This window comes from Streptomyces sp. NPDC021562 (assembly GCF_040640875.1).
Classification (GTDB): domain Bacteria; phylum Actinomycetota; class Actinomycetes; order Streptomycetales; family Streptomycetaceae; genus Streptomyces.
This window is the reverse complement of record NZ_JBFACN010000003.1, coordinates 284962-342632: the sequence shown is the minus strand read 5'-3', so window position 1 is coordinate 342632 and position 57671 is coordinate 284962. Positions and strand designations below refer to the sequence as shown.

Sequence of the window (57671 nt, the reverse complement as noted above, 5' to 3'; positions counted from 1 at the left end):
ACGCCGAAGCCGGATCACTCCTCTCCGTCCATCGGGCCCCTGGTGATCTCCTCCCCGATCCGGCGGAGGTGCGCGCTCACCTCGTCCACTCTGGCCGACGGCGAGCTGGTGAGCCGCTGCTTCAGCTCCCGGTAGCGGTCGAGAGACTCCCGTGACGAGGCTCCGTCGTAGATCTCCGCCTCCAACTCCACGAACTCGGCCCTCGCCTGTTCGGCCCGCTCGGAGTAGGGCGTGTCGAGACCGAAGAGGTCGGAGAGGACGGCGTCGTCGCCGCTGCCGTACACCACCCGGTCGTACAGGTCCTGGTCGACGACCTCGGGCGGGCGAGCCTCGTCCACGCCCGGCAGCCGGATCAGGCCGCCAGGGTCGGCGGCCTGGCAGATGTAGGGGCTGTGCGTGGTGACGATGAACTGGATGCGCGGGAAGTGGGCGGTCAGCCAGGGGCCGATGCGGCGCTGCCAGGAGACGTGCAGATGGGCGTCGATCTCGTCGATGATGACGACGCCGGGTGTCATCAGCGCGATCGGCCCGCCTCCGGCTTTCCATGGACCGGGAGCCCACAGGTCGTCGCCGAACACGTCGTGCAACTGCTTGAGGATGTCGACGACGAGCGCCGCCACCGTGCGGAACCCGTCACTCATCTCCCGCAGGGGGAAGCGGCTGTCGTGCCGCTCGACCCACAGCCCCTCGGAGTCGACGTCATCGATCCGGTACCCGTCCGGCAGCAGTCCGTCCCCGAGCAGCGCCAGCGCGAACGTCTTCAGTCCCCGGGCACCCCCTCTGCCTTCCAGCGCTCGCAGATGCTGTTCGATCAGCCAGGCGACGCCTTCGGCAAGGGAGGCGTCCTCGTGGAAGAGACTCGTGTGCCTGGCCACGGGTCCGGACGCCAGCATCAGCCGTTGCACCTCGCCCGAGCCGCCGGCCATCCGCCGGAACGGCCCGTAGGCCGCGGAGAACCAGCCCGCGGGATTGTCGGCCCAGGGACCACGGCGGGCGATACTGGTCTGCGCCTTGGTGTACCTGATCTCGTCGAGCCCGGACTGGACGCCCCGGCGGACCGGAACTCTGCCCGCCATACCGTCGCGGGGCGTTTTCCAACGAAGCCCGGCCCGGAAGGCGTGGGCCGGCGGGCGGCCCTGCGAGAACCGGTCGTGCTGGGTGTCACGGCTGATCTCGACCTCGACCTGACCGGCCGTACGCTCTTCCGTCACCCAGTTCTCGAACTGGGGCACCAGACTCCGGGCCACCGCCGGTCCGGTGAGCGCCAGCGCCACGGCCCGCAGCAACGTCGTCTTGCCCGAGCCGTTGCGCCCGGCGAGCACCGTCCATCCGGCGTGGCTGCCGTCGGGGCGGGTCAGGGTGAGGTCGATCTCGCGGGGGCCGTAGAAGGACTTGATGTCCTTCACGATGATCCGGCTGACGTACATGAGAATCGATCCTACGGTCGGGCGGCCCTCAGCGGTTCAGGTCCATGACCCCGATGCCGAGTCCTTCGTAGGGCTCGGGTGCCACGGAGGCGATCAGGCCGCCCGTGGGGAGCGTCCGGTTCGGCCGCGCGGTGTGCAGGGCGGCGGAGACACCGATATCGACGCCCGCGCGGAGCAGTTCGGCGACGGTGACCGCCATGGAGTAGTCGTCCTCGACGATGTGGAGGACGTCTACCAGCACACCCACGTGGTCGACGATGCCGGCGCGTCGGCGCTCGGCTTCCAGAAGACACAGGACAGGCACCCACAGACGCAGGTCGTCACTGGCGGCGGCGGCATGGATCAGGCCGGAGACCTGCTTGTCGCCTCCCATCGCCAGGAGGGTGGGGGTGTCGAGGACGTAGTGCTCGGTCCAGCTCAAGGGTTCGGCTCCGGTTCGGCCGAGGCGGCACGGTGAGCGGCGGCGGCCTCCCGCATCTTGCGCCGCATCTCGGCGGACTCCTCGTCCGAGACGTAGTGCCCGAAGCGCTCGGCGAGCAGCGCGCGCGTGCGGTCGGCCCGCTCCCTGATCTGCTCGGCGGTCAGCGTCTGAGCGGCTATGTCCTGCATGAGGGCACGGAGGCTGGTCCCCCGCGCCTCGGCCACGGCGGCCAGCTGGTCACGGACTTCGGCGGGCACACGGATCATGACGTCGGACATGCGTCGAGTATACGGCACGTATACGTCGCCGTGCGGCGGCGGCCGGAGAACGGGTCCGCTTCTTCGGCCGCCTCGCTGAACTACGCCGCGTGTGTCAAGAACCTCTCCGCCGTCTCCCTGAGGACCTCGCGGCCGTCTCGGGCCCACAAGCCTTCGTTGAAGAGTTCGACCTCGATGGGGCCGGTGTAGCCGGCCGCCTCCACGTAGCCCTTCCACTCGCGCATGTCGATCGCGCCGTCGCCGATCTGGCCCCGGCCGTTGAGGACGCCTTCCGGCAACGGGGTGGTCCAGTCGGCGAGTTGGAAGGTGTGGATACGGCCGCCCGCGCCGGCGCGGGCGATCTGGGCGGGGGCCTGGTCGTCCCACCAGATGTGGTACGTGTCGACGGTGACGCCGACCTGGTGGGCGGGGAAGCGCTCCGCGAGGTCCAGGGCCTGGGTGAGGGTGGAGACCACGCAGCGGTCGGCGGCGTACATCGGGTGCAGGGGTTCGACGGCCAGCCGGACGCCGTGCTCCTCGGCGTAGGGGCCGAGGACGGACAGGGCGTCGGCGATGCGTTCGCGGGCGCCGTGCAGGTCCTTGGAGCCCGCCGGGAGACCGCCGGAGACCAGCACCAGCACCTCGGTGCCGAGGGTCGCGGCCTCCTCGACGGCGCGGCGGTTGTCGGCCAGGGCCGCCGCGCGGTCGTCCGGGTCGATCGCCGTGAGGAAGCCGCCCCGGCACAGGGTGGTCACCGTCAGGCCCGCCTCGCGGACCAGTTTGGCGGTCGCGTCGACGCCGTACGACTGCACCGGTGCGCGCCACAGGCCCACGCCGGGGACGCCCAGTTCCAGGCAGGCGTCGACCAGTTCGGGCAGTGACAGCTGCTTGACGGTCATCTGGTTGATCGAGAAGCGGGACAGGTCGCCGGTCACTGGTTCACCCCGTACAGGGCGAGGAGGGTCTTCATGCGGTCCTCGGCCAGCTTGGGGTCCGGGAACAGGCCCAGCCCGTCGGCGAGTTCGTAGGCGCGGGTGAAGTGCGGCAGGGAACGGGCCGACTGGAGGCCGCCGACCATGGTGAAGTGGGACTGGTGGCCGGCCAGCCAGGCCAGGAAGACCACGCCCGTCTTGTAGAAGCGGGTGGGGGTCTGGAAGAGGTGGCGGGAGAGTTCCACAGTGGGGTCCAGCAGGCCGCGGAAGCCCGCCGTGTCCCCGGTGTCCAGGACGCGGACCGCCTCCGCCGCCAGCGGGCCCAGCGGGTCGAAGATGCCGAGCAGGGCGTGGCTGAAGCCCTGTTCGTCACCCGCGATCAACTCGGGGTAGTTGAAGTCGTCGCCGGTGTAGCAGCGGACCCCGCCGGGCAGGCGGCGGCGGATGTCGATCTCCCGCCGGGCCTCCAGGAGCGACACCTTGATGCCGTCGACCTTGTCTGGGTGGGCGGCGATGACCTCCAGGAAGGTGCCGGTGGCCGCGTCCAGGTCGGACGAGCCCCAGTAGCCCTCCAGGGCCGGGTCGAACATGGGGCCGAGCCAGTGCAGGACGACCGGCTCGGAGGCCTGGCGGAGCAGGTGGCCGTAGACGTCGAGGTAGTCCTCGGGTCCGGAGGCGGCCGCGGCCAGTGCCCGGGAGGCCATCAGGATGGCCTGGGCGCCGGTCTCCTCGACGAGGGCGAGCTGCTCCTCGTAGGCGGCCCGGACCTCGGCCAGGGTCGCCGGGCCGGTGAGCTGGTCGGTGCCGACGCCGCAGGCGATCCGGCCGCCGACGGCCTTCGCCTCGGCGCCGCTGCGCCGGATCAGCTCGGCCGCGCCCGCCCAGTCCAGGCCCATGCCGCGCTGGGCGGTGTCCATCGCCTCGGCGACGCCCAGGCCGTGCGACCACAGGTGGCGGCGGAAGGCGAGGGTGGCGTCCCAGTCGACGGCGGCGGGCGCGTCGGGGCTGGTGTCCGCGAACGGGTCGGCGACGACGTGCGCCGCCGAGAAGACCGTACGGGAGGTGAAGGGGGCGCCGGGGGTGACGGCGAGGGGCTCGGTGCGGGGTTCGTACGTCCGCAGCGAGCCGTCGGGCAGGGGCAGTCGGATGGTCACAGCGAGATCTCCGGTACGTCGATGCGGCGGCCCTGCGCCGAGGACCGCAGGCCCAGTTCGGCGAGCTGGACGCCGCGGGCGCCGGCCAGCAGGTCCCAGTGGTAGGGCGCGTCGGCGTAGACGTGCTTGAGGAACAGCTCCCACTGCGCCTTGAAGCCGTTGTCGAACTCGGTGTTGTCCGGGATCTCCTGCCACTGCTCGCGGAAGGCGTAGGTGGCCGGGATGTCCGGGTTCCAGACCGGCATGGGGGTCGCGCTGCGGTGCTGGACACGGCAGTTGCGCAGGCCGGCGACCGCTGAGCCTTCGGTGCCGTCCACCTGGAACTCGACGAGTTCGTCGCGGTTGACGCGGACCGCCCAGGAGGAGTTGATCTGGGCGATGGCGCCGCCGTCGAGTTCGAAGATGCCGTAGGCGGCGTCGTCGGCGGTGGCGTCGTAGGGCTTGCCGCCCTCGTCCCAGCGCTGCGGGATGTGGGTGGCGGTGAGGGCCTGGACGGACTTCACCCGGCCGAACAGCTCGTGCAGCACGTACTCCCAGTGCGGGAACATGTCGACGACGATGCCGCCGCCGTCCTCCGCACGGTAGTTCCAGGACGGCCGCTGGGCGGTCTGCCAGTCGCCCTCGAAGACCCAGTAGCCGAACTCGCCGCGGACCGACAGGATCCGGCCGAAGAAGCCGCCGTCGATGAGCCGCTTCAGCTTGAGCAGGCCGGGCAGGAAGAGCTTGTCCTGGACGACGCCGTGCTTGATGCCCTTCGCCTCGGCGAGCCGGGCCAGCTCCAGGGCGCCCTCCAGGCCGGTCGCGGTCGGCTTCTCGGTGTAGATGTGCTTCCCGGCGGCGATGGCCTGCTTCAGGGCCTCCTCACGGGCGGAGGTGACCTGGGCGTCGAAGTAGATGTCGATGGTGGGGTCGGCGAGGACCGCGTCCAGGTCGGTGGAGACGTGCTCGGAGGACAGGCCGTGCCGGTCGGCGATCTCGCGGAGCGCGTGCTCCCGGCGGCCGACGAGGACCGGTTCCGGCCACAGCACGGTGCCGTCGCCGAGGTCGAGGCCGCCCTGTTCGCGCAGCGCGAGGATCGAGCGGACGAGGTGCTGGCGGTAGCCCATGCGCCCGGTCACGCCGTTCATGGCGATACGCACCGTCTTGCGTGTCACGTGTTTCCCTTCGTCCGCGTGCGCCCCAGCGGCGCAGCAAGCGCTTTCTATACGGTCTGAAGCTAGCCTTTCCCCACTGGTCTGTACAAGACCGTGACGGGGTCGAGTTGTTCGAGGGGGCGAACAACCGGGGTGATTGGCCTTATGGTCTGCACGGCAAGGGGGCTTCCTTTGAGCTGGCTGTTGATCAGTCCCTGTACGACGACGTACAACGAGATGCGCGACCGGAGGACGACGACATGACGGTGACACTGGCGGACGTGGCAGCCCGCGCCCAGGTCTCGCCCGCGACGGTGTCGCGCGTACTGAACGGCAACTACCCGGTGGCGGCGACCACTCGGGAGCGGGTGCTGCGGGCGGTGGACGAGCTGGACTACGTCCTCAACGGCCCGGCGAGCGCGCTGGCGGCGGCCACCTCCGACCTCGTCGGCATCCTCGTCAACGACATCGCCGACCCGTTCTTCGGGATCATGGCGGGCGCGATCCAGTCGGAGATCGGCGGGCCCGGCGGGCGCGCGGGCGGCGAGCGGCTGGCTGTGGTGTGCAACACAGGGGGGTCGCCCGAGCGGGAGCTGACCTACCTGACCCTGCTCCAGCGGCAGCGGGCGGCGGCCGTGATCCTGACCGGCGGGGCCGTGGAGGACGCGCCGCACGCGGCGGCGGTGGCGGCGAAGCTGCGGAAGCTGGCGGACGCCGGGACCCGGGTGGTGCTGTGCGGACGGCCGCCGGCCCCGGACACCGACGCGGTGGCGCTGACCTTCGACAACCGCGGGGGCGGCAAGCAGCTGACCGAGCACCTCATCGGGCTCGGGCACCGGCGGCTCGGGTACATCGCCGGCCCCGAGGAGCGGACGACCACCCGGCACCGGCTGGAGGGCCACCGGGCGGCGCTGGCCGCGGCCGGGATCGAGGAGGACCCGCGCTGGACCGTGCACGGGCCGTACGACCGGCGGGCGGGGTACGAGGCGACGCTGGAGCTGCTGCGGCGGGACCCTTCGCTCACGGCGGTGGTGGCCGCGAACGACTCCGTCGCGCTCGGGGCGTGCGCGGCGCTGCGGGAGTCTGGGATGCGGATCCCGGCGGACGTGTCGGTCGCGGGGTTCGACGACCTGCCGTTCAGCATCGACGCGGTGCCCGCGCTGACGACGGTGCGGTTGCCGTTGGCGGAGGCGGGGGCGCGGGCGGGGCGGATCGCCATGGGGCGGGAGGAGCCTCCGCCGGGGGGGATCGCGACCGTGCGGGGGGAGTTGATGGTGCGGGGGTCTTCGGGGGTGCCGCGGGGGTGAGGGTCCGGGGGGTGCTTTCCCACCCGCCCACCCGTTCACCGTCGACGAAGAGGTGACGTCCGGGGGCGCCCTCGGCGGGGGGACGGACGTGCGGGGCGCCGAGACGTCCCCGGCGGAGGGGCGACGCACGTGCGGGCCGACCGGTCTGTGCGGGCGACCGGTCTGCTGTCTGCCCCGAAGCGCCCCAAGAGAGACGTGACGTAGCCGGGCAGACGGTGCCCGAGGCTTCCTCATGCCGGTGCCCCAGGGTCCCGAACGGCGTCGGCCTCGGGACGACGTCCGGGGAGCGGGCGGGCCGGGTCAGGGTGTCGAAGAGGATGGTTCGGCCCATGCCGTGGCCGGAGCCGCCGTAGCCGGAGCCGTTCAAGTGGGCCGTGCCCGTCATGGCGGTCGCCGTGCGCGCGGATCTCGCGCTGCTGCCGGAGCACGGAGCCCGCTTGGCCCGTAGGGGATGTGGGGCACGGGTCCGGGTGCCCGCAGGCGGGCACCCGGATCCGTCCTCTGTTCGTAGGAGCGTCAGGAGCTACGACGTGGGTCAGTCCCAGCCGCCTTCGTCGCCCCAGCCACCGCCGTGGTCGCCGCCCCAGCCGTAGTCCTCGTCGTCGCCATAGCCGTAGCCGCCGTGGTCGCCGTGGTCACCATGGTCGCCGTGGTCTCCGCCGTAGTCGCCGTGGTCTCCGCCACCGCCGTGGTCTCCGCCACCGCCATGGTCGCCGCCACCGCCGTGGTCTCCGCCGCCGCCGTGGTCTCCGCCGCCGCCTCCGCCGTGGTCTGCCAGGTAGGTGTCGACGTGGGCCGGTGCGGAGATGGTGGTCGCGCCGGCGATCCCGGCTCCGGCGCCGAGCGCCAGGATGGGTGCCGAGAACGCTGCGATGGCGACCCTCTTCATCCGTGTGGTGTGCGCGCGCATGTTTCGCCCCTCTCCGAGGGTGTGGATGTGTCGGCGACCGCTCCAGGGGGCCGCCCTGCGTGCGCTCCAGAGCCTGCGCGCAGCCCTGAGCGCGTCCGCCGCCCTCGATGCCGGCTCTTCCGCACCGCACGGGTCCTCCGGCGGACCACGTCACCTAAAGTTGAAACGGACATAAGTGACGTTCGTCTACAAACTTACGGCGCTGACGCTGCGAAGTCAAAAGCAGGAACGGCCCCGAGCGAGAAGAACAAGTGAAGCGCGAGCGGCCCGCGTTCGGGCCTGCGCCTTCCGAGCTGACGAGGTGACGGGATAGCCTCGGGGGACGGCATCTCTGACTCAGTCAAACATCGGAGGCCAGCATGACCGTCCAGGACGTCCGCGCCTTCAACCGCTTCTACACCAACCTCATCGGCGCCCTCGACTACGGCCGCCGCCTCTACGCCCCGTACACCCTGACCGAGGCCCGAGTGCTCTACGAGCTCGCGCACTCCACGGACACCGACGCCGCCGACCTGCGCGCCGATCTCGCTCTCGACGCCGGGTACTTGAGCCGGATCCTCAACAGGTTCGAGGAGGCCGGACTGATCGAACGCGCCCCCTCGCGCAAGGACCCCCGACGGCGACGGGTGTCCCTCACCCCGGCCGGCCGGTCCGCCGCCGGACTGCTGGACGAACGGGCCCGGGAGTCGGTCGCCTCGCTCCTCGGCGCCGTCGGCCCCGGCGAGCGGTCCCGTCTCGCCGAGGCCATGCGCACCATCCGTACGATCCTCGGCGACGGGCCCGCCCCGGACGCCGCCGACGAGGCCGTGCTGCGTGAGCCGCACCCCGGTGACCTGGGCTGGATCGTGCAACGCAACGCCGCGCTGTACGCAGCCGAGTACGGCTTCAACGCCGACTACGAGGGGCTCGTCGCCCGGATCGTCGCCGACTACGCCGAGGACCACGACCCGCACCTGGAGCGGACCTGGATCGCCGAGTGGGCGGGGCGGCCGGTGGGCTGCGTGATGTGCGTACGGGACGACGCCCCCGGCACCGCGCGGCTGCGGCTGCTGCTGGTCGAGCCGGAGGCCCGCGGGTTCGGCATCGGGGACCGGCTGGTGGGCGCCGTGGTCGACTTCGCGCGCGGGGTCGGCTACCGGGACCTGGTGCTGTGGACCAACGACATCCTGTCCTCGGCCCGCCGCCTCTACCAGCGGCACGGCTTCGTCCTCAGCGCCGAGAAACCGCACCGCTCCTTCGGGCAGGACCTGGTCGGGCAGGACTGGCGGCTCGATCTGCACGGAACGGGCCGGTGAGACTAGGTTGGTGGACATGAAGTTCGCCTTCTCGACCCTCGGGGTCCCCGGTCTGCCGGTCACGGACGTACTGGCGCTCGCCACCGCGCACGGCTACCACGGTGTGGAGCTGCGCGCCCATCCGGAGGAACCGGTGCACCCCGGTCTCGGGCCCGCCCAACGCTCCGACATCGCCGCCGAGTTCAAGTCGTGCGGGGTGGAAGTCCTGGGCGTCGCCGGGTACGCGCGTGTCGCCGCGCCCGGCGAGGACGCTCCGGTCATCGACGAGGTACGCCAACTCCTCCAGCTGGCCCACGATTTGGGCGCCCCCTTCGTCCGTGTCTTCCCCGGCGCGGACCCCGACCTGCCGGTCGCCGAGTCCGACGCGATCGCCGCCCGGCGGCTCGGCACGGTCGCCGAGGACGCCTCGGCGCTCGGCGTGCGCGTCCTGCTGGAGACCCACGACTCGCACCGCACCGGCGCCGACGCCATCCGTGTCCTCGGGCCGGTCGGCCACCGCATGGCCGGGGCGCTCTGGGACGTGATGCACACCTGGCTCGGCGGCGAACAGCCCGCCGAGACCTACGCCGCCCTCGCCCCCCACCTCGGCTACGTCCAGGTCAAGGACATCGCCTCGGCCGAGGACACCACCCCGCTGCCGCTCGGCGCCGGGATCCTGCCCCTCTCCGACTGCGTGGAGGTCCTCTCCCGGCACGGCTGGGACGGCTGGCTGTGCTGGGAGTACGAGAAGCGCTGGTACGAGTCGGCGGCCCCGCTGCCCGGCCTGCTGCAGGCGGGCCGCGAACACCTGGCCCGACTGCTCAACGAATCCGCGTGAGCACGACACCGCGACGCCAACCGCCCCACCGGCACGACAGCCGGGCCGCCGCCGCGTCGCACGCCTCACCGGCTGACAGCCAGCCCGCCCACCGATGCGACAGGCGCCCCACCAGCACGACGGCCGGACCCCGACGCGACGGACGACCCACGGGCGCGACAGCCCGCCCACCGCTCGCGACGGACGCCCCACCAGCACGACGGCCGGACCCCGACGCGACAGACGCCCCACCGGCGCGACAGCCCGCCCACCGACGCGTCGCACGCCCCACCGGCACGACAGCCGGGCCGTCGGCACGTCGGTCGGGCCCGGGCACCCGGGCGACGGGGTCGCAGGCCCGCACAGCCCGTCGGCGCGGAGGCGGGCTCTCAGGCGGTGTCGAGGGGGATCCCCCAGCCCGCCGCCAGGTCCCCGAACGCCTCGTGGAAGTCCGGGAAGGTCTTCTTCACGCACGCCGGGTCGTCGAAGGTGATGCCCGGGGTGCGCAGGGCGGTCACCGCGAAGGACATGACGACGCGGTGGTCGCCGTAGGTCTTGATCTCGGCGGGGGCGGGGGTACCGGGGCGGATCTCGATCCAGTCGTCGCCCGTCTCGACGGCCACGCCCAGCCGGCGCAGGTTCTCCGCGCAGGCGTCCAGCCGGTCACACTCCTTGACCCGCGTGTTGGCCACGTCCTCGATGCGGACCGGCCCGTCCGCGAAGGGGGCGACGGCCGCGAGGGTGGGCATGGTGTCGGAGATGTCCCGCATGTTGACGGTGAGGCCGCGGAGTCCGCCGGTGCCCCGCACGGTGGTGCGGTCCGCGGCGACCTCCACCTCCGCGCCCATCCTGCGCAGGACGTCCACGAAGCCCAGGTCGCCCTGGAGTGCACCCTGTCCGAGGCCCGGGACGGTGACCTCACGGCCCGTCACGGCCGCCGCGGCGAAGAAGTAGCTCGCGGTGGAGGCGTCGGGCTCGATCGCGTAGGTGGTGGCCCGGTAGCCGCCCGCCGGCACGACGAAGGTGTCCCCCTCCCGCACCACCTCCACCCCGAACGACCGCATCATCGCGAGCGTGATCTCCACGTACGGCGCGGAGACCAGGTCCGTCACCCGGATCCGCAGGCCCCTGCGGGTCAGCGGGCCGAGCATGAGCAGGGCGGTGAGGTACTGCGAGGACTGCCCGGCGTCGAGCGTCACCTCGCCGCCCTCGACCCCGGCCGCCTCGATGCGGAGCGGGTGGTGGCCGTCCGCCGCCTCGTGACGCAGGTCGACACCCAGGTCGCGCAGGGCGCGGGTGAGCGGGGCGAGAGGGCGGCGGCGCATCTGCTCGGACGCGTCGAAGCGGTAGCTGCCGTGGCCGACGGCGGCGAGGGTGGGCAGGAAGCGGGCGGTGGTGGCGCCGTCCCGGCAGTAGACGTCGGCCGAGGGCAGCGCGGGACCCTGCGGGCGGCCGTCCACCTGCCAGGTGTCCGGGGTGCGGCCGATGCGGTAGCCGAGGCGGGCCAGACCCTCGGCGAAGCCCTCGGTGTCGTCGGAGCGGAGCGGGCGGACGAGGGTGGTGACTCCGTCGGCGGCGGCCGCGAGGAAGAGGGCGCGGGCGGTGACGGACTTGGAACCGGGGATGTGGACGAGGGGCATGCGTCGATGATCTCCGGTTCCGGGCGGGTGGGGGGATGCCTGTCCATGGGGTGGAACAGGGGGATCGCTGTGCGCGGGCCGGTGGGGGTTGCTCGCGCAGTTCCCCGCGCCCCTTCGGGGCGCTTATGACCACGGCCGCCGGCCCGCCGCCGTCGGCGTGCCCCCTTCAATGCGCCGGTGGCGGCTCCTTTGCGGATACCGTGCCCTCAGCCGTTCCCCCCACCGCAAGGAGCGCACGTGCCCTCCAGACGCACCCTCCTCGCCGCTACGGCGGGCGTCACCGCGGCACTGGCCGTCGGCAACAGCGCGTACTCCCTCGGCTCGGACGACGAGGCTCTGCGCTCGCTCGTCTCCCGGATGACTCTCCCGGAGAAGGTCGGCCAGCTGTTCGTGGTGCGGTTCTACGGCCACTCCGCGACCGCCCCCGACCAGGCCGACATCGACGCCAACCTGAGGGAGATCGGCGTCCGCACCGCCGCCGAGCTCGTCGCGAAGTACCGCGTCGGCGGCGTCATCTACTTCACCTGGACCCACAACACCCGCGATCCCCGGCAGATCGCCGAGCTGTCGAACGGCATCCAGCGGGCGTCCCTGGACCAGCCGCGCGGACTGCCCGTGCTCATCGCCACCGACCAGGAGCACGGCGCCGTCTGCCGGATCGGCCGGCCCGCCGCCCTGTTCCCGGGCGCGATGGCGATCGGGGCGGGCGGCTCGACGGCCGACGCCCGCACCCTCGGCCGGATCTCCGGCGCGGAGCTGCGGGCGATGGGCGTCCGCCAGGACTACTCCCCCGACGCCGACGTCAACGTGAACCCGGCCAACCCGATCATCGGCGTGCGCTCCTTCGGCGCCGATCCGCACGCGGTGGGCGCGCTGGTCGCCGCCGAGGCGCAGGGGTACCGGGAGGCCGGGGTGGCCGCCACCGCCAAGCACTTCCCCGGGCACGGCGACACCGCCGTGGACAGCCACACCGGGTTCCCCGTCATCACGCACAGCCGGGAGCTGTGGGAGAAGCTCGACGCGGTGCCCTTCCGGGCCGCGATCAGGGCCAGCATCGACTCCATCATGACCGCGCACATCCAGTTCCCGGCCCTGGACGGCTCCGGTGACCCGGCCACCCTCTCCCACCCCGTCGTCACCGGCATCCTGCGCGGCGAACTCGGCTACGACGGGGTCGTGGTGACCGACTCGCTGGGCATGGCGGGCGTGCGGACGAAGTACGGTGACGACCGGGTGCCCGTGCTCGCCCTCAAGGCCGGTGTCGACCAGCTCCTCGACCCGCCCGACCTCGACGTCGCCTGGCACGCCGTCCTGAAGGCCGTCCAGGACGGCGAACTGACGGAGTCCCGGCTGGACGAGTCGATCCTGCGCGTCCTGCGGCTGAAGTCCCGGCTGGGCCTGCTGGACCGGCCGTTCGTCGACACGAAGGACGTGCGCCGGGTGGTCGGCACGGCCGGACACCTGGCCGCCGCCGACCGCGTCGCCGAGCGCACCACCACCCTGCTGGTCAACGAGGACGACGTGCTCCCGCTGTCGCCCCGTACGCACGGCACGGTGCTGGTGGTGGGCGCCGACCCGGCCTCCCCGTCCGGTACGACGGGGCCGCCCACCGGTGTCCTGGCCGCCGCCCTCACCGAACTCGGGTTCACCGCCCGCGCGTTGTCCACCGGTACCGATCCCTCCGCCGAGACGATCGACAGCGCGGTCGCGGCGGCCGGCGGGTCGGACGCGGTGGTCGTCGGGACGTACAACGTCACCGCGGGCGGCGGACAGCGGAAGCTGGTGGAGCAACTGGTCGGCACCGGGCGGCCGGTGGTCGTGGTGGCGGTGCGCAATCCCTATGACGTCGCGCAACTTCCCATGGTCAAGGCCTGTCTGGCGTCCTACTCCTGGACCGACGTCGAACTGCGGGCCGCCGCCCGGGTGATCGCGGGCCGGGTGGTGCCGCGGGGCAGCCTGCCGGTGCCGGTGCAGCGGGCGGACGACCCGGCGCGGGTGCTGTACCCGATCGGCCACGGGCTGACGTACCGGACGCGCGCGTCGGACCGGTCGTGACGGCCCTCAGCAGAGGATCCACCCCGAACTCACCGAGCCGCCCGCCACCGCGCCCTTCACCCAGACGCAGCGGTGACCGGCGTGGACGGTCACCGGGCCCGCGCGGTGGGTGTACCTGCCCTTGTCGACGACCGGGCGGTTGCCGCGGGCCTGGACGCTGACGGACATGGTGCGCTGGGTGCCGGGGTTCTTGGAGAGGGTGACCGCGCAGACGTAGCCGCCCTGCCGGTAGACGTGCACCGTGCCGGTGGCGAAGGGCAGCGCCCGGACCTCGCGGCCGGCGCAGTTCCCGGCCGTCACCGCCTGGGCCTGCGCCGGTGCCACGAGGGCCAGCGCCCCGGAGACGGCCAGTACGGCCGCGCCGAACACCAACCGCCGTCGTGTCGCACCACTGTCCACCGTCGTCCCCTCCCGTGCCGCGGCCGTGCCCCATCCATGTACGTACTGATGTACGGACGCACGACGTATGTCGGATGGTTGCACGACCGTCAGGGACCCGGGTGCGCCGCCCCCGCTCCGCCGGTCCGGAGCCGGGCGGCGGCTCAGCGGGTGGCGCCCACCGGCTCCTCCGGTTCCTCGGACCGGCCGATGAAGGTGCGCCACAGTTCGGCGTACCGGCCGCCGCGCGCGAGGAGTTCCTCGTGGGTGCCGTCCTCGGCGACCCGGCCGTGGTCCATGACCACCACCCGGTCGGCGCGGGCGGCGGTGGTCAGCCGGTGGGCGACCACGAGCGTCGTACGACGGCCCGCGAGGCGGTCGGTGGCCAGGGTGACCTGTGCCTCCGTGGCCAGGTCGAGCGCCGCCGTCGCCTCGTCGAGGAGCAGCACGTCGGGGTCGACGAGTTCCGCGCGGGCCAGCGCGATCAGCTGGCGCTGGCCGGCCGAGAGGTTGCGGCCGCGCTCGGCCACCTGGTGGAGGTAGCCGCCGTCGAGGGTGGCGATCATCTCGTGGGCGCCGACCGCGCGGGCCGCCGCCTCCACCTCGGCGTCGCTCGCTCCCGGCCGCCCGTACGCGATGGCGTCCCGGACGGTCCCCGGGAAGAGGTACGCCTCCTGGGGGACCACGCCCAGACGGTGCCGGTACGAGGTGAGGTCCAGGTCGCGCAGATCGGTGCCGTCGACCGTCACCCGGCCGCCCGTCGGGTCGTAGAACCGCGCGACCAGCTTGACCAGGGTGGACTTGCCCGCGCCGGTCTCGCCGACGAAGGCGACCGTCTGCCCGGCCGGGATGACCAGGTCGATCCCGGCGAGGGCCGCCTCGGAGTCGTCGGCGCCGCCGTAGGAGAAGCGCACGTCCTGGAAGGCGATGTCGCCGCGCAGGGAGCCGACCTCGCGCGGCCGCTCGGCGGACCTGGTGGACGTCGGCTCGCGCAGGAGTTCCTGGATGCGGCCGAGGGAGACGGTCGCCTGCTGGTAGCCGTCGAAGACCTGGGAGAGCTGCTGGACGGGCGCGAAGAACAGGTCGATGTACAGGAGGTAGGCGACCAGCGCGCCGGTGGTGAGGGTGGCCGCCTCGACCCGGTGCGCGCCCGCGATCAGCACGCTCGCGGCGGCCACCGAGGACAGCAGCTGGACGAACGGGAAGTAGAGCGATATCAGGTGCTGCCCCCGGATCCGGGCCCTGCGGTAGCTCTCGCTGCGCTCGGCGAAGCGCCGGGAGCCGTCGCGCTCGCGCCGGAAGGCCTGCACGATCCTGAGGCCGGCCACCGACTCCTGGAGGTCGGCGTTGACCAGCGACACCCGCTCACGGGCGAGTTCGTACGCCTTCACGCTCGCCCGGCGGAAGAAGAAGGTCGCGACGATCAGCGGGGGCAGGGTGAGGAAGACGACGAGCGCGAGCTGCACGTCGATCACCAGCAGGGCGGCCATGATGCCGAAGAAGGTGACGACGGAGACGAACGCGGTGACGAGGCCGGTCTGCAGGAAGCTCGACAGGGCGTCCACGTCCGTGGTCATCCTCGTCATGATCCGGCCGGTCAGCTCCCGCTCGTAGTAGTCGAGCCCGAGCCGCTGGAGCTGGGCGAAGATCTTCAGCCGCAGGGAGTAGAGGACCCGTTCGCCGGTACGGCCGGTCATCCGGGTCTCGCCGACCTGGGCCGCCCACTGGGCGAGCACCGCGAGCAGCCCCAGCAGCGCGGCCGCCCAGACCGCGCCGAGCGCCATCCGGGAGACGCCCTGGTCGATGCCGTGCCGGATCAGCACCGGGAGGAGCAGGCCCAGGGCGGCGTCCGCGGCGACCAGGCCGAGGCTGACGAGGAGCGGTGCGCCGAAGCCCCGCAGCAGGCGGCGCAGGCCGTAGGAGTCCTCGGGGCGGACGGCGCCGGCCTCGTCGATGTCGGGGGTGTCGGTCGCCGGGGGCAACGCGTCCACCTGGGCCAGGAGCTCCGGGGTGGCGGGGGTGCCGGAGAGGGCGAGGTCCCGGGGCGTGCGGTCGCCCGTCCACAGGCGCGGGGTCACGCCGCGCTCGGCGTCGAACTCGGCGTCAAGCTCCTCGCGTACCGAGGTGTCCTCGGCCGGGCCCGCGGGCAGGGCGTGGCCCGGGGAGACCCCGCCCAGCTCGTCGGGGTCGGTGAGCAGCCTGCGGTAGAGCGCGGACCGTTTCTGCAGCTCCTCGTCGGTGCCGATGTCGGCGAGCCGGCCGCCGTCGAGGACGGCGATGCGGTCGGCGAGGTTGAGGGTGGAGCGGCGGTGCGCGATGAGCAGGGTCGTGCGGCCCCGCATCACGTGGGTGAGCGCCTCGTGGATCTCGTGCTCCACCCGGGCGTCGACGGCCGAGGTGGCGTCGTCGAGGACCAGCAGGCGGGGGTCGGTGAGGAGGGCACGGGCGAGGGCGACCCGCTGGCGCTGGCCGCCGGAGAGGGTGAGGCCCTGCTCGCCGACCTTGGTGTCGTAGCCGTCGGGCAGCTCCGCGATGAAGCGGTCGGCCTGCGCGGCGCGGGCGGCTTCGCGGATCTCCTCGTCGGTCGCGTCCGGACGGCCGTACGCGATGTTGTTACGGACCGTGTCCGAGAAGAGGAACGAGTCCTCCGGGACCAGGCCGATCGCGGCCCTGAGCGAGTCGAGGGTCAGCTCGCGCACGTCGTGGCCGCCGACCAGGACGGCGCCGTGGGTGACGTCGTAGAAGCGCGGCAGCAGGAGGGAGACCGTGGACTTGCCGGAGCCCGAGGAGCCGACGACGGCGAGGGTCTCGCCCGGGCGGATCTCGAAGCTCAGCCCCTGGAGGACGGGACGCTCGTCGTCGTACCCGAAGGAGACGTCGTCGAACTCGACGGTCGCGGGCGCGTCGGCGGGGAGGGTCTTGGTGCCCTCCTTCAGGGTCGGCTCGGTGTCGATCAGCTCCAGCACCCGTTCGGTGCCGGCGCGGGCCTGCTGGCCGACGGTGAGGACCACCGCGAGCATCCGGACCGGGCCGACCAGCTGGGCGAGGTAGGAGGAGAAGGCGACGAAGGTGCCGAGGGTGATGTGGCCGCGCACCGCGAGCCAGCCGCCGAGCGCCAGCATGGCGACCTGGCCGAGGGCCGGGACGGCCTGGAGCGCCGGGGTGAACCTGCTGTTCAGCCGAATGGTCCGCAGCCGCCCGGCGAAGAGCCTGCGCCCGACCTCGCGGAGCTTGCCGGTCTCCTGCTCCTCCTGCCCGAAGCCCTTCACCACGCGCACGCCGGTCACGGCGCCGTCGACCACGCCGGCGACGGCGGCGGCCTGGGCCTGGGCGTACCAGGTGGCGGGGTGGAGCTTGCTGCGGCTGCGCCTGGCGATCCAGTACAGCGCCGGGGCGACGGCGAGGGCGACGAGGGTGAGCGGTGGGGACAGCCAGGCCATGATGGCGAGGGAGAGCAGGAAGAGGAGGACGTTGCCGATGGTCATCGGCAGCATGAACAGAAGGCCCTGGATCAGCTGGAGGTCGCTGGTGGCCCGGCCGACGACCTGGCCCGTGGACAGCTCGTCCTGGCGCCGCCCGTCGAGCCGGGTGAGGGTGTCGTACATCTCCGTGCGCAGGTCGTACTGGACGTCGAGGGCGAGCCGGCCGCCGTAGAAGCGGCGGACGTAGGTGGCCGCGTAGACGAGGACGGCGGCCCCGACGAGCGCGCCCGCCCAGGGCCCCATCGACCGGCTGTGATCACCGATCACGTCGTCGATGATCACCTTGGTGATGAGCGGTACGACGGCCAGCACGGCCATTCCGGCCAGCGAGGACCCGAGCGCGAGCACGACGTCCCGTGGATGCCGCCAGGCATAGCCCGCCAGCCTCCGCGCCCAGCCACCCTGCTGCCGCTCCCCCTGTTGCGCTGCCACGCGGTGCCCTCCGATCGCCCTGCTCTTCCGCAACGCCACAACACCAGCAGAAGCGGATTTCATCCCTCCGCAACAAAACAGGACCGGCCGGGCGGAACGCCTGGAGTGAACACGACGAACATGTCGGCGGCGTCGAGCCCGGCGTCCGTCCTGTCGGTCTCCGTCGTGACCAGGGCCTCGCCACGGCTGACGATCTTCGCGCGGCAGTCCTCGGCACCGAGCCGTAGGTGTCGGCCTTGCTACCGTCTGTTCCGGAGTGGCGATGAGATGTCGGCCGTCGTCACGGAGGTCGAGTTGTCGCGGCGCAGGGTGTTTCTCGGACGCGCCGGCTAGGGGTCTGATCGGCCGGACACGTTCTGGTGCCCGACGGTGATCGCCCACCGCACGCCCGGCGACGCCGTCACCCGCACCGTGCCCGGCGTGTGGGGGGGTGCCACGCCGCCGTTCATGTTCATCTCGTTGCCGATGGTGCTGACCTGGCCGGCGACACAGGCCAACGGGAAGCTGAAGCCGAGCGGTTCGACCGTGACGGTCAGCTCGCCCTTGCCCTCGCAGTTCACAAGGACGGTCAAACTGCCGCTGCCGACACCGCCGTTGATCTCCATCTCCCGGCCCCCGGTGGCGTTCGCCGCCCGGGCGACGACCTCGCCGCCGGTGAACACCGGCGCTTTGATCACGGAGTTGTACACCTTGGCGGCCGGTGTCCCCGTGACGGGAGCGGGCGACGAGGTCACGGGGGCGGGCGCGGCACGACCGGAGCCGCCGTCACATCCGGCAGCCAACAGCACGGCCGCTGCCGCGCATACCGCCGCAGCGGACACACTCGGGGTTCTCATGGGCCTCATCCTCGGCCACGGACAGGGCAGCACGGAGTGCGGCCCAGGTGACGGTTCCTTAAAGCCCCGACCGTTCGTACAACCATTCGCGCAAATCCGTGTGTCAACGGGGGTATGACACACAGACGAAGGAGCGGGCTGGTCGTCACCGCGCTCGGCACCGGGTTTCTCATAACCGGTGTGGCCGCCGCCGCGCCCGCCTCGGCCGCCGCGCCCGCGGTCAGTTGTACGTCCGCGAAGGCGGCCCTCGCCACGAAGTTGAAGACGGACATCACCGCGGCCGTCGCGAACCGCAGGGGGACGATCGCCGTCGGGCTGTACGACCGGTCCACGAAGACGACCTGCACGCTCCGCTCCACCACGCACTACGACTCCGCCAGCACGGTCAAGGTCACCGTCCTCGCCACACTGCTGTGGGACGCGAAGAAGCACAACCGGTACCTGACGACCACCGAGCAGACGCTCGCCAAGGCCATGATCACCAAGTCGGACAACGACGCGACCAGCAAGCTGTGGAAGCAGCTGGGCCTGACGAAGATCAAGGGCTTCCTCAGCGCCGCCGGCATGACGCAGACGACCCCGGGCGCCGACAACTACTGGGGCCTGACCCAGATCGACGTGCACGACGAGCAGAAGCTGCTCGCTCTCGTCACCGCGAAGAACAGTGTGCTCAGCGACAACGCGCGGGCCTACATCCTGAAGCTGATGGGGCAGGTCATCTCGTCCCAGCGGTGGGGCACCCCCTACGGCGCTCCCTCCGGCGTCTCCGTGCACGTCAAGAACGGCTGGTTGCAGCGCTCCACGCACGGCTGGCGGGTGCACAGCCTCGGCACGTTCACGGGGGGCGGGCACGACTACCAGATGACCGTGCTGACGCAGGACAACAGCACGATGTCCTACGGCATCGACACGATCCAGGCCGTCGCGAAGGTGGTTCACAGGGATCTCAAGGCGTCCTGAGGCCGTCACGTAAACGTGCGGCCCTCAAGGAAACGTGAGACCCTCAAAGCAACGTGAGATCCTCAAAGCAACGTGAGACCTCTTCGGTCGTAAACGGGGCCTTCCTTCACGGGGCGGCCCCCGGCCCGTCACCGGCGCGTCCTACGGTGACCGCCATGCGCCTGCGAACCGTACTCGCCACCGTCACCGCCGGCCTGGCGGCGGCCACCTGTCTGTCCGCCGCCGGGCCCGCCACCGCGGTCACCCCCGACCCGGCCGCCGCCGCCCACGCCTGTTCGCCCTCCGTCTCCCTCGACGGCTTCTCCGACGCCCTCGACAAGACGTCCTTCGGCGGCTATTTCGTCGGCAACCTCTCCGCGCTCGCCGTGGACAAGGACGGCTCCCTGGCCGCCCTGGCCGACCGCTCCTACCTCTTCGACCTGGACGCGAAGACGCTCGCGCCGAAGAAGGTGGTGCCGCTCGCCGACGAGAACGGCGCCGCACTGGACTCCGAGGGCCTGGTGGTGGACCGGGACGGCACCCGGCTGATCACCTCCGAGACCGAGCCGTCCGTCCGCCGCTATTCGCCGGACGGCAGGATCCTGGACCGCCTCCCGGTGCCGTCGTCCCTGCTGGTGTCCCCCGGCGGGCGCGCCACCGCCAACCAGACCTTCGAGGGCCTGACCCTGCTGAACGGCGGCCGCACCCTGCTGGCGTCCATGGAGGACGCGATCTCCGGCGACACCCCGGGAACCGTCCGCTTCCAGACCTGGCAGCGCACGAAGGGCGACCACTTCCGGCTGTCGGCCCAGTACGCCTACCGCACCGACGACCCGGCCCTCGGCGTCCCCGAGGTGCAGGCGCTGCCCGACGGCCGGCTGCTGGTCCTGGAACGCGGGTTCACCACCGGCGTCGGCAACACCGTCCGCCTCTTCCTGGCCGACCCGCGGCAGGCCACGGACACCTCCGGCATCCAGAACCTGACCGGGCAGGCGGGCGTCCGCCTGATCAGGAAGACCCTGCTCACGGACGTCGCGAGCTGCCCGTCCCTGGGCGCCACGGCCAAGCAGCCCCAGCCCAACCCCCTCCTCGACAACATCGAGGGCATGGCCGTCACCGGCCACGCGAAGGGCGCGTACCAGGTCCTCCTGGTCAGCGACGACAACCAGAACACGGCGCAGACGACCCGTTTCTACCGGCTGTCGGTCCGGGTGCGCTGACCAGCAGGACCCGCCCGCGCCCCCGCGGAGGGCGGCCCGCACCGGCCGCCCTCTTACCGACATCTCATCGACCCACAGGCTGCGCCAAGGATCGGCACAGCCCGCACCCATCGGCCGCCCGCAGGGTGGGATGGTGACATCTGCCACCGATCCCGTCCCCCACTCGCCCGTGTCCCCCGACTGGGGCCCGCCCACGGCGACCGCCACGGCACCCCCGACGGCCACGCCCGCGGGCGCCCCACCGGACCGGGCACCGCGCTGGTCGCTGCCCGCGTTGATCGCGATCCTGGTCCTGGCGGCGGTGCTCTACTGCTGGAACCTCTCCGGCTCCGACATGAACACCTTCTACAGCGGCGCCGTCTGGGCCGGTACGAAGAGCTGGAAGGCCTGGTTCTTCGGTTCGCTGGACCCGGGCAACTTCCTGACCGTCGACAAACCGCCGCTCGCCACCATGGTGATGGGCCTGTCCAGCCGGATCTTCGGCTTCGGCACGTGGCAGATGATGGCGCCGATGATCGTCCTGGCGCTCGCCACGATCTACATCCTGCACGCCACCGTGAAGCGGGTGTGGGGCCACGGCGCGGCGACCGTCGCCGCGCTGGTGCTGGCGCTGACCCCCATCACCGTCGCCATCAACCGCGACAACAACCCCGACACCCTCCTGGTCTTCCTCATGGTGTCGGGCGCGGCGCTCGCGTTCCGCGCCACCCGTGACGAGAGGCTGCTGCCGCTGCTCGGCGCGGCGGCGTGCTTCGGTCTGGCCTTCAACACCAAGCTCCTCGCGGGCTGGATCGCGCTCCCCGCCGTCTTCGCGCTCTACCTGTACGCGTCGCGGGCCCCCTGGGTGAAGCGGGCCGTCAACCTGGCGCTCGCCGCGGTGGTCCTGGCCGTCTCCAGCTTCTGGTGGGCGATCGCCGTCTCCCTGGTCCCGGCCTCCGACCGGCCGTACATCGGCGGTTCCACGGACGGCTCCGCCTGGGACCTGATCATGGGGTACGACGGTCTCGGCCGCGTCTTCGGCGGCGAGGGCAACGGCGGGGGCGGGGGTGGCGGAGGCGGCGGCTTCTCCGGTTCCGCGGGCCTCGGCCGGATGTTCAACGACATCCTGGGCGGCCAGATCTCCTGGCTGCTGCCCTTCTCGGCCATCGCGCTCGTCGCCGGTCTGGTGCGGTGCGGGCGTGCCCCGCGCACCGACCTCAGGCGGATGGCGCTGGTCCTGTGGGGCGGCTGGACCCTCCTGCACTACGTGATCTTCGCGACCGCGCAGGGCACCATGCACCCCTACTACACGACCGCGCTCGCCCCCGGCATCGCGGTGCTGTGCGCGGGCGGCGGCGTGATGATGCTGGACGCGTTCCGCGCCGACAAGCGGTGGGTGTGGGTGCTGCCCGTCGCCTTCGGGGTCACCGGCGTCTGGGCGATCGTGCTGCTGCGCCGTGCCTCCGGCTGGAACACCTGGCTGTGGCCGACGGTCGGCTTGCTGACGGCGGCCGGCATCGTGGGCATGGTCCTCTTCCGGTCCGGCACCAGGGCCCGGCTGCTCGCGGCCTCGCTGGCGGTGGCCACGGTCGCGGCGCTGGCCGGTCCGACGGCGTACGCGGCGACCCTGCCGTTCGGCAGCGGCAGCGGCGGGGGCATGCGCGGCGGTACGAACCCGACCGCGGGCCCCTCGACGGGCAGCGGCTTCGGCGGCGGTCCCGGCGGGGGCGGCAACCGGGCCGGGGGCTTCCCGGGCGGCGGCGAACTGCCGGGCGGTACGCAGCAGGGCGGTATGCAGGGCGGTATGCAGGGCGGTATGCAGGGCGGTACGCAGCAGGGCAGCGGGACCGGCCAGGCCGGCGGTGAGACGGGCGGCGGCTTCCCGGGCGGTGCGAACGGGGAGGCCCCGAGCGGTACGAACGGCGGCTTCCCGGGGGGCGGCACCGGGCAGATGACGCCCGGCGGCGGCACCGGTGAAGCGCCGAGCGGCGGCACCGGCAACGGCGAGATGCCCGGCGGTACCGGTACCGGCGGCACGCGCGGCGGCTTCGGCGGCGGCATGGGCGGCGGTGGCGGTATGGGCGGCGGCGTGGACAGCGAGCTGATCGCCTACCTGAAGAAGCACATGGACGGCGCCACCTGGCTGCTGGCCGTCTCCAACTCCCAGTCCGCGGCGCAGATCGAGCTGAGCGCGCGGGAGCCGGTGATCTCCATGTGGGGCTTCACCGGATCCGACAAGGCGATGACGGTCGCCAAGCTTCAGGAGCTGGTGAAGGCGGGCAAGCTGCACTACATCCAGATCGGCTCCGGCGGCATGGGCATGGGCGGCGACAACACGCTCAGCTCCGCGGTGACGTCGTGGGTGAAGAAGCACGGCACCGCGGTGAAGGCGAGCGCGTACAGCAAGAGCACGAGCTCCTCTTCGAAGACGTCCACGCAGAGCAGCACGTCGACGCTCTACCGGCTGGACCCCTCGGACATCGGCTGACCCCCCGGCACGGGAGGCCCCCGACCGCACGGTCGGGGGCCTCCTTCTACGTCCCGTTTAGCCGGTGGCCCTGACGACCGCCGCCGTCCTGGTGGGCCTGACCGCCCCGGCGCTGACGGCGACCCCGGCCGCCGCCACCACGACCGCGTACGACTCGACGTACTACAAGAACGCGATCGGCAAGACGGGCACGGGCAGCAACAACGTGATCCTGCTGTACTCGGGCATCTCGCGCAGCAAGTCCCTCAACGGCGGTGACAGCGGCGACTGGAACCGCGAGCATGTCTGGGCGATCTCGCACGGCGACCTCACCACGTCCACCGGCCCCGGCACGGACCTGCACCACATCCGCCCCGAGGACGTGGCGGTCAACGGCAGGCGCGGCAACCTCGACTTCAACGAGGGCGGCTCCACATGATCCTGTACATGGCCGTCCGCTACGAGGGCGACGACGGGTTCGCGAACCTGGAGCCCGACGACAAGGTCGACAACGGCTCCACCCCGTACGAGGAGAACCGCAACAACGTCATCTACCGCCGACGCCCTGTGTCACTGCTCGCGTGCTTCGCGCGTCGGGAACGTACGGGTGTCGACCGTCACCCGCTCCCCGGTCGCGAGGGTGAATGCGACGGTTTCGCCGTACGGCACCTCGACGACCCGGCCGTAACCGGAGGGCTGCGGCTCCGACATCAGGGTGACCAGCTTCTTGAAAGGGTCGGCGATCATGTAGAAGTCGACGCCGTACCGGCCGTACTTGCGAACGTTCCGGACGTAGTCCTTCTCGTCGTCAGGCTCGGAGGGGACCTCCACCACGGCCAGCACATCGACACAGGAGTAGCTGTTCTTCCGCCGCTCGGCGTCGAAGTCGACGATGGTGAGGTCCGGCGCCGCGTCGTTCTCGCCAGGGAAGGTGATCAGCACATCTCCGAACACCCGCTCACGAGCGATGCCCGCAGCCTTGACCGCGTCCTTGACGTCGGAAACGGTCCAGTCCCGCTCCGGACTCTGCGGGGTCATGATCACCCTTCCGTCGAAGACTTCGACCTTGAAGCCTTCGGGAATGGCGTCCCGCTCGATCAGGTCGCTCATGATGGACATGGCAGCTCACCTCCTTCTGCATCATGTCGCCGCTCCCGCCCCTCCGGTGATCTGGAAGTACTAGTTCGCTCACACGGGTGAAGTCGATCTTGGGGTTGGGCGTGTCCGCGTGCTCGCCCAGCAGCATGGGGGCACCCCGACAGTTCCGCCGGGGTGCCCCCAACTCCCTTTTCCGGAGCGTTCCGTGAAGCTGCGTACCTGGTCCCTCACCGCCGCCCTCGCCCTGACCGCCCTGCTGCTGCCCGCCGGGACCGCGTCCGCACGGGCGGCCGCCGCGCCCTCCTGCCCGGACGGCTCGGTCTGCTTCTGGAGCGGTGAGGGCTTCGGCGGCGACTACTGGGAATGGACGTCCCGCAGCGGCTACCGCGACATGCCACCGAACCTCCACGACAACGTCGGCTCCTTCGTCGCCGCCACCCGCGCCTGCTTCGTCAACTGGGACCCACAGGAGAAGCGGGACGTCTACAACGGCGACTGGCGCTCCCAGTACGGCGGCGACTTCGGCGGCCGCATCGACGGGGTGGGACCGGGGGCCTGCTAGTCAGCCTGCTGGTCCCCCAGGTGCGTCGGCGCGAACATCCGCAGCAGGGCCGGGAGTACGACCACCGAGGGGCCGGGCGCGGCCAGGGCCTTCGCCAGGTCGGCCGCCAGGGTCTCCGGGGTCGTGCGGACCCCCGGTACCCCGAAGGACTCGGCGAGTGCCACGTAGTCGGGGCGGGTCAGTTCCGTCGCCGTGGGCTCGCCGAAGGCGTCGGTCATGTACTCGCGGAGGATGCCGTAGCCGCCGTCGTCGACGATGAGCCAGGTGACCGGGAGGTCGTACTGCCTGGCCGTGGCGAGTTCGGCGATGGAGTAGAGGGCGCCGCCGTCGCCGGAGACCGCCAGCACCGGGCGGCTCGGGTCGGCGGCGGCCGCGCCCAGGGCCGCCGGGAAGCCGTAGCCGAGACCGCCGGCGCCCTGCGCCGAGTGCATCAGGTTCGGGGCCTCGGCGTCGAACGCCGACCACGCCCAGTACGCGAGGATCGTCATGTCCCAGAAGGACGGGGACCCGGCGGGCAGGGCCTGGCGGACCGACGCCAGCACGTCCTGTTCCAGGGTGAGTTCCTGCGCGGTGATGCGGGCGGCGACCCTGTCGAGGAGGGCGCGCACCCGGTCGGGTGCCGTCGCGTCCGGGCGCGGCACCACCGTCTCGAGGAGCGCCTGCAACGCGAGCCGCGCGTCCGCGTGGATGCCGAGGGCCGGGTGGTTGGACTCCAGTTTGCCGAGGTCCGCCTCGATCTGGACGACCCGGCCGCGTGGCCTGAACGTGTGGTAGTTGGAGGAGAGTTCACCCAGGCCCGAGCCGACCACGAGCAGGACGTCCGCGTCCTCCAGGAAGTCCGTGGTGTGCCGGTCCTCCAGCCAGGACTGGAGGGAGAGCGGGTGGTGCCAGGGGAACGCGCCCTTGCCGCCGTAGGTGGTGACGACGGGGGCGTTCAGCGTCTCGGCCAGCTGCCGCAGCTTCCCCGCGGCGTCCGACCGTACGACCCCGCCGCCCGCGATGATCGCGGGGCGGGTGGCGCGGGAGAGCAGGTCACCGGCCACGGCGGTCAGTTCGGGGCGCGGCGCGAGTTCCTCCGGGGTCGCGTCGACCGCGGTCACCACCGGGAGGGAGGTCTCGGCGAGGAGGACGTCCTGCGGGATCTCCACCCAGACCGGGCCGTGCGGGGCGGTCAGCGCCGACTTCCAGGCCGCCGCGATCGCGGACGGGATCTGCGACTGGGTGCGGACCGTGTGCACCGACTTCACCACGCCCCGGAAGGAGGCCGCCTGGTCCGGCAGTTCGTGCAGGTAGCCGTGGCGGCCGCCGCCCAGTCCCGCCGTCGGGACCTGGCTGCTGATCGCCAGCACGGGCGCGGAGGCGGCGGCCGCCTCGTGCAGCGCGGCCAGCGAGGTCAGCGCGCCGGGGCCGGTGGAGAGGAGCAGCGGGGCCGCCTCGCCGGTGATCCGGCCGTACGCGTCCGCCGCGAAGCCCGCGTTGTTCTCCACCCGCAGGCCGACGTAGCGCAGCGAGGAGCGGCGCAGCGCGTCGAACATGCCCAGGGCGTGCTGGCCGGGCAGTCCGAAGACGGTGGTCGCGCCGAGCCCGGCCAGGGTCTCCACGACCAGGTCCCCGCCGTTGCGACCGGCGGGAGGGTTCAGGGCTGCGGCCGTCTGCGCCTCGGTCGGGCGGAGCACCAGGTCGTGGTCGTGGGTCACTGGGAGCGCGCCTCGGCAATCTGTCGGGTCATGAGCGTGGTCAGTTCGTACGCGGTGTGCGAGGCCGCCACCGAGGTGATCTCCGCGTGGTCGTACGCGGGGGCCACCTCGACGACGTCCGCCGACACCAGGTTGCAGGAGGAGAGTCCGCGCAGGATCTCCAGCAGCTCCCTGGAGGTCATCCCCCCGGCCTCGGGCGTGCCGGTGCCGGGGGCGTGGGCCGGGTCCAGGCAGTCGATGTCGATGGAGATGTACAGGGGGCGGTCGCCGACGCGCTGCCGCAGCTGGTCGGCGACCTCGTCGGCGCCCCGGCGGTAGACGTCCGCCGAGGTGACGATGCCGAAGCCCATCTTCTCGTCGTCGGTGAGGTCCTGCTTGCCGTAGAGGGGGCCGCGGGTGCCGACGTGCGAGAGGGCCGAGGTGTCGAGGATGCCCTCCTCCACCGCGCGCCGGAACGGGGTGCCGTGGGTGTACTCGGCGCCGAAGTAGGTGTCCCAGGTGTCGAGGTGGGCGTCGAAGTGGAGCAGCGCGACCGGGCCGTGCCGCTTCGCGACGCTCCGCAGCAGGGGCAGGGCGATGGTGTGGTCGCCGCCCAGGGTCATCAGGCGGGCGCCGGTGCCGAGGAGGTCGTCGGCGGCGGCCTCGATGGTCTCGACGGCCTCGTTGATGTTGAAGGGGTTCACCGCGATGTCGCCGCCGTCCGCGACCTGGGCGAGGGCGAAGGGGGAGGCGTCCTGCGCGGGGTTGTAGGGGCGCAGCAGCCGGGACGCCTCGCGGATGGCGTTGCCGCCGAAGCGGGCGCCCGGCCGGTAGGAGACGCCGGAGTCGAAGGGCACGCCCACGACCGCCACGTCCGCGCGGCCCACCTCGTCGAGGCGGGGCAGCCGGGCGAAGGTGGCGGGACCGGCGTACCTGGGGACGCGGGAGGAGTCGACGGGACCGCGGGGCGTCGCGTTGCCACTCATGGGGTGCTGCCTTCTTTCCTGCGCTTCGTCGCGCATGTACCGCTATGCACTGCTTCTTTTACGACCTTACTGGTGGGCCGGGACCGGTTCGGACACGGGTTCGGGAGTACCCCGGCCGGCGAGCCGCTCGCGCCAGTTCGCCAGTACGGCCTCGTCGGTCGGCCTGGTCGCCAGCGAGACGGCGACGTAGGCGACGAGGGAGGACAGGAGGCCGTAGTAGACGGGCTCGTTGGCGAGGATGCCGTACCCGGCCATCAGGCCGATCACCGCGAGGCCGCCGACGACCACGGCGGCGAGGGCGCCCTGGACGGTGCCGCGCTTCCACAGCAGCCCGCCGAGGATGGGCACCAGCAGACCGCCGACGAGCAGGTTGTACGCCACGGTGAGCGCCTCCACCACGTTGTTGAGCGCGATGGCCGTGCCGATCACGCCGAGCCCCATGACCAGGATGAAGACCCGGTTGCCCCGTACCTCGTCGTGGTCACCGGACCGCGCCTTCCCGCGCAGCCGCGACCAGATGTCGTTGTTGGCCACGGTGGCGCAGGCGATCAGCGCGCCGGAGGAGGTCGACATCACCGCGGCGAGCGCCGCGGCCAGCACCAGCCCGCGCACACCCACGGGCAGTTCGTCCTTGACGATGGTGGCGAAGGCGTCGTCCGCGCTGCCCAGCTTCGGGTAGAGCACCTTGGCCGCCGTCCCGATGACCGCCCCGGCGAGGGCGTAGACCAGGCAGTAGGTGCCCGCGACCGTGCCGCCCCACTTCGCCGTCGTGTCGCTGCGCGCCGTGAACACCCGCTGCCAGATGTCCTGCCCGATGAGCATGCCGAAGGTGTAGATCAGCACGTAGGTGAAGATCGTCTCGCCGCCGATGCCCAGCGGGTCGAAGTACGACGTCGGCAGCTTCGCCCTCATCGCCGAGAAGCCGCCCGCCTTCACCACCGCGATGGGCAGCAGGAGCAGCAGCACGCCGATCGTCTTCACCACGAACTGGACCATGTCCGTCAGGGTGATCGACCACATGCCGCCGAGCGTCGAGTAGGCGACCACGATCGAGCCGCCGATGACGATCGCGACGGTCCGGTTCATGTCGAACAGGACGTCGAAGATGGTGGCGTAGGCGATGGTGGAGGTGACGGCGAGCATCAGGGTGTACGCCCACATGACCACGCCGGAGATGACCCCGGCCCGGCCGCCGTAGCGCAGGTCCAGCATCTCGGAGACGGTGTACACCTTGAGGCGGGCGATCCGGGCCGAGAAGAAGACGGAGAGGGCGAGCAGGCCCAGGCCGATGGTGAAGACCATCCAGGCCCCGGACAGTCCGTACCGGTAGCCCAGGCCGACCCCGCCGATGGTGGACGCGCCGCCGAGGACGATCGCGGCCATGGTGCCGGAGTACATCGCGGGCCCGAGCCGGCGTCCGGCCACCAGGAACTCGCTCTTGGACCTGGCGCGGCGCATGCCCCACCAGCCCATGGCCAGCATCCCGGCGAGATAGAGCACGATCACTGTGTAGTCGACGGCCATGGGACCTCCCTCGAATCATGTGCACGAATGGACGACGTGCCACGACACTAGGTGGCCGGAAAGCGACTGCGAAGTGTACGTTTCATCCATTCGAGCCGTACGGGACGGAGGAAACGCACACCATGCCGGACCCCGCGGTTCCCCCCACGCCCCCCGTGCCCCTCGCGGCCCTCCTGGCCCGCGAGGACCTCGCGCTGCGCCAGATCGCCGGACCGTCCGGCCCTTCCGTCGCCGTCCACGCGGCCCACACCTCGGAGATGGCCGACCCGTACCCGTACCTGCTGGGCGGCGAGCTGCTGCTGACGGCCGGGGTGCACATCCCGGACGCGGCGGGCTCGGGCCCATACTTCGACGACTATGTCGCCCGGATCGTGGCGGCGGGCGGCGCCGCCCTCGGCTTCGGGCTGGCCCCCGTGCACGACACGGTCCCGGCGGCCCTCGTCGCCGCCTGCGACCGCCACGGCCTGCCGCTGCTGGAGGTCCCGCCGGGGACCCCGTTCACCGCCGTCGCCCGCGCGGTCTGGCAGCTGCTGGCCCAGGCCCGCCTGGCCGAACTGCGCCGGGTCACCGACGCCCAGCAGAGCCTCGCGGCCGCCGCCTCCCGCCCCGACCCGATCCCCGCGGTGCTGCGCCAGCTGGCGGTCCGACTGGGTGGCTGGACGGCCCTGTACGGCCCGGAGGGCACGGAGATCGCGTCGGCGGGCCGGGAACCGGAGCCCTCGGTGCGCGACGCACTCGTCGAGCTCGCGGAGGTCGTACGCCCCTCCGGCCCCGGCACCCCCACCTCCGCCACCCACGCCACCGCCGGCACCCACCTCGCCGCCTACGCCCTCGGCACCGGCTTCGCCCTCGGCGTGGCCACCCCGGCCCGCGAACCGGGCGACCACACCATCGCCTCGGTGGCCACGGTCCTGCTCACCCTCCTCACCGGCGAACAGCAGACCGGCTCGGGCGCGGCCCGCACCGCGGCGCTGGTACGGCTGATGCTGGGCGGCACGGCGGAAGAGGTGGCCCCACTGCTGGACAGGGGCGTCACCTGGATCGTCGTGCATGCCTCGCCGATCGAGAAGCGGGAGATTACCGGCGTAGGGGCGCGGGGAACTGCGCGACAAGCCCCCACCCACCCGCGCCCGCCAGACCTCCTGGCCGCCACCGCACTGGGCGCCAAACTCGGCTCGCCCCTCATCGACCCCGTAGGGGAAACCGTCCGCGTCCTGGTTCCCGCGGACCGAACGCCCCAGCCACAGCCCGGCTGGACCCTCGGCGTCAGTGCCCCCGTACCCGCACAGCACCTGTCGACCGCAGCCACGCAAGCGGCCCGCGCCCTCGCCCGCGCCCGGGCGACCCGCACCCCGCTGCTGAGGCACGGCAGCCACCCCGGCCTCGCCGACCTGGTCCCCCGCGAGGACGCCCAGGCCCACGCCCGCACCCTCCTCGCCCCCCTCGCGGAGCACCCCGCCCTCACCGAGACCCTGCGCACCTGGCTGTCGCTGCACGGCAGTTGGGACCGCACCGCGGTCGCCCTGGCCGTCCACCGCAACACGGTGCGCCAGCGCATCGCCCGCTGCGCGAGCCTCCTCGGCACCGAACTCGACGACCCGGACGTGCGGATGGAGCTGTGGTTCGCCCTGGGCCAGCAGTGACGCACGTCCCAGCGGACGATACGCAGGGGAACCGCACCGCCGGCTGCCTCACAATGTAGGCATGCCGATACCCGGGACACCCAGCCGCGCCGAGCTCGTCGAGCACCTCGTGAAGACCCGTATCGCGGGCGATGTCGCCACGCCCCGCGAGAACAACCTGCTCCACTACCGCAAGCTGGCCAACGGCGAGCGCAACTGGTGGCTCGGACTGGAATTCGGCGACCGCTGGACCGACGAGCAGGACGTCCTGGCCGTGATGGCCGAGCGGGTCGGGGTGAACGACGACGCCGAGTACCGGTACGGCCAGGACACCATCGACCCCGAGCTGACCGTGGACGGCCTGGACCGGCTGGCGGCCCGGCTGCGCAAGGCGGCCGAGGGCGGACAGCGGGTGCTGTTCGCCACCGGTCACCCGGGCGGCCTGCTGGACGTGCACCGGGCGACGGCGGCGGCGCTGCGGGCGGCCGGCTGCGAGATCGTGGTCATCCCGGACGGGCTGCAGACGGACGAGGGGTACGTCATGCAGTTCGCCGACGTGGCGGTCCTCGAACACGGGGCGACCCTGTGGCACACCCACTCCGGGGAGCCGATGAAGGCGATCCTGGGCGGTCTGGAGCGCGCGGGCCGGCCGCTGCCCGACCTGGTCGTCGCCGACCACGGCTGGGCGGGGTACGCGGCCCAGGCCGGCCTGGACTCTGTCGGCTACGCCGACTGCAACGACCCGGCGCTGTTCCTCGCCGAGGCGGAGGGCACCCTCCAGGTGGCCGTACCGCTGGACGACCACGTGCTCAGCCCGCGGTACTACGACCCGCTGACGGCGTACCTGCTGGCCGAGGCGGGACTGGCCTGACGCGCCGGTGTGCGGCCCCCGCCTCGCGGGAGCCGCACACCGTGCCTTGGCCCTAGACCCTCAGTTCCTACGTTCCTGGTCCGGTCGAACCCGGCCGGCTCAGCCGAAGCCGAGGCCGCCGAACCCGCCGAAGCCACCGAGACCGCCGAAGCCACCGAAGCCGACGGCGGGGACGACCACGACCGGGACGACGGGGACCACGGGGACGACGGCGAAGCTGCGGAAGCCGCAGTTGTTGAACCCGCCGCCCCGGAAGCCGTTGCAGCCGAAGCCACCGGTGACGACGGTCTGGTGAGTGGAGGCGGGAGCCGCCGAGGCGGTACCCGCGGCGCCGATCGCGGCCCCACCGGCCAGCAGCAGGCCGGCGGCGGACATCGCGGCGAGACGCCTCGCGCGCTGTACTCGCATGGGAAATACCTTTCTGCCGGACATACGTCCGCTACGCGGCACGTCCGCTATGCGGCACATGCACTGTGCGGCATTTCACTCATAGAGCTTAATATCGGACAAGCCGGACGGCACGTCGGACCATCACCGACCGTCATCGTCCGAGGTCCGGCGCCCGCTCAGCGCTCCCGGGGGACGCGGACGACGCCCTCCTGGATCACGGAGACGGCGAGCGACCCGTCCTGCGTATAGATCCGGGCCTGCCCGAGCCCGCGGCCGCCGGACGCGGACGGCGACTCCTGGTCGTACAGCAGCCACTCGTCGGCGCGGAACGGGCGGTGGAACCACATGGCGTGGTCGAGGGAGGCGCCGACCACGTCGCCCACCGCCCATCCCCCGCGACCGTGCGCGAGCAGGATCGAGTCGAGGAGCGTCATGTCGGAGACGTACGTGGCGAGGACGACGTGCAGCAGGGGGTCGTCGTCGAGCTTGCCGTTGGTGCGGAACCAGACCTGGCTGTGCGGCTCGCGCGGCTCGCCGTACTTCCCGTACGGCGGCTCGTCCACGTACCGCAGGTCGATCGCCTCGCGGGCCTCCAGGAACTTCTCCACCACGGCGGGCGGCAGGTGGTCGTAGCCGCGCAGCCGCTCGGCCGAGGTGGGGAGAGTGACCGGGTCGGGCGCGGGCGGCATCGGGGCCTGGTGGTCGAGCCCGTCCTCGTACGTCTGGAAGGAGGCCGAGAGCGCGAAGATCGGCCGGCCGTGCTGGACGGCGACCGCGCGCCGGGTGGTGAAGGAGCGGCCGTCGCGGATCCGCTCGACGTTGTAGACGATGGGCGCGCCCGGGTCGCCGGCGCGCAGGAAGTACGCGTGCAGCGAGTGGGCGTGCCGGTCCGCCGGGACGGTGCGCCCGGCGGCGACCAGCGCCTGGGCCGCCACCTGTCCGCCGAAGACGCGCGGGACGACGGCGGACCGGGACTGGCCGCGGAAGATGTTCTCCTCGATCTGCTCCAGGTCGAGCAGGTCGAGGAGATCATTCAGTGCCTGGTTCATGGCACCTTTTCTACTGGCCGGGAATTGCGGAGGGCTTACAGGCCCATGTCCTTCGCGATGATCGTCTTCATGATCTCGCTGGTGCCGCCGTAGATCCGGTTGACGCGGTTGTCCGCGTACAGGCGCGCGATCGGGTACTCGTTCATGAAGCCGTAGCCGCCGTGCAGCTGGAGGCAGCGGTCGATCACGCGGTGGGCGACCTCGGTGGTGAACAGCTTGGCGCTGGCCGCCTCGGCGGGGGTCAGCTCACCGGCGTCCAGGGCCTCGGTGGCGCGGTCGACCACGGCCTCGGCGGCGTCCACCTCGGCCTGGCAGGCGGCCAGCTCGAACTTGGTGTTCTGGAAGGCGGCGACGGGCTGGCCGAAGACGACCCGCTCCTGCACGTACTGCTTGGCGAACCGGACGGCGGCCTTGGCCTGGGCGTAGGCGCCGAAGGCGATGCCCCAGCGCTCCGAGGCGAGGTTGTGGCCGAGGTAGTAGAAGCCCTTGTTCTCCTCGCCGAGGAGGTCCTCGACCGGGACCTTCACGTCGACGAAGGCGAGCTCGGCGGTGTCGGAGGTCTTCAGGCCCAGCTTGTCGAGCTTGCGGCCGACCGAGTAGCCCTCCGCCTTGGTGTCGACCACGAAGAGGGAGATGCCGTGCCGGCGGTCCTCCTTGGTGGGGGCGGCGGTGCGGGCGCAGACGATCATGCGGTCGGCGTGCACGCCACCGGTGATGAAGGTCTTGGCGCCGTTGAGGACGTAGTGCGTGCCGTCCTCGCTGAGCTTGGCGGTGGTCTTCATGCCGGCGAGGTCGGAGCCGGTGCCCGGCTCGGTCATCGCGATGGCCCACATCTCCTCGCCGGAGACGAACTTGGGCAGGTAGCGCTTCTTCTGCTCGTCGGTGGCGAGCAGCTTGATGTAGGGCAGGCCGAGCAGGACGTGCACGCCGGAGCCGCCGAAGGAGATGCCGGCGCGGGCGGTCTCCTCGTACAGGACGGCCTCGAACTTGTAGGAGTCGATGCCGGCGCCGCCGTACTCCTCGTCCACGCGGATGCCGAAGACGCCCAGCTCGGCGAGCTTGTAGTAGAAGTCGCGGGGGGCCTGGCCGGCGGCGAGCCACTCGTCGTACACCGGGACGACCTCGGCCTCTATGAAGGCGCGGAGGGTGTCCCGGAACGCCTCGTGATCCTCGTTGAACAACGTACGGCGCACGGCCGCCACCTCCAGGCACGTCAGCTGTCTAAGCGCTTGCTCAGACTCCCAAGGTACCGGCGGGTAGGCCGACGGGTCCAGGGCACGGGGAGCGCGAGGGGGGTAACGCTCGTCACTCGGCCGCCGCCGCGGTGAACGCCCCCTTCGCCATGCGGTGCAGCAGGGTCGCCGTGGTCGCCCGGCCGGGCAGGGAACCCGGTCGGCCCAAGTGGGGGGTGGAGTTCAGGAGGCCGAAGACCGAGTGGACCGCCGAGCGGGCGGCGGGCTCCGGCAGGGCGGGGTGGACCTCCCGGACCACCTCCACCCACAGCTCGACGTACTGCCGCTGCAGCTGACGCACCAGTTTCCGGTCGCTGTCGCGCAGGCGGTCCAGTTCCCGGTCGTGCAGGGTGATCAGTGGACGGTCGTCGAGGGCGAAGTCGATGTGCCCCTCGATGAGGGAGTCGAGGACCTCCTCGGCGGGGACCCCGTCGGCCTCCACCAGGCGTCGCTTCGCCCCCGTCAGCAGCTGCCCGCTGATCCCCACCAGCAGCTCCGCGAGCATCGCGTCCTTGCCCGCGAAGTGCCGGTAGAGACCGGGGCCGCTGATGCCGACCGCCGCACCTATCTCGTCCACGCCGACACCGTGGAAGCCGCGCTCGGCGAAGAGCCGGGCGGCCTCCTTGAGGATCTGCTCGCGACGGGTCGGGGCGTCGGTTCTCGTGACCATGAGGGCAATTCTAGACAGGGAGGTTAGCGGTCGTTAACCTGAGGGAGATGCGTTAACGCTCATTAACAAGGTGAGGGGATCGCGGCATGGACCAGGCACCGGAGCTTCGGAGCGCGGCGGACCCCGCGTCGGAGGCCTTTCGGGCCAACGAGGAGGCGCACGGCGTCCTCGTGGAGGAGCTGCGCGGCAAGCTCGCGGCGGCCGCGCTGGGCGGCGGCGAGAAGGCACGGGCGCGGCACACCGCACGCGGCAAGCTGCTGCCGAGGGACCGGGTGGACACCCTGCTCGATCCGGGGTCCCCGTTCCTGGAGCTGGCCCCCCTGGCCGCCGACGGGATGTACGAGGGGGCCGCCCCCGCGGCCGGCGTGATCGCCGGGATCGGGCGGGTCAGCGGCCGGGAGTGCGTGATCGTCGCCAACGACGCGACCGTCAAGGGCGGCACATACTACCCGATGACCGTGAAGAAGCACCTGCGGGCACAGGAGGTGGCCCTCGACAACCGGCTGCCCTGTGTCTACCTGGTGGACTCCGGGGGCGCCTTCCTGCCCCTCCAGGACGAGGTCTTCCCGGACCGCGACCACTTCGGCCGGATCTTCTACAACCAGGCCCGGATGTCCGGCGCGGGGATCCCGCAGATCGCGGCGGTGCTCGGGTCGTGCACGGCGGGCGGCGCGTACGTCCCGGCGATGAGCGACGAGGCGGTCATCGTCCGCAACCAGGGGACGATCTTCCTCGGCGGCCCCCCGCTGGTGAAGGCCGCCACCGGTGAGGTGGTGACGGCCGAGGAACTGGGCGGCGGCGAGGTGCACTCCCGCGTCTCCGGCGTCACCGACCACCTCGCCGAGAACGACGCGCACGCGCTGCGCATCGTCCGCGACATCGTCGCCACGCTCCCGGCCCGGCGCGCCCTGCCCTGGGCGGCCACCGCGGCCGTCGAGCCCAAGGTCGACCCCTACGGCCTCTACGGCGCCGTCCCCGTCGACTCCCGCACCCCCTACGACGTCCGCGAGATCATCGCCCGGGTCGTCGACGGCTCCCGGTTCGCCGAGTTCAAGAGCGAGTTCGGGCAGACCCTGGTCACCGGCTTCGCCCGGATCCACGGCCACCCCGTCGGCATCGTCGCCAACAACGGCATCCTGTTCTCCGAGTCCGCCCAGAAGGGCGCCCACTTCATCGAGCTGTGCGACCAGCGCGGGATCCCGCTGGTGTTCCTGCAGAACATCTCCGGCTTCATGGTGGGCAGGGACTACGAGGCGGGCGGCATCGCCAAGCACGGCGCGAAGATGGTGACGGCGGTGGCCTGCACCCGGGTGCCGAAGCTGACGGTGGTGGTCGGCGGCTCGTACGGCGCCGGGAACTACTCCATGTGCGGGCGGGCCTACTCCCCCCGCTTCCTGTGGATGTGGCCCAACGCCAAGATCTCGGTGATGGGCGGGGAGCAGGCGGCCTCGGTCCTCGCGACGGTGAAGCGGGACCAGCTGGAGGCGCGGGGCGAGGACTGGTCCGCGGACGAGGAAGAGGCCTTCAAGGCACCCGTCCGCGCCCAGTACGAGCGCCAGGGCAACGCCTACTACGCGACCGCCCGCCTCTGGGACGACGGGGTCATCGACCCCCTCGACACCCGGCAGGTGCTCGGCCTCGCCCTGACGGCCTGTGGCAACGCGCCCCTGGGTGAGCCCCAGTTCGGCGTCTTCCGGATGTGAGGAGGGGACTCGTGTTCGACACCGTACTCGTGGCCAACCGGGGCGAGATCGCCGTCCGGGTCGTCCGCACGCTGCGGTCGCTGGGCGTGCGCTCGGTGGCCGTGTACTCCGACGCCGACGCGGACGCCCGGCACGTCCGGGAGGCCGACACGGCGGTACGGCTCGGCCCGGCTCCGGCGGCCGAGAGCTACCTGTCGGTGGAGCGGCTGCTGGACGCGGCCGCACGCACCGGCGCGCAGGCCGTCCACCCCGGTTACGGCTTCCTCGCCGAGAACGCGGCCTTCGCCCGCGCCTGCGAGGAGGCCGGACTGGTCTTCGTCGGACCGCCCGCCGACGCGATCGCGCTGATGGGCGACAAGATCCGGGCCAAGGAGACCGTGGCGGCGGCCGGGGTGCCGGTGGTGCCCGGCGGGCGTGACCCCGACCTGGCGGACGCGGCCCGGTCCTTGGGGGCGCCGGTGCTCCTCAAGCCGTCCGCGGGCGGCGGCGGCAAGGGCATGCGGCTGGTGCGCGACCTCGCTCTGCTGGACGAGGAGATCGCGGCCGCCCGCCGCGAGGCCCGCGCCTCCTTCGGCGACGACACGCTCCTCGTCGAGCGGTGGGTGGACCGGCCCCGGCACATCGAGATCCAGGTGCTGGCCGACGGCCACGGGAACGTGGTGCACCTGGGCGAGCGCGAGTGCTCGCTCCAGCGCCGGCACCAGAAGGTGATCGAGGAGGCGCCCTCGGTCCTGCTGGACGAGCAGACGCGGGCGGCGATGGGCGAGGCCGCGGTGCAGGCGGCCCGCTCGTGCGGGTACGTCGGCGCGGGCACGGTGGAGTTCATCGTGCCGGGCGGCGACCCTTCGTCGTACTACTTCATGGAGATGAACACCCGGCTCCAGGTGGAGCACCCGGTCACCGAGCTCGTCACCGGACTCGACCTGGTGGAGTGGCAGTTGCGGGTGGCGGCCGGTGAGCGGCTGCCGTACGGGCAGGACGACGTCACGCTGACCGGGCACGCGGTCGAGGCGCGGATCTGCGCGGAGGACCCGGCGCGCGGCTTCCTGCCGACCGGCGGCACGGTGCTCCTGCTGGACGAGCCGGCCGGCGCCGGGGTCCGCACCGACTCGGGGCTCAGCGCGGGCACCGAGGTCGGCAGCCGGTACGACCCGATGCTGTCCAAGGTGATCGCGTACGGGCCGGACCGCGGGACCGCGCTGCGCAGGCTGCGCGCCGCCCTCGCGGAGACGGTCACGCTCGGCGTGGTGACCAACGCCGGGTTCCTGCGCCGGCTGCTCGCCCATCCGGCGGTGGTGGCGGGCGAGTTGGACACCGGGCTGGTCGAGCGCGAGGCGGGCGGCCTGGTGCCGGACGCGGTGCCGGAGGAGGTGTACGCGGCGGCGGCGCTGCTGCGCCAGGGGGCGATGGCGGCCGCCGGTGGCAGGGGGGCGGGCCGGCCCTCGGGGTCTGTATCCGGCTTCGGCTCGGGCGCGGGCGTGGGCGCGGGCTTCGGCGCGGGCGTGGGCGCGGGCTTCGGCTCCGGCGCGGGCTCACGCTCCGGCGGCACGGGCTCCGGCTCTGCCTCTGGCCCCGGCTCTGTCCCTGGCCCCGGCTCCGGCCCCGGCTCGGCCCTCGGCTCCGGTTGGACGGACCCGTTCGCCGCCGCCGACGGGTGGCGGCTCGGCGGCCGTCGGGCGTGGACCCCGCACCACCTCCAGGTGCCCGGTCAGGAGCCGGTGACCGTCCGCGTGCGCAGCACCCCGGAGGGGGAGGTGGAACTGCTCCTGCCCGGCAGGGCGGAACCCCTGCGGGGATCCCTGCCCCAGGTGGATCCGGCCGGGCACCGGTTCGGCTTCCGGCTAGACGGCGTCACCCACACCTTCGCCGCGCTGCCGGACGGCACCTGGCTGGGCCGCGACGGCGACGCCTGGCAGGTCCGCGACCACGACCCGGTCGCCGCCTCGCTCAGCCGCGCCGCGCACGCGGGTGCCGATTCCCTCACCGCGCCCATGCCCGGCACGGTGACCGTGGTGAAGGTCGCCGTCGGGGACCGGGTGACCGCCGGTCAGAGCCTGCTGGTGGTGGAGGCGATGAAGATGGAGCACGTGGTCTCCGCCCCGCACGCCGGCACGGTCGCCGAACTCGACGTGCGGCCCGGCGCCACGGTCGCCATGGACCAGGTGCTGGCCGTGATCGCACCCGAGGAGGAGGACCGGTGACGCTCCCCATGGTCGTGCCGGCCACCGCTCTGCCCGCCCGGGTGCGGATCCACGAGGTGGGCGCGCGCGACGGCCTGCAGAACGAGAAGACCACGGTCCCGACCGAGGTCAAGGCCGAGTTCATCCACCGGCTGGCCGACGCGGGCCTGACCACGATCGAGGCGACCAGCTTCGTGCACCCCAAGTGGGTGCCCCAACTGGCCGACGCCGAGGACCTGTTCGCCCGGGTCGGGGACCTCTCCGGGGTCGCCCTGCCGGTACTCGTGCCCAACCAGCGGGGTCTGGACCGGGCCCTCGCGCTCGGCGCCCGCCGGGTCGCCGTCTTCGCCAGCGCCACCGAGTCCTTCGCCAAGGCCAACCTCAACCGCACGGTGGACGAGTCGCTGGCCGTCTTCGACCCCGTCGTCCGGCAGGCGAAGGACGCCGGTGCGCACGTCCGCGGCTATGTCTCGATGTGCTTCGGGGACCCCTGGGAGGGCGCCGTGCCGCTCCACCAGGTGGTCCGGGTCTGCAAGGCGCTGCGCGACATGGGCTGCGACGAGCTGAGCCTCGGCGACACCATCGGCGTCGCGACCCCCGGGCACGTCCTCGAACTCCTCTCCCTGCTCAACGAGGAGGGCGTGCCGACCAACGTCATCGGCGTGCACTTCCACGACACCTACGGCCAGGCGCTCGCCAACACCTATGCCGCCCTGGAACACGGCGTGACGACGGTCGACGCGTCCGCGGGCGGGCTCGGCGGCTGCCCGTACGCCAAGTCCGCCACCGGCAACCTCGCCACCGAGGACCTGGTCTGGATGCTCCAGGGCCTCGGCATCGAGACCGGAGTCGATCTCGGCCGTCTCACCGCCACCAGCGTGTGGATGGCCTCGCACCTGGGCCGACCCAGCCCGTCCCGTACCGTACGCGCCCTCTCCCACCAGGAGTGACGACCATGGACCACCGCCTCTCCCCCGAACTGGAAGAACTCCGCCGCACGGTGGAGGAGTTCGCGCACGACGTCGTGGCGCCGAAGATCGGCGACTTCTACGAACGGCACGAGTTCCCGTACGAGATCGTCCGCGAGATGGGCCGGATGGGCCTGTTCGGGCTGCCGTTCCCCGAGGAGTACGGCGGGATGGGCGGCGACTACCTCGCGCTCGGCATCGCCCTGGAGGAACTGGCCCGGGTGGACTCGTCGGTGGCGATCACCCTGGAGGCGGGGGTCTCGCTGGGCGCGATGCCGATCCACCTGTTCGGCACGCCGGAACAGAAGCAGGAGTGGCTCCCCCGCCTCTGCTCCGGGGAGATCCTCGGCGCGTTCGGGCTCACGGAACCCGACGGCGGCAGCGACGCGGGCGCCACCCGCACCACGGCCCGCCTCGACCCGGCGACCGACGAGTGGGTGATCAACGGCAGCAAGTGCTTCATCACCAACTCCGGCACCGACATCACGGGGCTGGTGACGGTCACCGCGGTCACGGGCCGCAAGCCCGACGGCAAGCCGCTGATCTCCTCGATCATCGTCCCCTCCGGCACGCCCGGCTTCACGGTGGCCGCCCCCTACTCCAAGGTCGGCTGGAACGCCTCCGACACCCGGGAGCTGTCCTTCGCCGACGTCCGGGTCCCCGCCGCCAACCTGCTCGGCACGGAGGGCCGCGGCTACGCCCAGTTCCTGCGCATCCTGGACGAGGGCCGGATCGCCATCGCGGCCCTCGCCACCGGCCTGGCCCAGGGCTGCGTGGACGAGTCGGTGAAGTACGCGAAGGAACGGCACGCCTTCGGCAGGCCCATCGGCGCCAACCAGGCCATCCAGTTCAAGATCGCCGACATGGAGATGAAGGCCCACACGGCCCGCCTGGCCTGGCGCGACGCGGCCTCCCGCCTGGTCGCCGGCGAGCCCTTCAAGAAGGAGGCGGCCCTCGCCAAGCTCTACTCCTCCACGGTCGCCGTCGACAACGCCCGCGACGCCACCCAGGTCCACGGCGGCTACGGCTTCATGAACGAGTACCCGGTGGCCCGGATGTGGCGCGACGCGAAGATCCTGGAAATCGGCGAGGGCACCAGCGAGGTCCAACGGATGCTGATCGCCCGGGAACTGGGCCTGGTGAGCTGAGGCGGCGCCGACCTCTTGCGGCACGGAATTGATCGCAATTGACGGATCAAGTACATGATCGCCCCCTGCCCCTGTCGACGAGGTAGCAGCCGCCCCTCACGGGGCATACGCTCCGTATGCCCCGTGAGGGGCGGATCCGACGGACAGGGCGGGGGACGGTCCATGGCGGTTCATACGATCACGCACCCGGACAAGACCATCCACGTGGTATTCGTGCACGGTCTTTTCTCGTCGACCGAGGTGTGGAACCAATTCCGCAAGCTACTGGCCGCGGACGACGAATTACACGGGGCGGTCGCGCACTGCTTTCCTTACGACAGCCCCAAGGTGAAACTCCGTCCGGACCGCGTCGTCGCCGCCTACGACGACATCGCCGACGCGCTGGACACCTTTCTGCGCGTTCAGATTCCCAGGACCGGCCGGGTGGTGCTGGTCAGCCACAGCCAGGGCGGCCTGATCATCCAGAGATTCCTCGCCCGCACCCTCCGCGAGGCCCGCGGTCCCGCGCTGGCCCGCATCGCCCACATCGTCATGTTCGGGTGCCCTAACAACGGGTCCGGTTTCTTCCTGGCGCTGCGTCGTTCCGTGTTCTTCTGGCGGAACGCGCAGGAGCGACAACTGAGGCCGTACCAGAGGGAAGTCCTGGAGACCCAGCGCACCGTTCTGCGGGCGGTGGTGCAGGCGGTCGACAACACGCAGAGCCAATGGCGCATCCCCATCCAGGCGTACGGCGGAACCGAGGACAACGTCGTTCCGGCCCGAGAGGCCAGAGGCGTTTTTCCGGTCAGCGCCACCGTGCCGGGCGACCATTTCCAGATCGTCCAGCCCGGCGATCACGACAACGCCTCCTACCGAGTCCTCAAGGACGTCCTGAGCCAGCTGCTCGACGAACGCGAGGACCAGGCCGACGACGGGCGGGCCGCCCCCGTCCCGATGCCGCGCACCCCGGCTCCCACACCGTCCGAACTCACCGGCGACCAATCCGAACGGCCCCTGCTCCCCCAGCAACAGGGCGGCATATCGGTCAGCCCTCCGCACGGCAGGCGCAGGACCAGACTCTTCGGACGTGAGCCGCGTGGCGTCTTCGCCGCCCTGACGGCCGCACCGGCAGCCTCCGCCCCCAGGATCCACGTACTCACCGGCCTGGGCGGTTCGGGCAAGAGCAGGATCGCGCTGGAAGCCGCCCAGCACGCGGCCTCCACGCGTCGCGTGTGGTGGGTGAGCGTGCCGCAGATCAACGCCTCCATGCGGGAGATCGCCAACCAGCTGCATGCCCCGACGGGCGAGGTGGAGCAGGCCTTCCGCGGCAACGGCAGCCCCATGGACCTGGTCTGGCGCTACCTGGAGACCTGCCCCGACCCTTGGCTTCTGGTGATCGACAACGCCGACACGCCCGACCGGCTCGCCGGCGCGGCCGGGCAGGTGGCGGACGGAACCGGATGGATCCGCCATCCCACCCGGACCGACAGTCTGGTCATCGTCACCAGCCGGGACCGCTCGGCGGCCGACTGGCTTCCCCCGTGCCAGGTCCACCATGTACCGCCCCTGACCGATGACGAGGGGGCCGAACTGCTCACGACGGTCACCGATCACGGCGGTTCGCGCAGGCAGGCGCGTCTCCTGTCCGCGGCGTTGGGCGGCCTGCCACTGGCCCTGCACGCGGCGGCGTCCTACCTGAACTCCGTGCACCGGTCGGCGCCGTCCCTGGACGATCCGGTCATCCATGACTTCGACAGTTACCGCGAGGCCTTCGAGGCCAGAAGCTCGTCGCCGCCGGGGACCGCGGCCAGTGGTCTGCAGGAGATGCTCGGCATGTCCGCGATGGCCGAGGTCTGCGGCATCGCACTCGACCTGCTCGCCGAACAGGGGCTGAAGCAGGCCGGTCCCCTGCTGCGGGCCTTCGCCTGTCTGGGCATCACACCGATCCCCTTCAGGCCGCTGCTGGAGAGCAAGGCCATCACGGGATCCCCGCTGCTGCCGGACTTCACCAGGGAGCAGCGCAACCTGGTGCTCAAGGGCCTCGACGACCTCGGACTCGTCGAGCGGGTCAGCCGCCCGGAAGCGGGGAGCGGCCACCTGGCGCACGGTCTCATCCTGCACCCCGTCGTCCACGCCCTGCTGCGCGGCGACGCGGAGATGGAACGGCACAGGACCGACTACTACGGCCTCATCGTCGATCTCCTTCTGGACGTCACCCGCGAGTCGCCTCCGGACGACCCGACGAGCTGGGACGTCTGGACCGCTGTCGCCCCTCACGTGATGGAAGTGGTCCGCGCCTGCCTCGCGGGCGACCAGCACGTCAGGAGCGACGAGATCCTGCGGGGCGCGGTGGAGCTGGCCCGGCAGGCCGTCCGGTACCTGATCGTGGTGGGACTCCTCGGACCGGCCGACGAGATGGCCCACCTGGTCCTCGACAACTGTGACGCCATCGACTTCCAACGGGACGATCCGGAGATCCTCGGCATACGCCACGAGACGGGCCGCATCGCGCTCGAAAGCTGCGACTACACCACCGCGGAGGACGAACTCCGGCAGGTGGTCGCCGCACGTGAGGCACTGCACGGTCCGGACGACCCGAGGACACTGGCGAGCCAGCACAAGCTCGCCCGCAGCATTCTCGAGCAAGGCGGATTCGCCGATGTGGAACCTCTCCTGCGCACCATAGCCACCGCGGAGCTCACCGTGCACGGGCCCGATCACTCGGACACCATCACCGTGCGTCACAGCCTCGCGCGCGCCATGTTCGCCCTCGGCCGTCCCGCGGAAGCGGAGACCGAACTGCGCGACATCCTCCGGATCAGCCTGGACAGGTGGTCCCCGTCGACCATGGAGACGCTGCGCATCCGCCAGACCCTCGCGCGCTGCCTGCTGAAGGCCGGACGCGCCGACGAGGCCGAACAGATGATCCAGCAAGGACTGGCCGACACCACCCAGGGGCCGCAGTCCGTGCTGGCCATGACACTGCGTTTCACCTGGTGCCAGGTGCTTCTGGCGCAGGGCCAGGTGCAGGCGGCGCACCTGGAGGCGGCCCAGCTGCTGGCCGACCGTCGGCGGATTCTCGGACCGGAGCACTCCGAAACCATCCGGACCCAGAAGCTGTTCGACGCGATCCGCAAGCTCCTCGATCCGGGTGTGGGTGCGCAGGAGTGACCAACTCGCTCAAGTGCCCGACATCCCTGGGCACTTGCGCCTAGCATCTCTGTCCGTCACTCTCTCAGTGAGACGTCGACCACACTGCGTCACCGCACCGCAAAGGAGCGCTGCATGAATGCGACCCCCCAGGGGCACGCCGACCTCAACCCGGTCCCGGGTGACGCCGACCTCGACACCGATCCGGACCAGCTGGCATCGGCCCGCCGCCTGGCGCTCGAATCCGTCGAGGAAGACCACCGGGCTCTCGAACGCGACGCAAAGTTGGCCTACAGTCCGGCCCTCCTCCTGGGATGATTGCACCGCGGTCGACGCGGACAACCGAGCCGGAGCGAGAGCACGGCAAGGGCAGGGGGGAGCCGATGAGTTCTGCAGGCCTGCACGATCCGTTCTTCCGTGTCGTCACCGCGCCCGCCTTCTCACGGCAGCACATAGCCGACCTCGCGTCCGGTCGTTGTGCCGTGCTCCGGGTGCCGGAGCTGCTCAGCGAGGCCACCTGCGCACAGCTCGTCGACTGCCTCCTGACGGCGGACTTCGACAGTTACGGCAGGGAACGCGTCCAGCCGGCGGTCATGCGCTTCGGAGTGGGTGTCAGCGACCACCGCACCGAGGGCGGGATCGCGGACACCTACTGGCCGGCCCTGGAGGCGGCCCGTCGGGCCTGGCGGTCGCTGCCGCTGCCCTTCGATCCGCTGGAGGCCGCCCGCCGGGCGCTGACGTCGGACTGGCCGGGCAGGTCGGGCATCGCCCGGCACCGGGGCCGCGAGCTGGGACCGGGCGTGGCACGTGAGGCACCGCAGGGCTTCCTGGTCCACTTCGACGACGCCGTACGCGAGTTCCCCGCCTCGTTGCTGGACGACCCGCCCGTGGCACAGCTGGCCTTCAACCTCTACCTCGCCATGCCGGAGGCCGGCGGTGAAACGGTGGTGTGGCGCCATCGCTGGCATCCCGCCGACGAGGCCTTCCGTCCCCTGAACTCCTACGGCTTCACGGAAGAATGCGTTCAGGGTGCGGAAGAACTGGAAATCAAACCGGCCGTCGGTGAAGCCCTGCTGTTCGACTCCCGTAATTATCACGCCGTACGCCCTGGTAGCCCCGGAAGACGCATCACACTGGGTTTCTCCGTCGGCCTGACGGCGCACGGAGAGTTACTCGCCTGGGGCTGACCTTCGGAATACTGTGACGGGGTGCACATGAACGTCCTTCGCTACGCTGCTTTCACCGCGGACCCCGGCGGCGGCAACCCTGCCGGGGTGGTCCTGGACGCGACCGGACTGAGCGCGGCCGAGATGGCGGAATGCGCCGCGGAGGTCGGCTTTTCCGAAACGGCGTTCGTCACCTCCGACGGCGGGGACGACCTTCGGGTGCGCTACTTCAGTCCGAGAGTCGAAGTGCCGTTCTGCGGTCACGCGACCATCGCCACCGCGGTCGCCCATGCCCGCACACACGGCACGGGCGACCTGACGTTCCACACCCGGGCCGGCCGCATTCCGGTGCGCACGGACGTCGACCCCGGGGGCAACGTCGTCGCCACCCTGACGAGCGTCCCGCCGCGGTGCGTCGACCTGACCGAGCGGCAACGTGACGCCCTGCTGTCAGTGCTGGGCTGGGACCACTCGGAGCTCGACCCCACCCTGCCGGCCCGTGTCGCCTACGCCGGTGCCTGGCACCCGGTGCTGGCGGCCGCCTCCCGCGAGCGGCTGGCCGGGCTCGACTACGACATGGCGCGACTTGCCGACCTGATGAACAGTCACGGCTGGGTGACGGTCGATCTCGTATGGCGCGAGAGTCCCGAGGTCTTCCACGCCCGGAACCCCTTCCCCACCGGAGGAGTTTTCGAGGATCCCGCCACAGGGGCCGCCGCCGCGGCGCTCGGCGGCTATCTCCGGGAGCAGAAACTGGTCACTCCTCCCGCCCGGGTGACCGTGTTCCAGGGGCAGGACATGGGCCGGCCGAGCACCATCACGGTCACCATCCCCCCCGGCCCCGAAGAGGGCGTCGCCGTCACCGGTACCGCGGTACCCATGTGAGCCGCCGGGCCGAGCGGCCCTCAAGCCCTGTCGGAACTATCGGGTGATCTCCATCAGAGTCTCGACCTCGACCGGCGAGTTCAGCGGCAGCACAGCCACTCCCACATCACTACGCGCATGACCGGCGCGCGCCCGGAAGACGGCGTCGTAGAGGTCGCTCGCGCCGTCCAGTACGCGTGACGGTGCGGTGAACCCAGGTGCACACGCGACATATCCCGTCACCTTGATCACCCGGGTCACCCGGTCGATACCGACCGCGGCATGGGCGGCGGCCAGTGCGGTGAGGGCGCACCACCTGCTGAGCTCCTGCGCCTGAGCGACCGAGACCTCTGCTCCCACCCGGCCCTTCATCAGTAGTTCGCCTCCGGACAAGGGCACTTGTCCGGCGACGAAAAGATGATCCCCGCTCACGACAGCCGGTACGTACCGCCCCTTCGGCGCACTCACCGGCGGCAGACGAAGCCCCAGGGAGTCGAGAACCGCCCACAGCGAAGCGCCACCTGACGCCTCCTCAGCACACTGCATGACCGACACCCTAGCGCCGCACGGCCCCCGGGGCGGGCCGGTTCGGAGTCGGCCGGGAACCGGGAGCCGAAAACAGGCTGGACAAGATTTGAGGTTAGGCTAACCTAAGTAGCGAACTGTCCGGCGGTGTTTCCGCATGTTCGAAAGCAGCCACGCCTATGTCCAACGTCAGGGCCGCCCACCTCACCCGTCGTGGCATCCTCGCCGCCGGTGGCGCACTCGGTCTCGGTGCCGTGCTCGCCGCCTGCGGTGACGACGGCAAGAGCGGGGGCTCCTCCGGCGCGGGGGCGACGGCCGCCAAGTCCGGCCCCTGGTCCTTCAAGGACGACCGGGGCACGACCGTGAAGCTGGACCGGGTCCCGGTGAACATCGTCGCGTTCGTCGGGGTCGGCGCCGCGCTCTACGACTACGGCATCGACGTCAAGGGCGTCTTCGGCCCGACGACGACCAAGGACGGCAAGGCCGACGTGCAGGCCGGCGACATGGACGTCAGCAAGCTGACCGTCCTCGGCAACGCGTGGGGCCAGTTCAACGTCGAGAAGTACGCGGCCCTCGCCCCGGACGTCCTCATCACCACGATGTTCGACGGCGCCGGCACCCTCTGGTACGTCCCGGACGAGTCCAAGGACAAGATCGCCAAGCTCGCCCCGAGCGTCGGCATCTCGGCCTACGACCGCCGGCTGACCGTCCCGCTCCAGCGCGTCTGGGCGCTCGCCGAGTCCCTCGGCGCCGACATGACGGCCCGTAAGGTGACGGACGCGAAGAAGCGCTTCGAGGCGGCGTCCGCCCGGCTGCGCGCCGCCGCCAAGGCGCACCCCGAGCTCAAGGTGATGGCCGGTTCCGCCGCCCAGGACCTGTTCTACGTCTCCGGCACCAACCTCTCCGTGGACCTGGAGTACTTCAAGGCCCTCGGGGTGAACTTCGTGGAGCCGCCGGAGTCCGCCAAGAAGCAGGGCGGCGGCTGGTACGAGTCGCTCAGCTGGGAGAACGTCGACAAGTACCCGGCCGACATCATCATGATGGACGACCGCTCGGCGACCATCCAGCCCGCCGACATCACCCAGGCCACCTGGAAGAAGCTCCCCGCGGTCAAGGCCGGACAGGTCATCGCCCGCTCCCCCGAGCCGATCTTCTCCTACGACAAGTGCGTCGCGATGGTCGAGAACCTCGCCAAGGCGCTGGAGACGGCGAAGAAGGTCAGCTGACCCGCCCCAGGCACATCCGGACGACTTCCTGAGTCCCAGGAGCCCCCATGACGACGGCCGTAGCCGCCCCGTTCCGTTTCTTCTCCCTCCAGGTCGCACGGACGAGGCGGCTCGGTCCGTCCCTGGTCCGGGTCACGTTCTCCGGCGCCGACCTGGCGCACTTCCACTCCCACGGGCGCGACCAGTCCCTGTCCCTGTTCCTCCCGGCCGAGGGGCTCACCGAGCCGGTGGTGCCGGTCGAGCTGGGCGACGCGTGGTGGCAGGGCTGGCGCGAACTCCCCGACGACGTACGGGCCGTGATGCGCTCGTACACGCTGCGGGCGCTGCGCCGGGACCCCGACGAGATCGACGTCGACTTCGTGCTGCACGGTGTCGGACCCGACGCCGCCGGTCCCGCCGGGCCCGCCTCCCGGTGGGCCGCCCGGGCCGCCGCCGGTGACCCGGTGATCCTGCTCGGCCCGGCGGTCGCCGACAACCGGGCGATCCGCTTCCGGCCGCCCGAGGACACCGACCTCCTGCTGGTCTGGGGCGACGCGACCGCCGTACCGGCCGCGACCGCCGTCCTGGAGTCGCTGCCGGCCGGCGCCCGGGTCCGCGCCTGGCTGGAGGTGCCGCACGCCGGTGACATCCAGGACGTGGCCACCGCGGCGGACGCGGAGATCACCTGGCTGGCCGGCGGCCGCAGCGCCACGGAGGCGGTCCGCTCGGCACGGCTCCCCGCCCACGCACACCCGTACGCCTGGCTCGCCGGGGAGTCGGGGCGGGTGAAGGAACTGCGCCGGCACCTCGTCGGCGAGCGCGGGATCGACCGGCGCCGGGTCACGTTCGTCGGGTACTGGCGGCGGGGACTGACGGAGGAACAACTCCGGGTGGCCGGAGCATAGCTCCCGGATCACTTAGGTTAGGCTAACCTAAGTTACAATGATCTCCTCGCCCCTCGCACGGACACCCCGCCCCGGAGGACTCCCGCATGCGCTCCCACCTGCTCAATGACCTCACCGCGGAGCAGTACCGCCGCCGCGTGACCGAAGGAGTGGAGCGGGTGGCGGCCAAACTGGCCACCACCACACGTCCGTTCACAGGCGTCACCGTCGACGACCTCGCCCCCCTGATCGACGGCATCGACCTCGACCGGCCGCTGCACGACACCACCGCGGTCCTGGACGAACTGGAGGACGTCTACCTCCGGGACGCGGTCTACTTCCACCACCCCCGCTACCTCGCGCACCTCAACTGCCCGGTGGTGATCCCGGCGGTGCTCGGCGAGGCGGTGCTCTCCGCCGTCAACTCCTCCCTGGACACCTGGGACCAGTCGGCGGGCGGCACCCTGATCGAGCGGAAACTGATCGACTGGACGACCGCCCGCATCGGCCTGGGCGCGAGCGCCGACGGGGTCTTCACCTCCGGCGGCACCCAGTCCAACCTCCAGGCGCTGCTGCTGGCCCGCGAGGAGTCGAAGACCGACTCCCTCGCCCGGCTGCGGATCTTCGCCTCCGAGGCGAGCCACTTCAGCGTGCAGAAGTCCGCGAAACTGCTGGGCCTCGGCCAGGACGCGGTGGTCCCCGTCCCCGTCGGCCACGACAAGCGCATGCGGTCCGTCGCCCTCGCCCGCGAGCTGGAACGCTGTCTCGGAGACGGCCTGGTGCCGATGGCGGTCGTCGCCACCGCGGGCACCACCGACTTCGGCTCCATCGACCCGCTGCCGGAGATCGCCGAGCTGTGCGCGCAGTACGGCGTGTGGATGCACGTCGACGCGGCCTACGGCTGCGGACTGCTCGCCTCCCTGAAGCACCGGGACCGGATCGCCGGCATCGAGCGCGCCGACTCCGTCACCGTCGACTACCACAAGTCCTTCTTCCAGCCGGTGAGTTCGTCGGCCGTGCTGGTCCGGGACGCGACCACCCTGCGGCACGCCACCTACCACGCGGAGTACCTCAACCCGCGCCGGACGGTGCGGGAGCGCATCCCCAACCAGGTCGACAAGTCCCTGCAGACCACCCGCCGCTTCGACGCCCTCAAGCTGTGGATGACCCTGCGCACCATGGGCGCCGACGGCATCGGCGCACTCTTCGACGAGGTCTGCGACCTGGCGGCCGAGGGCTGGCGGCTGCTCGCGGCCGACCCGCGCTACGACGTCGTCGTCGAGCCGTCCCTGTCCACCCTCGTCTTCCGCTACGTCCCGGCCTCCGTCACCGACCCGGCCGAGATCGACCGGGCCAACCTCCACGCCCGCAAGGCCCTGTTCGCCTCCGGTGACGCGGTGGTCGCGGGCACCAAGGTCGGCGGCCGCCACTACCTCAAGTTCACCCTGCTCAACCCCGAGACCACGACCGCCGACATCGCCGCCGTCCTCGATCTGATCGCCGGCCACGCCGAGCAGTACCTGGGAGAGTCCCTTGACCGCGCGTCCTGAACACCCGGCCACCGTCCATGACTTCGTCGGGATCGGACTGGGGCCCTTCAATCTCGGCCTCGCCTGCCTGACCGAGCCGATCGCCGAACTGGACGGCGTCTTCCTGGAGTCGAAGCCCGGCTTCGAGTGGCACGCCGGCATGTTCCTGGACGGCGCCCACCTCCAGACCCCGTTCATGTCGGACCTGGTCACCCTCGCCGACCCGACCTCGCCGTACTCCTTCCTCAACTACCTGAAGGAGAAGGGGCGGCTGTACTCGTTCTACATCCGGGAGAACTTCTACCCGCTGCGGGTGGAGTACAACGACTACTGCCGCTGGGCCGCGGGCAAACTGACCAACGTCCGCTTCGGCAGCACGGTCACCGAGGTCCGGTACGCGGACGCGGACGAGGTGTACGTGGTCACGACGGCCGCCGGTGAGACGTACCGCGCCCGCCGACTGGTCCTCGGCACCGGCACCCCGCCGCACGTCCCGGCCGCCTGCGAGGGCCTCGGCGGTGACTTCGTCCACAACTCGCAGTACCTCGGGCACCGCGAGGCGCTGCGCGCCAAGGAGTCGATCACGCTGGTCGGCAGCGGCCAGTCCGCCGCCGAGATCTACCAGGACCTGCTGAGCGAGATCGACGTCCACGGCTACCGGCTGAACTGGGTGACCCGCTCCCCGCGCTTCTTCCCGCTCGAATACACCAAGCTCACGCTGGAGATGACCAGCCCCGAGTACATCGACTACTACCACGCCCTGCCCGAGGACACCCGCTACCGGCTCACCGCCGAGCAGAAGGGCCTCTTCAAGGGCATCGACGGCGACCTGATCGACGAGATCTTCGACCTGCTCTACCGGAAGAGCCTCGGCGGCCCGGTCCCGACCCGGCTGCTCACCAACTCCTCCCTGAACGCGGCCACGTACGACAACGGCACGTACACGCTGAAGCTGCGGCAGGAGGAACAGGGCAAGGACTACGAGATCGAGACCCAGGGCCTGGTCCTGGCCACCGGCTACCGGTACGCCGAGCCGGAGTTCCTCAGGCCCGTCCGGGACCGGCTGCGCTACGACACGCACGGCAACTTCGACGTGGCCCGCAACTACGCGATCGACGTCACCGGCCAGGGCGTCTTCCTGCAGAACGCCGGCGTCCACACCCACAGCATCACCAGCCCCGACCTGGGCATGGGCCCCTACCGGAACGCGTACATCATCCGCGAGCTGCTCGGCTCCGAGTACTACCCGGTGGAGAAGACGATCGCCTTCCAGGAGTTCTCGATATGAGCACCACCGCCACCCCCGCCTTCACCTTCCGGCCCGTCGACCCCCTGAAGGACGCCGCGCTCCTGCACAGCTGGGTGACGCATCCCAAAGCGGCCTACTGGATGATGCAGGACGCCCGGCCGGCGGACGTCGAACGGGCCTACCTGGAGATCCTGGCCGACGAGCACCACCACGCGCTCCTCGGCGTCGGCGCGGACGGCGAGCCCGCCTTCCTCATGGAGCACTACGACCCGGCCCACCGCGAGCTGGTCGGGCTGTACGAGCCCGAGCCGGGGGACGTCGGGATGCACTTCCTCACCCCCGCCACCGACGCACCCGTGCACGGGTTCACGAAGGCCGTCATCACCGCCGTCGTCGGCCGCCTCTTCGAGGACCCGGCGACCCGCCGGATCGTCGTCGAACCGGACGTGCGCAACACCGCCGTGCACGCGCTGAACGAAGCCGTCGGGTTCGTGCCCGTGCGGGAGATCCAGAAGCCGGAGAAGAAGGCGTTGCTGAGCTACTGCACCCGGGAACGGTTCGAGCGGGCGGTGGCCGCCGTATGAGCCTCACGGACGCGGTCGCCCACCTGTCCCCCGAGCGCTGGGAGCAGGCCAACCGGCTCCTGATACGCAAGGCGCTCGCCGAGTTCGCCCACGAGCGCCTGATCACCCCGGAGGCGGACGGGCCGTCGTACGTCGTCCGCAGCGACGACGGTCTGACGTGCTACCGCTTCACCGCCGTCCGCCGCGCCCTCGACCACTGGCAGGTGGACGCCGACTCCATCGCCCGTACCCGCGACGGCGTCGGACTCCCGCTCGCCGCGCTGGACTTCGTCATCGAGCTGAAGGACTCCCTGGGGCTCAGCGACGAGATCCTGCCGGTCTACCTGGAGGAGATCTCCTCCACCCTCTCCGGCACCTGCTACAAGCTCACCAAGGACCGGGTCCCGGTCGCCGAGCTGGTCCGCGCCGGCTTCCAGGCCATCGAGTCCGGCATGACCGAGGGCCACCCCTGCTTCGTCGCCAACAACGGACGGCTCGGCTTCGGCGTCCACGAGTACCTGGCGTACGCCCCCGAGACCGCGAGCGCGGTCCGGCTGGTGTGGCTGGCGGCGCACAGGTCGCGGGCCGCGTTCACGGCCGGGGCGGGGATCGAGTACGCGTCCTTCGTGCGGGAGGAGCTGGGCGAGGCGACCGTCGAGCGCTTCGACGGCGTGCTGCGCGAGCGGGGGCTGGACCCCGCCGACTACCTCCTCATCCCGGTCCACCCCTGGCAGTGGTGGAACAAGCTCACCGTCACCTTCGCCGCCGAGGTCGCCCGCGGGTACCTGGTCCCCCTGGGCGAGGGCGACGACGAGTACCTGGCCCAGCAGTCCATCCGGACCTTCTTCAACCGCTCCCACCCCGGGAAGCACTACGTCAAGACCGCCCTGTCGGTCCTCAACATGGGCTTCATGCGCGGGCTCTCGGCCGCCTACATGGAGGCGACCCCGGCCATCAACGACTGGCTGGCCGGGGTCGTCGAGAACGACCCGGTGCTGAAGGCCACCGGCCTGTCGATCATCCGGGAGCGGGCGGCCGTCGGCTACCGGCACCTGGAGTACGAGCGGGCGACCGACCGCTACTCGCCGTACCGCAAGATGCTGGCAGCGCTGTGGCGGGAGAGCCCGGTGCCGTCCCTGCGGGAGGGCGAGTCGCTCGCCACGATGGCCTCCCTGCTCCACGTGGACCACGAGGGCGCCTCGTTCGCGGCCGCGCTCGTCGAACGGAGCGGACTGGCCCCGCGGGACTGGCTGCGGGCGTACCTGCGGGCCTACTTCGTCCCGCTGCTGCACAGCTTCTACGCCTACGACCTGGTGTACATGCCGCACGGTGAGAACGTCGTCCTGGTGCTGAAGGACGGGGTGGTCCAGCGGGCGGTGTACAAGGACATCGCCGAGGAGATCGCGGTCATGGACCCGGACGCGGTGCTGCCGCCGGCGGTCGAACGGGTACGCGTCGAGGTCCCCGACGACAGGAAACTCCTGTCGATCTTCACGGACGTCTTCGACTGCTTCTTCCGCTTCCTCGCCGCGAACCTCGCGACCGAGGGCGTCCTGACGGAGGACGACTTCTGGCGGACGGTCGCCGAGGTGACCCGCGCATACCAGCAGTCGGTGCCCGAACTCGCCGACAGGTTCGAGCGGTACGACGTGTTCGCGCCCGAGTTCGCGCTGTCCTGCCTCAACCGGCTCCAGCTGCGCGACAACCGGCAGATGGTGGACCTGACGGACCCGTCGGGCGCCCTTCAGCTGGTCGGCACCCTGAGGAATCCCCTCGCGGGGTTCTGATCCGGGCGGGCGGAGGTCTCCCGGGCCGGTGGAACAATCGGCCCGTGGCGGAAATCATCCAGAAGGAAGGCACGTGGGTCTTCGACGGGGACGCCCTGCGGCTGACTCCCGGGCCGGACAGGAACGTCGGCGTACTGCGCCGGGAGCTGGGTGAGGTCGTCGTGCCGCTGGGGGCGTTGGCCGGGATCTCGGTCGAGCGGGGGCGGCGGTCCGGGCGGCTGAGGCTGCGGCTGCGGGACGGCTGCGATCCGCTGACGTACGCCACCGGGGGCCGGCTCGCCGAGGCCGACGACCCCTACCGGCTGACCGTCGAGCCCGACCGGTACGGGGTCGCCGAGTACGTCACGGACGAGGTGCGCGACGCGCTGCTGCTGCGGGGGGTGCCGAGCACGCCGGTGCGCGAGTACCTGCTGCCGGGGCCGCCGGTGCCGCTGTCGGTCTCCGCCGGGGACGGCACGGCGTCGTTCGACGGGGAGCGGGTGCGCCTGGAGTGGAACTGGAAGACGGAGGACGTCAAGGCCGCCGGGGGTCCGCGCACGCTCGCCCTGGCGGACATCCAGGGCGTGGAGTGGCAGCCCTCGGCCGGTCGCGAGAACGGCTGTCTGCGGTTCCGGGTGGCCGGGGCGGCGGCCCGGGAGCGGGCCAGGTACGACCGGAACGCGGTGGAGCTGTGGGGGTTCAAGCGGGATCCGCTGATGGCGCTGGTCGCGGCGGCGGTGCAGGTTCGGCTGCCGCATCCGTCGGCGGCCGCCGTACCGGAGGCGGCCGCCGTACCGGACGCGTCCGGTGAGCCGGGGGCGTCCGAGGCGTCCGAGGCCGATCACGACGCGTTGCTGCGCCGGTTGCGTGAGCTGGGCGAGCTGCGCCGCACGGGGGTGCTCACGGACGACGAGTTCACGACGGCCAAGCGGGCGGTCCTCAAACGCATGTGAGGACCGCCCGCGGAGCCTTACTTGGCCTTGCGCGCCACCGTGAAGTGGTCGATGCGGTCGCCGGTCTCGGCTATGCCCGACACCTTCAGCCTGGCGTACTGGCCGCGCGGGGCGGGCTCGACGTCCACGCGCAGGAACGAGTAGTTGAGGTAGCGCACCCGCGACCAGGTGACGGTCTCGTTGACCTTGCCGTCCTTGGTGTTGATGAAGGAGGCGACGGAGTCGACCTCGTTCAGGTGGCCCTCGTAGGAGTCGGGGGCGGTGAAGGCGTAGAGGCTGCGGCCGGCCGCGCCCGCGGTGACGTAGACGACGCCCTCGGTCTCGGGGTAGGCGGTCTCGCCGATCGGGAGCTTCTTGACGACGGTGTTGCCCTTGATGACGTCGGTGCGCTCGTACTGGTGGTTGTGGCCGTTGATGACCAGGTCCACCGTGTACTTCTCGAACAGCGGCACCCACTCCTGGCGCACGCCCCCCTCCGAGGCGTGCGCCGTGGAGGTGCAGTAGGCGCAGTGGTGGAAGAACACGACGATGAAGTCGATGTCCTTGGAGGCACGGAACTTCTTCAGCTGCGCCTCGAACCACTTGGTCTGGGTACCGCCCGAGATGCCCAGGTTGGCCGGGATCTCGAAGGAGACGTCGTTCGGGTCGAGCGAGATGATCGCCGTGTTGCCGTGCACGAAGGAGTAGACGCCCGGCAGGTTCTTCTTGTCCGGCCCGTTGTCGGGCAGGGTGAAGCGGGCCTCCTCGCCGCCGTAGCCGTTGGGCGAGTACCAGGCCTCCATGTCGTGGTTGCCGTACGACACCATCCACGGGACGGACTTGGCGACCGACTCGGTCTGGGCGAGGAACTGGTCCCAGGTGCGTGAGTCGAAGCCCGTGTCGGTGGACTTGCCCTGGCCGGCCGGGTCGCCGTAGGCGATGTCACCGGCGTGCAGGTGGAAGCTCGGGTTCTGGCCGAGGATCAGGCTGTCGTTGGCCAGCGCGTGGTAGCTGACGCCCTGGTCGCCGAAGGCCGTGAAGGTGAACGGCTCCTTGCCGCAGGGGGCGGTGGTGAAGGTGCCGATGGTGCTGGCGAACCGCGGGGAGGCCGGGTCGAAGCCGTCGTGGCCGACGCCGTAGTAGTACGTCTTGCCGGGCTTGAGGTGGGTCAGCTTGGCGTGCACGTAGTACTGGGTGTGGTCGCCGCTCGCGCCGATGCCGGCCGGGGTGTAGAGGGAGCGGACCTCGGCCTCGATCTTCACGGAGAGGTGCGCGGCGTGGGTGCCGATCCGGACGAAGGGCCGCTTGACCGGGACCGGGACCTGCCAGGAGATCGTCATCTCGGTGCCGGCGTCGTTGCCGAAGGCGAGGTGGCGGCCGAACGGCGCCACGAAGGCCCCGTCGACGTACGGGGCGGCGGGGGCGGCGGAACGGGTGGGGGCGGCGGCCTGGGCGGTGCCGCCCAGCACGAAGGAACCGCCCGTGACGGCGCCGAGCGTGACGGCGCCGCCTCTGATCATGGAACGCCGGGAGAACTTGGCGCGGAGGTACTCGTGCTGCTCGGCCATGCTCATGCGGTCGGCGAGCTCATCGGGTACGCCCATACGAGGAATGTCCATGGCGTCTGAAAATCGTCTCCACAAGCAACGTGGCGCAAGACACAGGATGGACAGGCTGAGAACAGCACCCCATAAGAGATTCAACAGAGCGTTGCCCGGAATCGGGCAGGATTCTTGCGAAACCGACGCCGGTACTCCAGGATCTACCGGGTGCACGACGAACTTGTTGATCATCTGACGCGGTCCACGCCCCTGAGCCGGGGCGAGGCGCTGCGGGTGATCCAGGACGTGCTCGCCTACTTCGACGAGACGGCCGGCGACTACGTCCGGCGCCGCCACCGCGAACTCCAGGCGGAAGGCCTGGTGAACGCGGAGATCTTCGACCGGATCGCGGCGGACCTGAAGTACCGGGCGGTCGCACCGCCGGAGCTCACCCTCCGGCAGCTGCGCCGGCTCGTCTACGGCTGACCTTCCAGGTTGAGGATCGGAACACCTATATATGTGCGGGATTGTCGGATACATCGGTAAGCGCGACGTCGCTCCCCTTCTCCTCGAAGGTCTGCAGCGGCTGGAGTACCGCGGCTACGACTCGGCGGGCATCGTCGTCACCACGCCCAAGGCCGGCGGCCTGAAGATGGTCAAGGCCAAGGGCCGGGTCCGCGACCTGGAGGCGAAGGTCCCGGCGCGCTTCAAGGGCACCACCGGCATCGCCCACACCCGCTGGGCCACCCACGGCGCCCCCTCCGACGTGAACGCCCACCCGCACATGTCGGCCGACCAGAAGGTCGCCGTCGTCCACAACGGCATCATCGACAACGCGGCCGAGCTGCGCCGCAAGCTGACCGCGGACGGCGTCGAGTTCCTCTCCGAGACCGACACCGAGGTCCTCACCCACCTCATCGCCCGCTCCCAGGCGGAGACCCTGGAGGAGAAGGTCCGCCAGGCGCTGCGCCTGATCGAGGGCACGTACGGCATCGCGGTCATGCACGCCGACTTCCCCGAGCGCATCGTGGTGGCCCGCAACGGCTCCCCGGTCGTCCTCGGCATCGGCGACAAGGAGATGTTCGTCGCCTCCGACATCGCGGCCCTGGTCACCCACACCCGGCAGATAGTGACGCTGGACGACGGCGAGATGGCCACCCTCAAGGCCGACGACTTCCGGACGTACACCACCGAGGGCACCCGGACGACGGCCGAGCCGACCACCGTGGAGTGGGAGGCCGAGTCGTACGACATGGGCGGCCACGACACCTACATGCACAAGGAGATCTTCGAGCAGCCCGAGGCGGTCGACCGGGTGCTGCGCGGCCGGATCGACGACCGCTTCTCCACCGTGCACCTCGGCGGCCTCAACCTGGACGCCCGGGACGCGCGCGCCGTGCGCCGGGTGAAGATCCTCGGCTGCGGCACCTCGTACCACGCGGGCATGATCGGCGCGCAGATGATCGAGGAGCTGGCCCGCATCCCCGCGGACGCCGAGCCGGCCTCCGAGTTCCGCTACCGCAACCCGGTGGTCGACCCCGACACCCTGTACATCGCGGTGTCCCAGTCCGGTGAGACG

The 57671-nt window shown here is 71.5% G+C and carries 49 protein-coding genes and 1 pseudogene (2 of these 50 only partly in view); 28 read left to right on the top strand and 22 right to left on the bottom strand.

What is annotated here, in order from left to right; translation table 11 throughout:
* The 7 genes from AB0G52_RS06245 to AB0G52_RS06215 all read right to left on the bottom strand — a co-directional run.
* Window positions 1-18, bottom strand: the beginning of a protein-coding gene (locus AB0G52_RS06245; RefSeq protein ID WP_361334199.1) for an HNH endonuclease. 744 nt of this gene lie to the left of the window's left edge; the window shows 18 of its 762 coding nt (coding positions 1-18); its start codon is at window positions 16-18; its stop codon lies beyond the left edge, outside the window.
* Window positions 15-1427: an AAA family ATPase gene (locus AB0G52_RS06240; protein WP_361334196.1), complete on the bottom strand. Its 1413-nt coding sequence runs from the start codon at window positions 1425-1427 to the stop codon at window positions 15-17. Before AB0G52_RS06240 ends, AB0G52_RS06245 begins: the two co-directional genes overlap by 4 nt.
* 28 nt (window positions 1428-1455) lie before the next feature.
* On the bottom strand, window positions 1456-1848 hold the full coding sequence (locus AB0G52_RS06235; protein ID WP_132886958.1) for a hypothetical protein: 393 nt from the start codon (window positions 1846-1848) through the stop codon (window positions 1456-1458).
* On the bottom strand, window positions 1845-2126 hold the full coding sequence (locus tag AB0G52_RS06230) for an Arc family DNA-binding protein (RefSeq protein ID WP_132886959.1): 282 nt from the start codon (window positions 2124-2126) through the stop codon (window positions 1845-1847). Before AB0G52_RS06230 ends, AB0G52_RS06235 begins: the two co-directional genes overlap by 4 nt.
* Window positions 2127-2206: 80 nt before the next feature.
* Complete coding sequence (locus AB0G52_RS06225) at window positions 2207-3004, bottom strand: sugar phosphate isomerase/epimerase family protein (protein ID WP_132887075.1); 798 nt, start codon at window positions 3002-3004, stop codon at window positions 2207-2209.
* A gap of 32 nt (window positions 3005-3036) precedes the next feature.
* Window positions 3037-4191 (bottom strand): dihydrodipicolinate synthase family protein, encoded by a 1155-nt coding sequence (locus tag AB0G52_RS06220; protein WP_361334193.1) that lies wholly within the window; start codon window positions 4189-4191, stop codon window positions 3037-3039.
* The gene (locus AB0G52_RS06215; protein ID WP_132886961.1) at window positions 4188-5345 is read right to left on the bottom strand and encodes a Gfo/Idh/MocA family oxidoreductase; all 1158 of its coding nucleotides are present in this window, start codon (window positions 5343-5345) and stop codon (window positions 4188-4190) included. Before AB0G52_RS06215 ends, AB0G52_RS06220 begins: the two co-directional genes overlap by 4 nt.
* Window positions 5346-5584: 239 nt before the next feature.
* Here AB0G52_RS06215 and AB0G52_RS06210 point away from each other — a divergent pair, with 239 nt between their 5' ends.
* Window positions 5585-6631 carry a LacI family DNA-binding transcriptional regulator gene (locus tag AB0G52_RS06210; RefSeq protein ID WP_361334190.1) on the top strand — a complete coding sequence of 349 codons (1047 nt, stop codon included), beginning with the start codon at window positions 5585-5587 and terminating at the stop codon, window positions 6629-6631.
* A 535-nt stretch (window positions 6632-7166) separates the two neighbouring features.
* Here the strand turns inward: AB0G52_RS06210 and AB0G52_RS06205 are convergent.
* The gene (locus AB0G52_RS06205; protein WP_361334187.1) at window positions 7167-7541 is read right to left on the bottom strand and encodes a hypothetical protein; all 375 of its coding nucleotides are present in this window, start codon (window positions 7539-7541) and stop codon (window positions 7167-7169) included.
* A gap of 359 nt (window positions 7542-7900) precedes the next feature.
* Between AB0G52_RS06205 and AB0G52_RS06200 the strand changes: the two genes are divergently transcribed.
* Together AB0G52_RS06200 and AB0G52_RS06195 are read left to right on the top strand one after the other, a co-directional pair.
* A complete protein-coding gene (locus AB0G52_RS06200; RefSeq protein WP_132886964.1) occupies window positions 7901-8836 on the top strand; it encodes a helix-turn-helix domain-containing GNAT family N-acetyltransferase in 936 nt (311 codons plus the stop codon).
* Between the two features lie 16 nt (window positions 8837-8852).
* On the top strand, window positions 8853-9653 hold the full coding sequence (locus tag AB0G52_RS06195) for a sugar phosphate isomerase/epimerase family protein (protein ID WP_132886965.1): 801 nt from the start codon (window positions 8853-8855) through the stop codon (window positions 9651-9653).
* Between the two features lie 368 nt (window positions 9654-10021).
* Here AB0G52_RS06195 and aroA read toward each other — a convergent pair whose 3' ends face one another.
* Complete coding sequence (aroA, locus tag AB0G52_RS06190) at window positions 10022-11272, bottom strand: 3-phosphoshikimate 1-carboxyvinyltransferase (RefSeq protein ID WP_132886966.1); 1251 nt, start codon at window positions 11270-11272, stop codon at window positions 10022-10024.
* A gap of 237 nt (window positions 11273-11509) precedes the next feature.
* On the opposite strand from aroA, the gene AB0G52_RS06185 reads away from it, so the two are divergent.
* Window positions 11510-13327: a glycoside hydrolase family 3 protein gene (locus tag AB0G52_RS06185; protein ID WP_132886967.1), complete on the top strand. Its 1818-nt coding sequence runs from the start codon at window positions 11510-11512 to the stop codon at window positions 13325-13327.
* 6 nt (window positions 13328-13333) lie between these two features.
* Here AB0G52_RS06185 and AB0G52_RS06180 read toward each other — a convergent pair whose 3' ends face one another.
* From AB0G52_RS06180 to AB0G52_RS06170, 3 genes are all read right to left on the bottom strand, one after another.
* The gene (locus tag AB0G52_RS06180) at window positions 13334-13726 is read right to left on the bottom strand and encodes a hypothetical protein (RefSeq protein ID WP_132886968.1); all 393 of its coding nucleotides are present in this window, start codon (window positions 13724-13726) and stop codon (window positions 13334-13336) included.
* Window positions 13727-13869: 143 nt separating this feature from the next.
* Window positions 13870-17619 carry an ABC transporter ATP-binding protein gene (locus tag AB0G52_RS06175; protein ID WP_132886969.1) on the bottom strand — a complete coding sequence of 1250 codons (3750 nt, stop codon included), beginning with the start codon at window positions 17617-17619 and terminating at the stop codon, window positions 13870-13872.
* 329 nt (window positions 17620-17948) lie between these two features.
* Window positions 17949-18455 (bottom strand): hypothetical protein, encoded by a 507-nt coding sequence (locus tag AB0G52_RS06170; RefSeq protein ID WP_361334181.1) that lies wholly within the window; start codon window positions 18453-18455, stop codon window positions 17949-17951.
* Between the two features lie 114 nt (window positions 18456-18569).
* On the opposite strand from AB0G52_RS06170, the gene AB0G52_RS06165 reads away from it, so the two are divergent.
* The 4 genes and pseudogenes from AB0G52_RS06165 to AB0G52_RS06150 all read left to right on the top strand — a co-directional run.
* A complete protein-coding gene (locus AB0G52_RS06165; protein ID WP_132886970.1) occupies window positions 18570-19415 on the top strand; it encodes a serine hydrolase in 846 nt (281 codons plus the stop codon).
* Between the two features lie 155 nt (window positions 19416-19570).
* Complete coding sequence (locus tag AB0G52_RS06160; protein ID WP_361334178.1) at window positions 19571-20614, top strand: esterase-like activity of phytase family protein; 1044 nt, start codon at window positions 19571-19573, stop codon at window positions 20612-20614.
* A 133-nt stretch (window positions 20615-20747) separates the two neighbouring features.
* Window positions 20748-23081: a glycosyltransferase family 39 protein gene (locus tag AB0G52_RS06155; protein ID WP_361334470.1), complete on the top strand. Its 2334-nt coding sequence runs from the start codon at window positions 20748-20750 to the stop codon at window positions 23079-23081.
* Between the two features lie 64 nt (window positions 23082-23145).
* A pseudogene (locus AB0G52_RS06150) lies at window positions 23146-23588 on the top strand (endonuclease); the annotation flags it as partial.
* Between the two features lie 42 nt (window positions 23589-23630).
* Here AB0G52_RS06150 and AB0G52_RS06145 read toward each other — a convergent pair.
* Entirely contained in the window at window positions 23631-24179 is a 549-nt protein-coding gene (locus AB0G52_RS06145) for a Uma2 family endonuclease (protein WP_361334175.1), read from the bottom strand.
* Between the two features lie 184 nt (window positions 24180-24363).
* On the opposite strand from AB0G52_RS06145, the gene AB0G52_RS06140 reads away from it, so the two are divergent.
* Complete coding sequence (locus tag AB0G52_RS06140; protein WP_361334172.1) at window positions 24364-24720, top strand: peptidase inhibitor family I36 protein; 357 nt, start codon at window positions 24364-24366, stop codon at window positions 24718-24720.
* Here AB0G52_RS06140 and AB0G52_RS06135 read toward each other — a convergent pair.
* The 3 genes from AB0G52_RS06135 to AB0G52_RS06125 form a co-directional block, all read right to left on the bottom strand.
* Window positions 24717-26417, bottom strand: coding sequence for a thiamine pyrophosphate-binding protein (locus tag AB0G52_RS06135; RefSeq protein WP_132886974.1), 1701 nt, complete (start codon window positions 26415-26417; stop codon window positions 24717-24719). The two genes, AB0G52_RS06140 and AB0G52_RS06135, sit on opposite strands and share 4 nt — an antisense overlap.
* The gene (gene speB, locus AB0G52_RS06130; RefSeq protein WP_361334169.1) at window positions 26414-27382 is read right to left on the bottom strand and encodes an agmatinase; all 969 of its coding nucleotides are present in this window, start codon (window positions 27380-27382) and stop codon (window positions 26414-26416) included. Before speB ends, AB0G52_RS06135 begins: the two co-directional genes overlap by 4 nt.
* A 66-nt stretch (window positions 27383-27448) precedes the next feature.
* Entirely contained in the window at window positions 27449-28906 is a 1458-nt protein-coding gene (locus AB0G52_RS06125; protein ID WP_361334166.1) for a sodium:solute symporter, read from the bottom strand.
* Between the two features lie 122 nt (window positions 28907-29028).
* On the opposite strand from AB0G52_RS06125, the gene AB0G52_RS06120 reads away from it, so the two are divergent.
* Together AB0G52_RS06120 and AB0G52_RS06115 are read left to right on the top strand one after the other, a co-directional pair.
* Window positions 29029-30549, top strand: coding sequence for a PucR family transcriptional regulator (locus AB0G52_RS06120; protein ID WP_361334163.1), 1521 nt, complete (start codon window positions 29029-29031; stop codon window positions 30547-30549).
* Between the two features lie 61 nt (window positions 30550-30610).
* Window positions 30611-31399, top strand: a complete 789-nt coding sequence (locus tag AB0G52_RS06115) for a phosphatase (RefSeq protein WP_361334160.1) — start codon at window positions 30611-30613, stop codon at window positions 31397-31399.
* 99 nt (window positions 31400-31498) lie between these two features.
* Here AB0G52_RS06115 and AB0G52_RS06110 read toward each other — a convergent pair whose 3' ends face one another.
* The 4 genes from AB0G52_RS06110 to AB0G52_RS06095 all read right to left on the bottom strand — a co-directional run bounded on the left by AB0G52_RS06110 (window position 31499) and on the right by AB0G52_RS06095 (window position 34740).
* Entirely contained in the window at window positions 31499-31807 is a 309-nt protein-coding gene (locus tag AB0G52_RS06110) for a hypothetical protein (RefSeq protein ID WP_071659716.1), read from the bottom strand.
* 158 nt (window positions 31808-31965) lie between these two features.
* Complete coding sequence (locus AB0G52_RS06105; protein WP_132890676.1) at window positions 31966-32838, bottom strand: acyl-CoA thioesterase II; 873 nt, start codon at window positions 32836-32838, stop codon at window positions 31966-31968.
* Between the two features lie 35 nt (window positions 32839-32873).
* Window positions 32874-34031, bottom strand: coding sequence for an acyl-CoA dehydrogenase family protein (locus AB0G52_RS06100; protein ID WP_132890675.1), 1158 nt, complete (start codon window positions 34029-34031; stop codon window positions 32874-32876).
* Window positions 34032-34143: 112 nt separating this feature from the next.
* Window positions 34144-34740, bottom strand: a complete 597-nt coding sequence (locus AB0G52_RS06095; RefSeq protein WP_361334156.1) for a TetR/AcrR family transcriptional regulator — start codon at window positions 34738-34740, stop codon at window positions 34144-34146.
* A gap of 86 nt (window positions 34741-34826) precedes the next feature.
* Between AB0G52_RS06095 and AB0G52_RS06090 the strand changes: the two genes are divergently transcribed.
* From AB0G52_RS06090 to AB0G52_RS06055, 8 genes are all read left to right on the top strand, one after another.
* Window positions 34827-36443 carry a carboxyl transferase domain-containing protein gene (locus tag AB0G52_RS06090; protein ID WP_132890673.1) on the top strand — a complete coding sequence of 539 codons (1617 nt, stop codon included), beginning with the start codon at window positions 34827-34829 and terminating at the stop codon, window positions 36441-36443.
* 11 nt (window positions 36444-36454) lie between these two features.
* Window positions 36455-38644, top strand: a complete 2190-nt coding sequence (locus tag AB0G52_RS06085) for a biotin carboxylase N-terminal domain-containing protein (RefSeq protein ID WP_361334153.1) — start codon at window positions 36455-36457, stop codon at window positions 38642-38644.
* Between the two features lie 8 nt (window positions 38645-38652).
* Window positions 38653-39573 (top strand): hydroxymethylglutaryl-CoA lyase, encoded by a 921-nt coding sequence (locus AB0G52_RS06080; RefSeq protein ID WP_132890702.1) that lies wholly within the window; start codon window positions 38653-38655, stop codon window positions 39571-39573.
* Window positions 39574-39578: 5 nt separating this feature from the next.
* Window positions 39579-40739 (top strand): acyl-CoA dehydrogenase family protein, encoded by a 1161-nt coding sequence (locus AB0G52_RS06075; RefSeq protein WP_132890671.1) that lies wholly within the window; start codon window positions 39579-39581, stop codon window positions 40737-40739.
* A 162-nt stretch (window positions 40740-40901) separates the two neighbouring features.
* Entirely contained in the window at window positions 40902-43889 is a 2988-nt protein-coding gene (locus AB0G52_RS06070; RefSeq protein ID WP_132890670.1) for an alpha/beta fold hydrolase, read from the top strand.
* Window positions 43890-44003: 114 nt separating this feature from the next.
* Window positions 44004-44186, top strand: coding sequence for a hypothetical protein (locus tag AB0G52_RS06065; RefSeq protein ID WP_132890669.1), 183 nt, complete (start codon window positions 44004-44006; stop codon window positions 44184-44186).
* 65 nt (window positions 44187-44251) lie between these two features.
* Entirely contained in the window at window positions 44252-45055 is an 804-nt protein-coding gene (locus AB0G52_RS06060; RefSeq protein ID WP_361334149.1) for a proline hydroxylase, read from the top strand.
* A gap of 27 nt (window positions 45056-45082) precedes the next feature.
* Window positions 45083-45919, top strand: a complete 837-nt coding sequence (locus AB0G52_RS06055; RefSeq protein ID WP_132890667.1) for a PhzF family phenazine biosynthesis isomerase — start codon at window positions 45083-45085, stop codon at window positions 45917-45919.
* 36 nt (window positions 45920-45955) lie between these two features.
* On the opposite strand, the gene AB0G52_RS06050 is transcribed toward AB0G52_RS06055, so the two are convergent.
* A complete protein-coding gene (locus AB0G52_RS06050) occupies window positions 45956-46444 on the bottom strand; it encodes a RidA family protein (RefSeq protein WP_132890666.1) in 489 nt (162 codons plus the stop codon).
* 158 nt (window positions 46445-46602) lie between these two features.
* Here AB0G52_RS06050 and AB0G52_RS06045 point away from each other — a divergent pair, with 158 nt between their 5' ends.
* From AB0G52_RS06045 to AB0G52_RS06015, 7 genes are all read left to right on the top strand, one after another.
* Window positions 46603-47649: an ABC transporter substrate-binding protein gene (locus tag AB0G52_RS06045; RefSeq protein WP_132890665.1), complete on the top strand. Its 1047-nt coding sequence runs from the start codon at window positions 46603-46605 to the stop codon at window positions 47647-47649.
* A gap of 47 nt (window positions 47650-47696) precedes the next feature.
* Entirely contained in the window at window positions 47697-48533 is an 837-nt protein-coding gene (locus AB0G52_RS06040) for a siderophore-interacting protein (RefSeq protein WP_132890664.1), read from the top strand.
* 86 nt (window positions 48534-48619) lie between these two features.
* Window positions 48620-50062, top strand: a complete 1443-nt coding sequence (gene desA / locus AB0G52_RS06035) for a lysine decarboxylase DesA (protein WP_361334145.1) — start codon at window positions 48620-48622, stop codon at window positions 50060-50062.
* A complete protein-coding gene (locus AB0G52_RS06030) occupies window positions 50046-51329 on the top strand; it encodes a lysine N(6)-hydroxylase/L-ornithine N(5)-oxygenase family protein (RefSeq protein ID WP_361334143.1) in 1284 nt (427 codons plus the stop codon). Before desA ends, AB0G52_RS06030 begins: the two co-directional genes overlap by 17 nt.
* Complete coding sequence (locus tag AB0G52_RS06025) at window positions 51326-51874, top strand: GNAT family N-acetyltransferase (RefSeq protein ID WP_361334140.1); 549 nt, start codon at window positions 51326-51328, stop codon at window positions 51872-51874. Before AB0G52_RS06030 ends, AB0G52_RS06025 begins: the two co-directional genes overlap by 4 nt.
* Window positions 51871-53640, top strand: coding sequence for an IucA/IucC family siderophore biosynthesis protein (locus tag AB0G52_RS06020; RefSeq protein WP_361334137.1), 1770 nt, complete (start codon window positions 51871-51873; stop codon window positions 53638-53640). Before AB0G52_RS06025 ends, AB0G52_RS06020 begins: the two co-directional genes overlap by 4 nt.
* A gap of 44 nt (window positions 53641-53684) precedes the next feature.
* Complete coding sequence (locus tag AB0G52_RS06015) at window positions 53685-54572, top strand: DUF4429 domain-containing protein (RefSeq protein WP_361334134.1); 888 nt, start codon at window positions 53685-53687, stop codon at window positions 54570-54572.
* Window positions 54573-54589: 17 nt separating this feature from the next.
* Here the strand turns inward: AB0G52_RS06015 and AB0G52_RS06010 are convergent, their stop codons facing one another.
* Window positions 54590-56155: a metallophosphoesterase family protein gene (locus tag AB0G52_RS06010; protein ID WP_361334131.1), complete on the bottom strand. Its 1566-nt coding sequence runs from the start codon at window positions 56153-56155 to the stop codon at window positions 54590-54592.
* Between the two features lie 165 nt (window positions 56156-56320).
* Here AB0G52_RS06010 and AB0G52_RS06005 point away from each other — a divergent pair, with 165 nt between their 5' ends.
* Window positions 56321-56578, top strand: coding sequence for a hypothetical protein (locus AB0G52_RS06005; RefSeq protein WP_132890701.1), 258 nt, complete (start codon window positions 56321-56323; stop codon window positions 56576-56578).
* Window positions 56579-56609: 31 nt separating this feature from the next.
* Window positions 56610-57671: the 5' portion of a glutamine--fructose-6-phosphate transaminase (isomerizing) gene (gene glmS / locus AB0G52_RS06000; protein WP_132890657.1), read on the top strand. It continues 756 nt past the right edge of the window; only the first 1062 of its 1818 coding nucleotides appear in the window; its start codon is at window positions 56610-56612; the stop codon falls past the right edge of the window.

Excerpts from the sequence above, each read along its gene's own strand:
- AB0G52_RS06240 (WP_361334196.1), bottom strand. The coding sequence starts at position 1,427 with ATGTACGTCAGCCGGATCATCGTGAAGGACATCAAGTCCTTCTACGGC.
- AB0G52_RS06230 (WP_132886959.1), bottom strand. The coding sequence starts at position 2,126 with ATGTCCGACGTCATGATCCGTGTGCCCGCCGAAGTCCGTGACCAGCTG.
- AB0G52_RS06225 (WP_132887075.1), bottom strand. The coding sequence starts at position 3,004 with ATGACCGTCAAGCAGCTGTCACTGCCCGAACTGGTCGACGCCTGCCTG.
- AB0G52_RS06210 (WP_361334190.1), top strand. The coding sequence starts at position 5,585 with ATGACGGTGACACTGGCGGACGTGGCAGCCCGCGCCCAGGTCTCGCCC.
- AB0G52_RS06205 (WP_361334187.1), bottom strand. The coding sequence starts at position 7,541 with ATGCGCGCGCACACCACACGGATGAAGAGGGTCGCCATCGCAGCGTTC.
- AB0G52_RS06200 (WP_132886964.1), top strand. The coding sequence starts at position 7,901 with ATGACCGTCCAGGACGTCCGCGCCTTCAACCGCTTCTACACCAACCTC.
- AB0G52_RS06195 (WP_132886965.1), top strand. The coding sequence starts at position 8,853 with ATGAAGTTCGCCTTCTCGACCCTCGGGGTCCCCGGTCTGCCGGTCACG.
- aroA (WP_132886966.1), bottom strand. The coding sequence starts at position 11,272 with ATGCCCCTCGTCCACATCCCCGGTTCCAAGTCCGTCACCGCCCGCGCC.
- AB0G52_RS06170 (WP_361334181.1), bottom strand. The coding sequence starts at position 18,455 with ATGAGAACCCCGAGTGTGTCCGCTGCGGCGGTATGCGCGGCAGCGGCC.
- AB0G52_RS06165 (WP_132886970.1), top strand. The coding sequence starts at position 18,570 with ATGACACACAGACGAAGGAGCGGGCTGGTCGTCACCGCGCTCGGCACC.
- AB0G52_RS06160 (WP_361334178.1), top strand. The coding sequence starts at position 19,571 with ATGCGCCTGCGAACCGTACTCGCCACCGTCACCGCCGGCCTGGCGGCG.
- AB0G52_RS06145 (WP_361334175.1), bottom strand. The coding sequence starts at position 24,179 with ATGTCCATCATGAGCGACCTGATCGAGCGGGACGCCATTCCCGAAGGC.
- speB (WP_361334169.1), bottom strand. The coding sequence starts at position 27,382 with ATGAGTGGCAACGCGACGCCCCGCGGTCCCGTCGACTCCTCCCGCGTC.
- AB0G52_RS06125 (WP_361334166.1), bottom strand. The coding sequence starts at position 28,906 with ATGGCCGTCGACTACACAGTGATCGTGCTCTATCTCGCCGGGATGCTG.
- AB0G52_RS06120 (WP_361334163.1), top strand. The coding sequence starts at position 29,029 with ATGCCGGACCCCGCGGTTCCCCCCACGCCCCCCGTGCCCCTCGCGGCC.
- AB0G52_RS06115 (WP_361334160.1), top strand. The coding sequence starts at position 30,611 with ATGCCGATACCCGGGACACCCAGCCGCGCCGAGCTCGTCGAGCACCTC.
- AB0G52_RS06110 (WP_071659716.1), bottom strand. The coding sequence starts at position 31,807 with ATGCGAGTACAGCGCGCGAGGCGTCTCGCCGCGATGTCCGCCGCCGGC.
- AB0G52_RS06105 (WP_132890676.1), bottom strand. The coding sequence starts at position 32,838 with ATGAACCAGGCACTGAATGATCTCCTCGACCTGCTCGACCTGGAGCAG.
- AB0G52_RS06095 (WP_361334156.1), bottom strand. The coding sequence starts at position 34,740 with ATGGTCACGAGAACCGACGCCCCGACCCGTCGCGAGCAGATCCTCAAG.
- AB0G52_RS06090 (WP_132890673.1), top strand. The coding sequence starts at position 34,827 with ATGGACCAGGCACCGGAGCTTCGGAGCGCGGCGGACCCCGCGTCGGAG.
- AB0G52_RS06080 (WP_132890702.1), top strand. The coding sequence starts at position 38,653 with ATGGTCGTGCCGGCCACCGCTCTGCCCGCCCGGGTGCGGATCCACGAG.
- AB0G52_RS06075 (WP_132890671.1), top strand. The coding sequence starts at position 39,579 with ATGGACCACCGCCTCTCCCCCGAACTGGAAGAACTCCGCCGCACGGTG.
- AB0G52_RS06070 (WP_132890670.1), top strand. The coding sequence starts at position 40,902 with ATGGCGGTTCATACGATCACGCACCCGGACAAGACCATCCACGTGGTA.
- AB0G52_RS06065 (WP_132890669.1), top strand. The coding sequence starts at position 44,004 with ATGAATGCGACCCCCCAGGGGCACGCCGACCTCAACCCGGTCCCGGGT.
- AB0G52_RS06060 (WP_361334149.1), top strand. The coding sequence starts at position 44,252 with ATGAGTTCTGCAGGCCTGCACGATCCGTTCTTCCGTGTCGTCACCGCG.
- AB0G52_RS06055 (WP_132890667.1), top strand. The coding sequence starts at position 45,083 with ATGAACGTCCTTCGCTACGCTGCTTTCACCGCGGACCCCGGCGGCGGC.
- AB0G52_RS06050 (WP_132890666.1), bottom strand. The coding sequence starts at position 46,444 with ATGCAGTGTGCTGAGGAGGCGTCAGGTGGCGCTTCGCTGTGGGCGGTT.
- AB0G52_RS06045 (WP_132890665.1), top strand. The coding sequence starts at position 46,603 with ATGTCCAACGTCAGGGCCGCCCACCTCACCCGTCGTGGCATCCTCGCC.
- AB0G52_RS06040 (WP_132890664.1), top strand. The coding sequence starts at position 47,697 with ATGACGACGGCCGTAGCCGCCCCGTTCCGTTTCTTCTCCCTCCAGGTC.
- desA (WP_361334145.1), top strand. The coding sequence starts at position 48,620 with ATGCGCTCCCACCTGCTCAATGACCTCACCGCGGAGCAGTACCGCCGC.
- AB0G52_RS06025 (WP_361334140.1), top strand. The coding sequence starts at position 51,326 with ATGAGCACCACCGCCACCCCCGCCTTCACCTTCCGGCCCGTCGACCCC.
- AB0G52_RS06020 (WP_361334137.1), top strand. The coding sequence starts at position 51,871 with ATGAGCCTCACGGACGCGGTCGCCCACCTGTCCCCCGAGCGCTGGGAG.
- AB0G52_RS06010 (WP_361334131.1), bottom strand. The coding sequence starts at position 56,155 with ATGGGCGTACCCGATGAGCTCGCCGACCGCATGAGCATGGCCGAGCAG.